This window comes from Streptomyces sp. NPDC051822, assembly GCF_044452745.1.
GTDB lineage: Bacteria > Actinomycetota > Actinomycetes > Streptomycetales > Streptomycetaceae > Streptomyces.
In genome coordinates this window covers 1-56,085 of the sequence record NZ_JBITBZ010000007.1, presented here as the reverse complement: position 1 = coordinate 56,085, position 56,085 = coordinate 1, and the positions used below count along the sequence as shown (strand labels likewise).

53 protein-coding genes, 1 tRNA gene and 8 pseudogenes (1 of these 62 only partly in view) are annotated in these 56,085 nt (G+C 70.1%); 36 read left to right on the top strand and 26 right to left on the bottom strand.

All coding sequences use genetic code 11. The annotated features are described in order from the left end of the window. Positions 1–650, top strand: the 3' portion of a protein-coding gene (locus tag ACIA8N_RS22070; protein WP_365785928.1) for a class I SAM-dependent methyltransferase. Its footprint begins 334 nt before the window's first position; the window shows 650 of its 984 coding nt (coding positions 335–984); its start codon lies beyond the left edge, outside the window; the stop codon is at positions 648–650. A gap of 174 nt (positions 651–824) precedes the next feature. Here ACIA8N_RS22070 and ACIA8N_RS22065 read toward each other — a convergent pair whose 3' ends face one another. Further along, on the bottom strand, positions 825–2,429 hold the full coding sequence (locus ACIA8N_RS22065; RefSeq protein WP_365785930.1) for a serine/threonine-protein kinase: 1,605 nt from the start codon (positions 2,427–2,429) through the stop codon (positions 825–827). Between the two features lie 531 nt (positions 2,430–2,960). On the opposite strand from ACIA8N_RS22065, the gene ACIA8N_RS22060 reads away from it, so the two are divergent. From ACIA8N_RS22060 to ACIA8N_RS22045, 4 genes and pseudogenes are all read left to right on the top strand, one after another. After that, complete coding sequence (locus tag ACIA8N_RS22060; RefSeq protein WP_365785933.1) at positions 2,961–3,374, top strand: hypothetical protein; 414 nt, start codon at positions 2,961–2,963, stop codon at positions 3,372–3,374. A gap of 273 nt (positions 3,375–3,647) precedes the next feature. Beyond that, the gene (locus ACIA8N_RS22055) at positions 3,648–4,409 is read left to right on the top strand and encodes an alpha/beta hydrolase (protein ID WP_365786015.1); all 762 of its coding nucleotides are present in this window, start codon (positions 3,648–3,650) and stop codon (positions 4,407–4,409) included. 134 nt (positions 4,410–4,543) lie between these two features. Next, the gene (locus tag ACIA8N_RS22050; protein WP_365785935.1) at positions 4,544–5,047 is read left to right on the top strand and encodes a hypothetical protein; all 504 of its coding nucleotides are present in this window, start codon (positions 4,544–4,546) and stop codon (positions 5,045–5,047) included. Positions 5,048–5,568: 521 nt separating this feature from the next. Next, positions 5,569–6,225: pseudogene (locus tag ACIA8N_RS22045) on the top strand (ATP nucleotide 3'-pyrophosphokinase). 246 nt (positions 6,226–6,471) lie between these two features. Here the strand turns inward: ACIA8N_RS22045 and ACIA8N_RS22040 are convergent. Both ACIA8N_RS22040 and ACIA8N_RS22035 read right to left on the bottom strand, forming a co-directional pair. After that, positions 6,472–7,590 carry an acyl-CoA desaturase gene (locus ACIA8N_RS22040; RefSeq protein WP_365785937.1) on the bottom strand — a complete coding sequence of 373 codons (1,119 nt, stop codon included), beginning with the start codon at positions 7,588–7,590 and terminating at the stop codon, positions 6,472–6,474. A 7-nt stretch (positions 7,591–7,597) separates the two neighbouring features. Further along, positions 7,598–8,653 (bottom strand): ferredoxin reductase, encoded by a 1,056-nt coding sequence (locus ACIA8N_RS22035; RefSeq protein WP_365785939.1) that lies wholly within the window; start codon positions 8,651–8,653, stop codon positions 7,598–7,600. 86 nt (positions 8,654–8,739) lie between these two features. Between ACIA8N_RS22035 and ACIA8N_RS22030 the strand changes: the two genes are divergently transcribed. Beyond that, on the top strand, positions 8,740–9,879 hold the full coding sequence (locus tag ACIA8N_RS22030; protein ID WP_365785941.1) for a helix-turn-helix domain-containing protein: 1,140 nt from the start codon (positions 8,740–8,742) through the stop codon (positions 9,877–9,879). Here the strand turns inward: ACIA8N_RS22030 and ACIA8N_RS22025 are convergent. After that, positions 9,872–10,167: pseudogene (locus tag ACIA8N_RS22025) on the bottom strand (ATP-binding protein); the annotation flags it as partial. The gene ACIA8N_RS22030 and the pseudogene ACIA8N_RS22025 sit on opposite strands and share 8 nt — an antisense overlap. Positions 10,168–11,055: 888 nt before the next feature. Between ACIA8N_RS22025 and ACIA8N_RS22020 the strand changes: the two are divergent. Continuing rightward, the gene (locus tag ACIA8N_RS22020) at positions 11,056–11,394 is read left to right on the top strand and encodes a MerR family transcriptional regulator (RefSeq protein WP_365785944.1); all 339 of its coding nucleotides are present in this window, start codon (positions 11,056–11,058) and stop codon (positions 11,392–11,394) included. Positions 11,395–11,562: 168 nt separating this feature from the next. On the opposite strand, the gene ACIA8N_RS22015 is transcribed toward ACIA8N_RS22020, so the two are convergent. Together ACIA8N_RS22015 and ACIA8N_RS22010 are read right to left on the bottom strand one after the other, a co-directional pair. Beyond that, entirely contained in the window at positions 11,563–11,709 is a 147-nt protein-coding gene (locus tag ACIA8N_RS22015) for a hypothetical protein (protein ID WP_365785946.1), read from the bottom strand. A 188-nt stretch (positions 11,710–11,897) separates the two neighbouring features. Then, complete coding sequence (locus ACIA8N_RS22010) at positions 11,898–12,251, bottom strand: hypothetical protein (protein WP_365785948.1); 354 nt, start codon at positions 12,249–12,251, stop codon at positions 11,898–11,900. A 266-nt stretch (positions 12,252–12,517) separates the two neighbouring features. Here ACIA8N_RS22010 and ACIA8N_RS22005 point away from each other — a divergent pair, with 266 nt between their 5' ends. From ACIA8N_RS22005 to ACIA8N_RS21990, 4 genes are all read left to right on the top strand, one after another. After that, positions 12,518–12,931 carry a hypothetical protein gene (locus ACIA8N_RS22005; protein WP_365785950.1) on the top strand — a complete coding sequence of 138 codons (414 nt, stop codon included), beginning with the start codon at positions 12,518–12,520 and terminating at the stop codon, positions 12,929–12,931. A gap of 233 nt (positions 12,932–13,164) precedes the next feature. After that, positions 13,165–13,368 (top strand): hypothetical protein, encoded by a 204-nt coding sequence (locus tag ACIA8N_RS22000; protein WP_365785952.1) that lies wholly within the window; start codon positions 13,165–13,167, stop codon positions 13,366–13,368. A gap of 445 nt (positions 13,369–13,813) precedes the next feature. Then, positions 13,814–14,245 (top strand): hypothetical protein, encoded by a 432-nt coding sequence (locus ACIA8N_RS21995; protein ID WP_365785953.1) that lies wholly within the window; start codon positions 13,814–13,816, stop codon positions 14,243–14,245. A 447-nt stretch (positions 14,246–14,692) separates the two neighbouring features. After that, on the top strand, positions 14,693–15,076 hold the full coding sequence (locus ACIA8N_RS21990; protein ID WP_365785955.1) for a hypothetical protein: 384 nt from the start codon (positions 14,693–14,695) through the stop codon (positions 15,074–15,076). A 631-nt stretch (positions 15,077–15,707) separates the two neighbouring features. Here the strand turns inward: ACIA8N_RS21990 and ACIA8N_RS21985 are convergent. Beyond that, positions 15,708–16,118: a RidA family protein gene (locus ACIA8N_RS21985; RefSeq protein WP_365785957.1), complete on the bottom strand. Its 411-nt coding sequence runs from the start codon at positions 16,116–16,118 to the stop codon at positions 15,708–15,710. Between the two features lie 78 nt (positions 16,119–16,196). On the opposite strand from ACIA8N_RS21985, the gene ACIA8N_RS21980 reads away from it, so the two are divergent. Further along, positions 16,197–16,574, top strand: a complete 378-nt coding sequence (locus ACIA8N_RS21980) for a helix-turn-helix domain-containing protein (protein WP_365785959.1) — start codon at positions 16,197–16,199, stop codon at positions 16,572–16,574. Positions 16,575–16,767: 193 nt separating this feature from the next. Here ACIA8N_RS21980 and ACIA8N_RS21975 read toward each other — a convergent pair whose 3' ends face one another. After that, positions 16,768–18,483 carry an ABC transporter ATP-binding protein gene (locus ACIA8N_RS21975; RefSeq protein WP_365786017.1) on the bottom strand — a complete coding sequence of 572 codons (1,716 nt, stop codon included), beginning with the start codon at positions 18,481–18,483 and terminating at the stop codon, positions 16,768–16,770. A gap of 391 nt (positions 18,484–18,874) precedes the next feature. Between ACIA8N_RS21975 and ACIA8N_RS21970 the strand changes: the two genes are divergently transcribed. Next, the gene (locus tag ACIA8N_RS21970; RefSeq protein ID WP_365785961.1) at positions 18,875–19,609 is read left to right on the top strand and encodes an SOS response-associated peptidase; all 735 of its coding nucleotides are present in this window, start codon (positions 18,875–18,877) and stop codon (positions 19,607–19,609) included. A gap of 94 nt (positions 19,610–19,703) precedes the next feature. Here ACIA8N_RS21970 and ACIA8N_RS21965 read toward each other — a convergent pair. The 3 genes and pseudogenes from ACIA8N_RS21965 to ACIA8N_RS21955 form a co-directional block, all read right to left on the bottom strand. Further along, positions 19,704–19,985: pseudogene (locus ACIA8N_RS21965) on the bottom strand (phosphotransferase); the annotation flags it as partial. Beyond that, on the bottom strand, positions 19,951–20,193 hold the full coding sequence (locus tag ACIA8N_RS21960) for a hypothetical protein (RefSeq protein WP_365785963.1): 243 nt from the start codon (positions 20,191–20,193) through the stop codon (positions 19,951–19,953). The pseudogene ACIA8N_RS21965 and the gene ACIA8N_RS21960, both read right to left, overlap by 35 nt. A 523-nt stretch (positions 20,194–20,716) precedes the next feature. Further along, positions 20,717–21,109 (bottom strand): ester cyclase, encoded by a 393-nt coding sequence (locus ACIA8N_RS21955; RefSeq protein WP_399416755.1) that lies wholly within the window; start codon positions 21,107–21,109, stop codon positions 20,717–20,719. 125 nt (positions 21,110–21,234) lie between these two features. Here ACIA8N_RS21955 and ACIA8N_RS21950 point away from each other — a divergent pair, with 125 nt between their 5' ends. Next, positions 21,235–21,813 (top strand): PadR family transcriptional regulator, encoded by a 579-nt coding sequence (locus tag ACIA8N_RS21950; protein ID WP_365785967.1) that lies wholly within the window; start codon positions 21,235–21,237, stop codon positions 21,811–21,813. 20 nt (positions 21,814–21,833) lie between these two features. Beyond that, positions 21,834–22,004, top strand: a pseudogene (locus tag ACIA8N_RS21945) (NADPH:quinone reductase); the annotation flags it as partial. Between the two features lie 53 nt (positions 22,005–22,057). Here ACIA8N_RS21945 and ACIA8N_RS21940 read toward each other — a convergent pair. Next, a pseudogene (locus ACIA8N_RS21940) lies at positions 22,058–22,471 on the bottom strand (transposase family protein); the annotation flags it as partial. Between the two features lie 271 nt (positions 22,472–22,742). Between ACIA8N_RS21940 and ACIA8N_RS21935 the strand changes: the two are divergent. From ACIA8N_RS21935 to ACIA8N_RS21880, 12 genes are all read left to right on the top strand, one after another. Beyond that, on the top strand, positions 22,743–23,075 hold the full coding sequence (locus tag ACIA8N_RS21935) for a metalloregulator ArsR/SmtB family transcription factor (RefSeq protein ID WP_365785969.1): 333 nt from the start codon (positions 22,743–22,745) through the stop codon (positions 23,073–23,075). Continuing rightward, entirely contained in the window at positions 23,072–23,806 is a 735-nt protein-coding gene (locus tag ACIA8N_RS21930) for a DUF2071 domain-containing protein (protein WP_365785971.1), read from the top strand. Before ACIA8N_RS21935 ends, ACIA8N_RS21930 begins: the two co-directional genes overlap by 4 nt. A 1,150-nt stretch (positions 23,807–24,956) precedes the next feature. Continuing rightward, entirely contained in the window at positions 24,957–26,048 is a 1,092-nt protein-coding gene (locus tag ACIA8N_RS21925) for a substrate-binding domain-containing protein (RefSeq protein ID WP_365785972.1), read from the top strand. 132 nt (positions 26,049–26,180) lie between these two features. Then, positions 26,181–27,494, top strand: a complete 1,314-nt coding sequence (locus ACIA8N_RS21920) for a sugar ABC transporter substrate-binding protein (protein ID WP_365785973.1) — start codon at positions 26,181–26,183, stop codon at positions 27,492–27,494. 96 nt (positions 27,495–27,590) lie between these two features. Then, positions 27,591–28,487, top strand: coding sequence for a sugar ABC transporter permease (locus ACIA8N_RS21915; protein WP_365785975.1), 897 nt, complete (start codon positions 27,591–27,593; stop codon positions 28,485–28,487). Between the two features lie 32 nt (positions 28,488–28,519). Then, entirely contained in the window at positions 28,520–29,458 is a 939-nt protein-coding gene (locus ACIA8N_RS21910) for a carbohydrate ABC transporter permease (RefSeq protein ID WP_399416772.1), read from the top strand. A 24-nt stretch (positions 29,459–29,482) separates the two neighbouring features. Next, positions 29,483–30,496, top strand: a complete 1,014-nt coding sequence (locus ACIA8N_RS21905) for a hydroxyacid dehydrogenase (RefSeq protein ID WP_365785977.1) — start codon at positions 29,483–29,485, stop codon at positions 30,494–30,496. A 142-nt stretch (positions 30,497–30,638) separates the two neighbouring features. Continuing rightward, on the top strand, positions 30,639–32,663 hold the full coding sequence (locus ACIA8N_RS21900) for a PQQ-binding-like beta-propeller repeat protein (protein WP_365785979.1): 2,025 nt from the start codon (positions 30,639–30,641) through the stop codon (positions 32,661–32,663). Positions 32,664–32,665: 2 nt separating this feature from the next. Beyond that, on the top strand, positions 32,666–33,517 hold the full coding sequence (locus ACIA8N_RS21895) for a heparin lyase I family protein (protein ID WP_365785981.1): 852 nt from the start codon (positions 32,666–32,668) through the stop codon (positions 33,515–33,517). Between the two features lie 123 nt (positions 33,518–33,640). Then, a complete protein-coding gene (locus ACIA8N_RS21890; RefSeq protein ID WP_365785983.1) occupies positions 33,641–34,573 on the top strand; it encodes an ROK family protein in 933 nt (310 codons plus the stop codon). A gap of 536 nt (positions 34,574–35,109) precedes the next feature. Beyond that, complete coding sequence (locus ACIA8N_RS21885; RefSeq protein ID WP_365785985.1) at positions 35,110–35,355, top strand: hypothetical protein; 246 nt, start codon at positions 35,110–35,112, stop codon at positions 35,353–35,355. 75 nt (positions 35,356–35,430) lie between these two features. Beyond that, a complete protein-coding gene (locus ACIA8N_RS21880; RefSeq protein WP_365785987.1) occupies positions 35,431–35,781 on the top strand; it encodes a hypothetical protein in 351 nt (116 codons plus the stop codon). Between the two features lie 9 nt (positions 35,782–35,790). Here ACIA8N_RS21880 and ACIA8N_RS21875 read toward each other — a convergent pair. Together ACIA8N_RS21875 and ACIA8N_RS21870 are read right to left on the bottom strand one after the other, a co-directional pair. After that, positions 35,791–36,897 (bottom strand): annotated as a pseudogene (locus ACIA8N_RS21875) (ISL3 family transposase); the annotation flags it as partial. 12 nt (positions 36,898–36,909) lie between these two features. Next, entirely contained in the window at positions 36,910–37,074 is a 165-nt protein-coding gene (locus ACIA8N_RS21870) for a transposase family protein (RefSeq protein WP_399416771.1), read from the bottom strand. 174 nt (positions 37,075–37,248) lie between these two features. Between ACIA8N_RS21870 and ACIA8N_RS21865 the strand changes: the two genes are divergently transcribed. After that, complete coding sequence (locus ACIA8N_RS21865; protein WP_365785991.1) at positions 37,249–37,626, top strand: hypothetical protein; 378 nt, start codon at positions 37,249–37,251, stop codon at positions 37,624–37,626. A 64-nt stretch (positions 37,627–37,690) separates the two neighbouring features. On the opposite strand, the gene ACIA8N_RS21860 is transcribed toward ACIA8N_RS21865, so the two are convergent. Further along, complete coding sequence (locus ACIA8N_RS21860) at positions 37,691–38,521, bottom strand: DUF1206 domain-containing protein (RefSeq protein ID WP_365785993.1); 831 nt, start codon at positions 38,519–38,521, stop codon at positions 37,691–37,693. A 396-nt stretch (positions 38,522–38,917) separates the two neighbouring features. Beyond that, positions 38,918–39,664 (bottom strand): phosphotransferase, encoded by a 747-nt coding sequence (locus ACIA8N_RS21855; RefSeq protein WP_365785995.1) that lies wholly within the window; start codon positions 39,662–39,664, stop codon positions 38,918–38,920. A 401-nt stretch (positions 39,665–40,065) separates the two neighbouring features. On the opposite strand from ACIA8N_RS21855, the pseudogene ACIA8N_RS21850 reads away from it, so the two are divergent. After that, a pseudogene (locus ACIA8N_RS21850) lies at positions 40,066–40,856 on the top strand (IS5 family transposase). Between the two features lie 15 nt (positions 40,857–40,871). On the opposite strand, the gene ACIA8N_RS21845 reads toward ACIA8N_RS21850, so the two are convergent. Next, positions 40,872–41,831, bottom strand: coding sequence for an HNH endonuclease signature motif containing protein (locus ACIA8N_RS21845; RefSeq protein ID WP_365785997.1), 960 nt, complete (start codon positions 41,829–41,831; stop codon positions 40,872–40,874). 397 nt (positions 41,832–42,228) lie between these two features. On the opposite strand from ACIA8N_RS21845, the gene ACIA8N_RS21840 reads away from it, so the two are divergent. Continuing rightward, positions 42,229–43,197 carry a hypothetical protein gene (locus ACIA8N_RS21840; protein ID WP_365785999.1) on the top strand — a complete coding sequence of 323 codons (969 nt, stop codon included), beginning with the start codon at positions 42,229–42,231 and terminating at the stop codon, positions 43,195–43,197. Positions 43,198–43,308: 111 nt separating this feature from the next. On the opposite strand, the gene ACIA8N_RS21835 is transcribed toward ACIA8N_RS21840, so the two are convergent. Further along, on the bottom strand, positions 43,309–43,587 hold the full coding sequence (locus ACIA8N_RS21835) for a hypothetical protein (RefSeq protein ID WP_399416754.1): 279 nt from the start codon (positions 43,585–43,587) through the stop codon (positions 43,309–43,311). A 10-nt stretch (positions 43,588–43,597) separates the two neighbouring features. Here ACIA8N_RS21835 and ACIA8N_RS21830 point away from each other — a divergent pair, with 10 nt between their 5' ends. The 3 genes from ACIA8N_RS21830 to ACIA8N_RS21820 all read left to right on the top strand — a co-directional run bounded on the left by ACIA8N_RS21830 (position 43,598) and on the right by ACIA8N_RS21820 (position 46,628). Beyond that, complete coding sequence (locus ACIA8N_RS21830; RefSeq protein ID WP_365786001.1) at positions 43,598–43,951, top strand: GYD domain-containing protein; 354 nt, start codon at positions 43,598–43,600, stop codon at positions 43,949–43,951. A gap of 893 nt (positions 43,952–44,844) precedes the next feature. Continuing rightward, positions 44,845–46,326 carry an FG-GAP repeat protein gene (locus ACIA8N_RS21825; protein ID WP_365786003.1) on the top strand — a complete coding sequence of 494 codons (1,482 nt, stop codon included), beginning with the start codon at positions 44,845–44,847 and terminating at the stop codon, positions 46,324–46,326. A 119-nt stretch (positions 46,327–46,445) separates the two neighbouring features. Continuing rightward, positions 46,446–46,628 carry a hypothetical protein gene (locus ACIA8N_RS21820; RefSeq protein WP_365786005.1) on the top strand — a complete coding sequence of 61 codons (183 nt, stop codon included), beginning with the start codon at positions 46,446–46,448 and terminating at the stop codon, positions 46,626–46,628. Between the two features lie 376 nt (positions 46,629–47,004). Here ACIA8N_RS21820 and ACIA8N_RS21815 read toward each other — a convergent pair whose 3' ends face one another. The 6 genes and pseudogenes from ACIA8N_RS21815 to ACIA8N_RS21790 all read right to left on the bottom strand — a co-directional run bounded on the left by ACIA8N_RS21815 (position 47,005) and on the right by ACIA8N_RS21790 (position 51,789). Continuing rightward, positions 47,005–47,742, bottom strand: a complete 738-nt coding sequence (locus ACIA8N_RS21815; RefSeq protein ID WP_365786007.1) for an NAD(P)-binding domain-containing protein — start codon at positions 47,740–47,742, stop codon at positions 47,005–47,007. 98 nt (positions 47,743–47,840) lie between these two features. Beyond that, the gene (locus ACIA8N_RS21810) at positions 47,841–48,434 is read right to left on the bottom strand and encodes a helix-turn-helix domain-containing protein (protein ID WP_365786009.1); all 594 of its coding nucleotides are present in this window, start codon (positions 48,432–48,434) and stop codon (positions 47,841–47,843) included. Positions 48,435–48,525: 91 nt separating this feature from the next. After that, positions 48,526–49,143 (bottom strand): HAD family hydrolase, encoded by a 618-nt coding sequence (locus ACIA8N_RS21805; protein ID WP_399416770.1) that lies wholly within the window; start codon positions 49,141–49,143, stop codon positions 48,526–48,528. 1,195 nt (positions 49,144–50,338) lie between these two features. Then, positions 50,339–50,749 (bottom strand): hypothetical protein, encoded by a 411-nt coding sequence (locus ACIA8N_RS21800; RefSeq protein WP_365786011.1) that lies wholly within the window; start codon positions 50,747–50,749, stop codon positions 50,339–50,341. 59 nt (positions 50,750–50,808) lie between these two features. Then, a pseudogene (locus ACIA8N_RS21795) lies at positions 50,809–51,171 on the bottom strand (IS110 family transposase); the annotation flags it as partial. A gap of 174 nt (positions 51,172–51,345) precedes the next feature. Next, the gene (locus tag ACIA8N_RS21790) at positions 51,346–51,789 is read right to left on the bottom strand and encodes an RICIN domain-containing protein (protein WP_365787912.1); all 444 of its coding nucleotides are present in this window, start codon (positions 51,787–51,789) and stop codon (positions 51,346–51,348) included. Between the two features lie 227 nt (positions 51,790–52,016). Here ACIA8N_RS21790 and ACIA8N_RS21785 point away from each other — a divergent pair. Together ACIA8N_RS21785 and ACIA8N_RS21780 are read left to right on the top strand one after the other, a co-directional pair. Beyond that, a tRNA-OTHER gene (locus ACIA8N_RS21785) sits at positions 52,017–52,101 on the top strand. 500 nt (positions 52,102–52,601) lie between these two features. Continuing rightward, entirely contained in the window at positions 52,602–52,949 is a 348-nt protein-coding gene (locus ACIA8N_RS21780) for a hypothetical protein (RefSeq protein WP_365787910.1), read from the top strand. A gap of 9 nt (positions 52,950–52,958) precedes the next feature. Here the strand turns inward: ACIA8N_RS21780 and ACIA8N_RS21775 are convergent, their stop codons facing one another. Further along, entirely contained in the window at positions 52,959–53,633 is a 675-nt protein-coding gene (locus ACIA8N_RS21775; RefSeq protein WP_399416769.1) for a restriction endonuclease, read from the bottom strand. Between the two features lie 617 nt (positions 53,634–54,250). Between ACIA8N_RS21775 and ACIA8N_RS21770 the strand changes: the two genes are divergently transcribed. After that, positions 54,251–55,018: an MOSC domain-containing protein gene (locus ACIA8N_RS21770; protein WP_365787906.1), complete on the top strand. Its 768-nt coding sequence runs from the start codon at positions 54,251–54,253 to the stop codon at positions 55,016–55,018. 744 nt (positions 55,019–55,762) lie between these two features. On the opposite strand, the gene ACIA8N_RS21765 is transcribed toward ACIA8N_RS21770, so the two are convergent. Beyond that, positions 55,763–56,085, bottom strand: a 323-nt coding sequence (locus tag ACIA8N_RS21765) for a transposase (RefSeq protein WP_365787904.1), incomplete at its 5' end; no start/stop codon positions are given.

Genomic DNA, 56,085 nt, shown 5'->3' with positions numbered 1-56,085 from the left:
CCGGCGACCTCTCGGGGGACATGGTCGAACGAGCCCTCGCCCAGGGCCTGGCCGCCATCCGGCAAGCCGCGGACCATCTCTTCCTCGCCGACGGCACCATGGACGCGGCACTGCTCGCCTACGGAACCCACCACATCGCGCCGCAGGACAGGCTCGACGCCGTCACCGAGGCCCTGCGCGTCGTCAAGGACGGCGGCCACGTGGTCCTGCACGACTTCGACGACACCAGCCCCATGGCGCGGTTCTTCACCGACATCGTCCACCCCCACACCACAGCCGGCCACGACTACCGCCACTTCTCCCGCGGCCCCCTGGCCGAACTCTTCGCCGAAGCCGGCACACCGGCCCGGGTCATCGACCTGTACGACCCCCTCGTGGTCCGCGGCACCACCGAGGAAGAGGCGCGCAGCCGCATGTGCGCGTACGTGGCCGACATGTACGGAGTAGGCGCTTTCTTCGCCACCCTGGGCGGAACCGACGCCCGCTGGCGACTCCTGGAGCAGTACTTCCAGCACGAGACGTACCTGGCGACCCTGCCCGAGAAGACCGGCTTCACACCGGGACCCGTCGTCTACCGCTCCGGGGACGCCTTCCTCGCCGAGATACCGCGCGCGGCAATCGTCGCCGTAGCCCACAAACTGCCCACCTGACACACCGCCGCACCCGAAGCCCGGCTCTCCGCCGACCCACCGACGCCGGCGGAGATCCCCACACGGCCGGAGATCTCCCTCACCAGCCGCCCACCGTGCAGGCGTTCACCGGCTCAGGGTTCGGCAGAGTGCGACGCTCGAACTCACTGGGCACCGGTGCGTCCGGTCCATGCCTCAGGCCGCCTTCCTCCAGACGTTCATGCCCAGCTGCAGGAAGGCGGCTTCTCGCAGGGTCGTCTGCTTGATTTGGATGGTGAGCACCGCGATGTCGCCAGAGGCGTTCTTGGCGCAGAGCTGGGAGCCGTCGTTCGCCGCCGCGAGTGACCAGGTGCGGTACGCGGAGCCGGTGGCGCCGCTGAGGAGGTGCCGGCAGGCGTCGAGGGAGGCGGCCTTTCCGCCGAACATCTGCGCGAACACGGTGGTGTCGCTCTGCAGCGCGCAGTCCACACCGTCCTCGCAGTCGAGGCGGATGTCGCCCGTGCGGTCCTCGGGCAGCATCGGCTCGCGGAAGCTCAGGGAGTTCTTCTCGGTCAGCCATACGGGAGACCGCACGTCGTCGGCTCCCGCCGCCGGGGAGGCGTTCGGGGCGGGCTGTGACGCCCGGGGGGAGCCGCCGGCGGTCGGCGGGGTGGGTGTCGGCGACACTGTGGACCGTGCGGGCTTCGTCGGGCCGGGTGTGGAAGCGTGTGTGTCCTCGGCCCGCTCGCCGAGGCCGAACCGGTCCCCGGCGAGCCACGTCAGGCCCGTCAGCGCCAGAACGCCCGCCGTCACAGCCACGGCCGTGATCAGCGCGGTACGCCGTCCGGGTGCCCGCCGGCGAGCGCGCCCCAGCAACAGTGTCGCGCCCGCGGTCGACGGAGCCACGGGGTCGCGCACCGGGTCCGGAACGGTCGCCTCAGATCCGATGACCTCGCGCCAGACGGCCGGCCCTGCGCCCGCCTCGGCGTCCGTGTCCTCCAGCCGCCGTCGGCACCATTCGACGACCTCCGCCAGAGTGGCCCGCTCCCTCGGGTCGGGCGCCGTGCACCAGGTGATCAGCGGGCGCAACGGCTCTGGCAGCCGCGACAGTTCGGGTTCCTCGTGCACGATCCGGTACAGCACGACGGGCGCGATGCCGTCCCCGTACAGCGGTTCGCCCAGCGCAGCGAAGGCCGCCGTCTGGGCGAGCGCGAAGACGTCGGTCGCCGGGGTGATCTCACCGGCGGTGGCCTGTTCGGGGGCCATGAAGTGGGGTGTACCGATGGTGGAGCCGGTGGCGGTGTGCGAGGAGATGTCGGCGGCGGTCGAGATACCGAAGTCGATCACCCGCGGCCCGTCGGCGGCCAGCAGCACGTTGGACGGCTTGAGGTCCCGGTGCACGATCCCCGCCGCGTGGATCGCCTGGAGTGCCTCGGCCACGCCGGCCACCAGCCACAGCACGGCGGACACCGGCAGCGGACCACGCCGGGCGACGGCCTCCGTGAGGGACGGCCCGGGCACGTACAGCGTGGCGAGCCAGGGAGGTACGCCGTCGGCGTCGGCGTCGATGACTTCGGCGGTGTAGGCGCCCCTGACCCGGCGGGCAGCCTCCACCTCCCGACGGAACCGCCGCCGGAAGACCGGGTCGTCGGCCAGCTCCGGCCGCACCATCTTGATGGCCACCGGGCGGCCGCCCGGGGTATGCGACAGGTACACCCGGCCCATGCCTCCCGCGCCGAGCCGGGCCGCGAACCGGTAACCGGCGACGACGGGCGGGTCGTCCGCCTGGAGCGGCTGGAACACCTCGGTGGTGCTGCTCATCGGGCTGTCCCCCTGATTCCCGACCGGCCGACTGCACGGTCCGGGACGGAAGCCTAAACGGAAGGAATGGACCCCGCTGACCTGGGATGCTCCTCCACGGCCGGATGAAGCGTCCGACCCGGCCTCTCCACCTCCGTCGGCATCGAAACAGCCCGATTCCCGTCCCGAACCCGATACTCGGCCGCGGCGCCGCGTTGGCCGGTACGCAGAACCGACGGGTCCACGGCCACCGGCCCCGACTGCCCCACACGCGCCCCACCGCGCCGCAGACGGGGCAGATCAGCCGCCCGCGGCTCTGACCCGGCCCGGCGAAGAGGAGCTGGGCGGCCGAATGGCGTTCGAAGTCCCCCGGACCCGCTGCGGCAGGACTACCGGGTCAGCACCGCACCGGCCGCGTCCTGCTCTGGCTGGACTTCCCTGCCCCTCTAGGCACCGTGATCCGGCCCTGCATGTGAGCGTGTGCTTGCTACTCGGGTGCGGCTGAGTATCCGCGCTCTGACGAGGGCCGAGGGATGGCGGGAAGCTGGGGCCATGACGAACGAACCGCGCAATCCCGTGTCCCCATCGGTGACGACCATGATGCTCGTGGGTGTGGCGGCGGCGATGTGGGCGGCCTGGCTGGGGTGGGACCAGCACCGTGACGTACACCCCGACGGCTCCTCGACCGGACCCTACGAGGCGTGGCAGGTGATCGGGTTGGGGCTGGGCCTGCTGATACCGGTGTGCTGGTCGGCGTTCCGGGGGCACGTCGTGGCCGCGGTGCTGGGCACCTCCGGCGGTCTGACCCTGGCCGCCGCCTATGACTGGTCGGACGACGCGAGTGGCCTCTTCGTGATCGGCGTGGGGATGGTCATGATCGGAAGCGCGGCCGCAACGAGTCTCGCGGCGTTCCTGACCTCGGTCCTGCACAAAGGAATGGCCGGACCCGGCAGCCCCGGGCGCTGACCCCAGCCCGCACGCCTCCCCAACCGCCAAGCCGTCCACGCTTCACCGGTCCGCCCCGGACGAATGAGCCGCCAGAGTTCGCCCGAGGCGGCCCCGAGGACCGCCTGGAACGCTCGCCGCGTCACGCGCCGGGGCCGGGCGGGCCCGTACGCTCCATGGGGCCTCGAGCTGCCCGAACCGGGAACCGTTTCCTCGCTCCCCACTGGACGCCGATGACAGGGGTGGGCCGCATCGTCGCGGACGCCATGGGGTCCGGCCGCCCCCGGAGCCGATCTGCATCGAGCTGGTCCAGCGGGGGGAGAGACCTTCGAGCGGATCCGCGCGGACGCGGTCGAGGTCACCGACCACATCCGCACCCGCCTCGGCGTCGACAAGGTCGTCCTGCTCGGCCACTCCTACGGCAGCGCCTTCGGCCTGCGGCTCGCCCGCGCGTTCCCCGAGCGGTACTCCGCGTACGTCGGCACCGACCAGAACATCCACGACGCCGGCCGCGACGACTCCGTGCACCAGGCGCTCGTCGCCCGGCTGCGGGCGACGGGGAAGCACAAGGAACTCGCGTCGGTCGAGGCCCTGGACGCCGACAAGCACCGCTGGACCGCCAGGGAGGGCGCGATGCACGCCAAGCTTCTGGCCACCAGCGATCCGCTGACCCTGGAGACGATGAAGAGGGTCGTCATGGGGTCCTTGTGGCTCTCGCCGCTGCACTCGCTGCGCGAGCTGGGGCACTTCCTCAAGGGCATGAGCTTCTCGGAGCAGATCACCGAAAGCACGCGCGGGTTCGACGACTGGTCCGACGGTACCGAGTTCGAGCTCCCGTTCTTCCTCTTCCAGGGCGAGAAGGACGTCCTCACGCCGCCCGAACGCGCCCGCCGCTTCTTCGACGACGTCCAGGCCCCGGTCAAGGCCTTCGCGCTGATCGAGGACTGCAGCCACTTCGCGGCGTTCCGCCGGCCGGAGCGGTTCCTCGAACTGCTGCTGGCTCACGTACGGCCGGTGGTCGGCGCCGGCGCGCCGACTGCTGCAGCAAAGATCTGAGCCGGGTCGCGGACAGAGGTCCCGGGCCGGGAACGAGCCATCACACCACCTGGGGAGATCGAAGGCTCTGGCAGCGCTTGCGTGAGAGCTGTTGATCTCGACGTGTGGTGCGGCTGTTGGGGCATCCTGGTGAGATGGAGGATGCTGAGGCGAAGTGGCAGTCGTGGTTGTCCGGGCTCGCTCCGTCGAAGCGGGCCGCGGCGGACTCGCTCCGAACGCAGTTCGAGGCTCTCGGCGCGACTGATGCGCCGGGTTGCGCCAGGTCGGAGATCGACGAGAACCAGCCGCAGTTGGCTCGCTTCGTGCTGCTCCGATCCCTCTGGCGTGGTGCGATCGACGGATGGGCCGACCCCGGAGCCTTGGAGCAAGTAGCAGCGGCTCGGCGCTTGCTGGATGCGGGTGCGGACAGGGATGACCTCGAACTCCTGGCCCGGGCGGTTGCCTACGAAGCGGTCTTCGCCACGGTCGACGAGCTTGATGCCGGTGCAGATGTGAACGTGTCCGGCGTCGGGGCCGGCTGGGTGGTTGTGGAGTCCGGCGAGGACGGGTCCCCCACCGGCCGCCGCCTCTCGGGTCTTCACGAGGACCTGCTGACGATGGATCCGAGTGGCCGTGACGGGGCCGACCTCTGGCGATAAGCCAGGGTCAGTCCGGCGGTGACCGCGTCGAGGCCCTGGCGGAGGAACGAGGCGAACTCCGTGACGGAAATGGGCCGGACTGTTCAGCCTGGCGGATCCAGTCGGGCAGCAGTTGGCCTCGCCGGTGACGGACCAGGTCACGTAACCCCCCACTCCAGAGGCGGCAACGAGGGCGCAGCCCATGGCACTGCGACCTGGCTGCAAGCGCCATTTGCGGTACGAGCGGCTCGACCGCCTGAGCAATGCGCCCCTGACCTGCGCAAAGCCGGGGGTCCAGTGCCCTCCTCAGGCACCAGTGGCGCAGCCGGACAAGAGAAACGGCCCCATCGCCCCATGACCGCCCGGGCGGCGGTCCGGACACCTGCCGCGCGCAAATCCGGCCAAAGACCACCCGGTCGGACTTCCCCGCGGCACTTCGGTCCCGCACGCCAACTGTGCCGCGCGTAACAACTCCTACGAGGTGGTCAGCGCGGCCGTGATAGCGGCCGGGGTGACGGTGCCCCGGCATCGCCTCCACCGCCATGGCCGTCCCCGCCGGACCGGACAAGGCCGGCACCTCCCGGTCGGGTGCCGCCGGGCAGCCGGAGGACGGGTGGACCGGGGAGGGCGGGCTCTCGCTCAGCCCGGCCGACAACGAGCGGGTCGACAGATATGTCGAGGACGCCAGGCGGGCCGAGCGGACCATCAGCCCGCAGGTACGGGCTGCGGCCTCAAGGAATACCCGGGGCAGAGCGCCGAGGCCGCCCTCGCACCCCTCGGCGACGCCGTCCTCTACACGCTCCAATGGGGCGACGACCAGCACACCGACGGCGTCACGACCGCCGCGCAGGTGCTCTCCGCGTGGGGCAACGACAGCACGAAGTGGTCCAACACCTGGAGCCGTAACCAGGGTTACAAGGGAATCAACACCGGCTGGCGCGCCCCCCGCTCAGGGCAGCTCCTCGAAGTCCGGTTCCACACCCCCGCGAGTAAGTGGGCGCAGGAAGCCACCCACAAGCGGTACGAGGAGCAGCGCCTCCCCGGCACCAGCCCTGAGCGGAAGAAGGAGCTCCAGGAACAGCAGAACGCGGACACCTTCGCTCGGCGAAACGAGTGGAAGCGGTCCCTCGCGATGCCGACCGGCTGGGAATGGGAGATCGACCCTCAGCAGCCCGGCGACTGCGCCAACGGACACCTGATGCCCCTGACCGTACCTGTCACCCCGTCGCGGGTCTCGTGGTGACGGTCGGGATACGGGCCGCCACGGCGCCCGGCGTGGCGACGTTGGGCTGCTCATGGACCACCGGGACGTTCCAGCGCGGAGAAGTTTCGCCGACTTGCGGGCGGGCGGCGGGTTTGGCGCGGTTCCTTGGCGTGTTCCACCGCAGCTGACCGTACCGGCGGTGCTGCCGGTACGGCCGAAAGATCCGAACCAATGCCGGGAATCAGGCCGCGACGAGCTCCTTATCGCGGTCCGGCGTTGTGACCTTGGGCTTCTTGTTCGGCAGTGAGAGCCGGAAGACCTTGTGCCACGCGGAGAACACCTGCTTGGGCAGCGGGCCGGTGACGTACTCCAGCTCGTACTTCTCGAACAGCGCGCGCACTTTCACCGCGACCTCGGCGTAGCGGTTGCTCGGCAGGTCCGGGAACAGGTGGTGTTCGATCTGGTGCGACAGGTTGCCGGTCATGAAGTGCATGGCCCTGCTGCCGCTGATGTTCGCCGAGCCCATCATCTGGCGCAGGTACCACTGGCCGCGCGTCTCGCCCTTGATGGACCGGCGCTCGAAGACCTGTACGCCCTCGGGGAAGTGCCCGCACATGATCACCGAGTGGGTCCAGAGGTTGCGGACCAGGTTCGCGGTGAACGTGGCGGCGAGCGTGGGGAGGAACGACGGGCCCGAAAGCAGTGGGTGGATCACGTAGTCCTTGAGGACCTGCTTGCGGATCTTGCGGCCCACGGCCCTGGCCCGCGCCCGGAACTCAGGGTTCTTGCGGCGGCGCTTGTGCAGGTTCTTGCCCAGCTCCAGGTCGTACGCTGCGATGCCGTACTCGAAGAAGCAGGCGTTGAGGAAGTTCCACAGCGGCTGGCCGAGGTGGAACGGGTGCCACTTCTGGTCCTCGTCGACGCGCATGATGCCGTAGCCGAGGTCGTTGTCCTTGCCGATCACGTTGGTGTACGTGTGGTGCAGCTCGTTGTGCGAGTGCTTCCACTGCTCGGAGGGTGAGACGTGATCCCACTCCCAGGTGGTGGAGTGGATCTTCGGGTCTCGCATCCAGTCCCACTGGCCGTGCAGGATGTTGTGGCCGATCTCCATGTTGTCCATGATCTTCGCCACGGACAGACCGGCGGTGCCGAGCAGCCACGCGGGCGGGAAGATCGAGAACAGCAGTACGCCCCTGCTGACCAGCTCGAGCTTGCGCTGCGCCGAGATCACCTTACGGATGTAGGCGGCGTCTTTCTCGCCGCGACCGGCGATCACCTCGTCGCGGATCGCGTCCAGTTCGCGGCCAAGCTCCTCGATCTGCTCAGCGGTCAGGTGGGCGGTGGGGTCGATGGCGGTCAAGCTGCTCCTACCGTTCGATGTCGCAGGGGCCCGCCGCGGCGGACACGCAGGTCTGGATGAGGACGCCGGGCTCGGCCTCGGTGATCTCGCCGGTGCGCAGGTCACGGACGGCACCGGCCTTGAGCGGCGTGATGCAGCCGAAGCAGATGCCCATGCGGCACCCGGAGGGCATGAGCACGCCGGCCTCCTCGCCGATGTCCAGCAACGGCGTGGCGCCGTCCGCGTCGACGGTCTTGCCGGTGGCGCTGAACGTGACCTCGCCGCCGTCGCCGGCGACGACGACGCTGGGGCGGAAGCGTTCGGTGTGCAGGCGCTCCGGTACGCCGTGCTCGCTCCAGTGCTCTTCGGCGGCGTCGAGCAGGCCCGCGGGCCCGCAAGCCCAGGTCTCGCGCGCGGCCCAGTCGGGCACGAGTTCGTCGAGACGGGCGATGTCGAGCATGCCGTCCGTGTCGGTGTGCACCTCGGTGAGCCGCAGTTTCCTGTCCGCGACCAGGTCGTGCAGTTCGTCGCGGAAGATCACGTCTTGCGGCCGTGGCGCGCAGTGGACCATGACGACGTCGTCGAACTCGATGTCGCGCAGCATGCCCATCACGGGCGTGATGCCGCTGCCGGCCGTCAGGAACAGCACCTTGGCGGGTTTGGTCTGCGGCAGCACGAAGTCACCGGTCGGCTGGTCGAGCTGGATCAGCGTGCCCGGTTCTGCCCTGCGGACCAGATGGTTGCTGACCTTGCCGTCCGGGATCGCCTTCACGGTGATCGTGACGCGGTCGTCCTGGCGGTTCGTCGGCGAGGTGATGGAGTAGGCACGCCACAGGCGCACCCCGTCGACGTCGACCCCGATCCGCACGTACTGACCGGCTGTGTGGCCGCGCCAGCCCCGTCCCGGCCTGATCACGATGGTCGCGGCGTCACCCGCCTCGGGGTGCACGGCCTCGATGCGCCCACGCAGGTCAGCGCCCGCACGCAGCGGGCTGACCAGGTCGAGGTAGTCCGACGGCAGCAGCGGCGTCGTGACCATCTCCAGAAGTTTCCACGCCATGCTGCGGAGGGCTGCACTCGTCATGACTACAGCCTGCTGCGCCTCAAGGCGTAAAGTCCTGACCGTAAGACGTAAATCTGGTCGGCTGAATTGTTCGCAGGGAACAAAACGTGAGTCATGCAATCCGGAGGGCCAGCGAACTGGCCCTGGACGAGACGACGGTCACCGCACTTCGGGCCGCGCTGAGGACCACCGCCGACGAGGTCGTCCAGGCGATCATCGACGAGGTCCCTCCCTACGCCAACGCCCTTTCGGGCCGCATGGGCGGCACCATCCGCCGAGCCGTCCGCACCGCCCTGGGGCACTACCTGGACCTCGCGAGCGGGAACGCCACAGGCGGCGACGCGGGTGACGCGGCCTACGAGTTGGGCCGCGGCGAGGTGCGCTCCGGCCGTTCGATGGACGCCCTGCTCAGCGCATACCGCGTCGGCGCCCGCGTGGCCTGGCGATGCCTGGCAGCGGGTGCCGTACCCGCGGGTCTGCCCGCCGCCGAGGTCGCCAAGTTCGCCGAGCTGACCTTCGCCTACATCGACGAGCTCTCCGCCGCGAGCGCCGCGGGCCACGCCGACGAACTGGCCGCCCGGGGCAGGGCCCACGAGCGCCACCTCGAACACCTGGCCCGCGACCTCCTCGCCGGCGCGAACCCGGACGTGCTGCTGGCCTCTGTTCAACGGGCCGGGTGGCAGCCCCCGGTTTCGCTGACCGCGGTCCTGCTGCCCGCCGCACAGGCCCGTCCGGCCTACCGCGCGCTCGACCCGAGCACCCTCGTCCTCGACGATCTGCCGGACGCCACCGGTGTGCTGCTCGTCCCCGATGCCGACCGGTCACATCTCTTGCGGCAGCTCACCGACCGCACCGCCGTGGTCGGCCCGGCCCGGCCATGGACTCGTGCGTCCGCCTCGTACGCACGAGCCGTACGCGCACGCTCCCTCTCCTCTGATATTCGCGACACCGAGGACCACCTGCCCGAGCTGGTGCTGAGCGCCGACATGGACACGCTCGCAGACCTGCGTGCCCGAGCCCTCGCACCGCTGCGGAGCTTGCCCGTCGCGACCGCACGGCGGCTGGAGGAGACGTTGCGGGCGTGGCTGCTGCACCAGGGCAGGCGGGACGAGGTGGCGGCGGCGCTGTTCGTCCATCCCCAGACGGTCCGGTACCGGATGTCGCAGCTGCGGGAGCTGTTTCCGGATCTGGCATCGCCCCACCGGGTCCTTGAGCTGACGCTGGCGGTCGGTCTTCGGGTCAGTTGACGAGTACTGCCTCGTTCTCGGTGCCGTCAGCTGGCCAGTGCGGCCCGCCATGCCGGCGGCCACGGCCACTTCGCGCGCGCCCGCTGGTGTGAGCAGGGGGACAGCCGAATCCTCCGGTGCCGCCGTTCAGGTCGGTTTGCGCATGCGCGGCACCTGCGGACTGGGATCGTGCACGGCCACCTCGATGCTGTCCGGGCGCGCGGTCAGGTCCATGGTGCAGATGCCGCCGCCGTGGCGCAGGGCGTTGGTGACGAGCTCCGAGACGACCAAGGCCACCGTCTCGGCGGCTGATGGCGGGTCCTGTCTGCCTGGAGCTTGTGCCCCGGCCGGGGCTCGTCAACCCGGCTCGCTCCCGAAGCCATCACTGTTCGAGGGTGAATACCTCGCCATCGAACACGCGAAAATCTATGTCGGCCGGAGTAGACATTGGGTGGTGGGGTGGTTATGGTTTCTCTCGTAGCCCAGAGAGACAGAAGGGCCTGGCAGACACGAACTGCCGGGCAAGCGGTACCAGTAGTACATGTAGTTGCAGTTCGCAGGACGGTGCGGCAGTGGAGTTTCGAAGCCAGGGTGGTTGCACGACGGCGACGGGACTGACGGCCGGACCGGGTGGCCCGCAGTGATCAGGGGCCGCCGGACGGGGCCGCTGTCATGGCAGAAGCGGTGCCCGCGAGTGCAGTGCGCAGTACCCAGCAGTGAAGTCGGTAAGTGGTACCTCGGTGAAGGCGTCGGCTGCGGGCGCGCGCACCGGGATGTTCGGCAGTGGGGTTCTAAGCCAGAGCAGACGCAGGACGGGCGACGGGGCTGGCTGCCGAAGAGTGGCGCTGTCGCAGGCCACAGAGCAGTTCGCATCACCAGCAGTACCCGCAGTACGCAGTATCAGCAGTACGAAGTACCCCAGGTAGAAATTGATCACCGAGGGAAAACGGAGGAACGAGACACCATCAGGATCGCCCGGACGGAAGTCTCGAGTCCGGGTACCGCAGGACATCGATAGCGAGGTGGTCTCCGGTCAAGCAACCGCGATCCCCGCACTCCCGACAGCGACTGAGTCGGGTAGGCGGACACAGAAGGCCGGCGCGGTATCAGGGTCGGCACGTGGTGTAGAAGTTCCTTCGGGGCCCTGGTGCCGTACGGCACCAGGGCCCCTCCACGCGTTCCAAGAGAGAGGTGCAGATGACAGCAGACGACATGTTTGGCCGTCTCGATGACGACGACTACCCCGCCTACACCATGGGGCGGGCCGCCGACATGCTCGGCACCACCCAGAACTTCCTCCGCGCCATCGGCGAGGCCCGCCTCATCACCCCCTTGCGCTCCGAGGGCGGCCACCGCCGCTACTCCCGCTACCAGCTGCGCATCGCCGCCCGCGCCCGGGAACTCGTCGACCAGGGCACCCCCATCGAAGCCGCCTGCCGGATCATCGTCCTGGAAGACCAGCTGGAAGAAGCCCAGCGCATCAACGCCGAATACCGCCGCGCCGCCGAAGCGGCCGCTCCGCCCGCCGCGGCCTGAGACGGTGCGCGCCCGCCGGCCACCGGCGGGCCCCCGCGCCATGAGGGGCGTCAGGCGTTTCCTGTGGTCACAGCGGGTGTGGGCGTATACGGATGCGCGCCGTGCTGCACAAGGTGGGGCGAGTCAGGCCCTGGCCCCTGTCCAGCGCGGCTCGGTGGCCCTGATGACTCAGGAGTTCCGCGCGGCCGTGGCCACGGGCAGCGCCTGACGCTCACGGCGCCTGCGCGGGGCGAAGTGCGGCACGATGGCCTTGGTCCCGGCGGCGACTTCGTCGGCCGGGGCGTCGCTGCGGGAGTGAGCCGGGTGCTGCTTCACTCAGAGCCTGGACAACTCGATGATCGTGTCGACGTCGCTGGGACGCAGCAGGATCGCGTCGCCGGTGTGAAGCGGCTCGGGCCGGCGGTGCTCCCACGGCTGGTAGAAGCGGCCCTCGGCGTCGTTGAACCCGAGCTGCCGGTCACCGTGCGGACTGATCAGGTGAGTGGTGAAGGGCAGAGTGGGCCTCAGCCGAACGACACGCTGCGCGGAAGGGGATCGAAGTAGCCGCGCTCTTCACCGGCCTTCACGATGTCCGCGGCTTCCTCACAGCCGCGGTCGTAGTACACCGTGGCCTCGGTGTCGGTGCTGTTGTAGATGCTGTCGGCGCCTTGGAGCAGGAGGTAGCACTCGCCGTTGTCCGGATCCTCGATCTCCAGGTTTCCGGACTGGGGCGAGCGGTAGAAGAAGGTGCCTTTGGCGGCGTGGGCGCTGCTGGTGGGCAGGGCGGTGAAGACGGCGAAGGCGGCTACAGCGGCCAGGGCCGCCCGGCCTTGCTGGATTGCGCGGTCCGCGGCTTTGCCCGGTTCCTCGGTCGGCACGACGAGGAACCGGACAAGGACCAGGACAACGGGGCCGACGGCGGCGAGGACACCCAGCAGCGACCGCCGACCGCCCGCGCGAAGATGCCCCGGCAGCGCGGCCCGCCATGCACAGCAGGACCCATACGGTGCTGTACGACCCCGACGGCCTGCTCGAAGCCGGCTCCCGCTCGACCGCGAACCGTAGGAGAGCCTCGGCAAGGCCGTCATCGAGGTTACTCAAGAACCTCAGACACAAAGCGTAGTCATTCGACTACTCTTGGCTCATGGCCACTGATCTGATCGAAGACCGCAGTGACGACTCCTATGTCCTCGAGATCGAGGACATCACCCTGACGCCGTCCTTTCCCGAACCAGGGAGGGAGCTGCGGTGGCAGATGACCGGCCGGCTCAAGGAGCAGGTCGATCTGACCCAGGTGGAGTGCCAGGTCCAGGTGAAGCTGGGACTCATCACGCTGCTGCGGAAGACGGCCACGCTGCCCGAGGTGCTGAAGATGCTGGGGGCGGAGCTTGAAGGGGACACCCGGCCGCCCGCCGGGGAGTGGAAGCAGACCTGGACCTTCACGCTTGCCCGGGAGATCCCGAAGGCGGACTTCAGGATCTACATCCAGTCGTACACGGGGGACGGGGAGGAGAAGGACTTCATGGACCTCTACGCGCGCATCGACTTCCGCCGTTAGCCGTACGCCCGCCGGCCTGCTCCCGAACACCGCCCGCCATACGCCGTGTGTGGCGGGCGACCCTGCGTCAAGTCACTCCAGGAGCTCGGCCCGCGCCGTCCACCTGCCGCCCGCCGACCCGTGCGGTCAATGGTTCAGGGCACACGGCACCTGTCCTTGTCATCGAACCTTGAGCGTGTGCCATCGAGCATTGAGCCCCCGAGCAGGCTGACCGCAACCTGGACGAGTGCATCGTGGTCTTCGAGCCGGACGCCCCCGTCGCCGAGATCGACAAGCAAGCACAACTCGTGACGGCCAGTGGAGGCACGGTGCTGACCCGTTACGACAGCGTGCTGAAGGGTTTCTCGGCGCGAATGACCCGCAGCCACGTCGACGCACCGCAAGCTGAGGACGCGGTCCACTACGTCGAGCTCAACGCGCCCACCCCCGGCATGTGACATGTGACCCACTTGCCCGGGCTGCCGCTCAAGGTTCGATGGCACGCGCTCCACGTTCGGCCCTGCTGCTGGAACGCCACGTGAGTGGGGTACGGGCGAGCGCGTTGCAGGTCTGTGCCGGTGTCCAGGACCGAACCGCTAGTCGGGCAGGGGCTGTTCGGGGTGGTCCGGGGTGGGTGAGGCCGGTGCTCGGCGCGCTCTGGGAGCAGTGCCGCCGGACAGTCCCGTCCCTTTCGCCGTGCGCGAGCACGTGGCCGGCGCCGCCGCCGTTGGTTCACAGACCGGTGAGCCGGCAGCACCTCTGACATGCCGACGGCTCAGGCGGCAGGGCCGGCTCAAGGGCGGTCGGTGGAGAGGCTGCGGCTGGGGCTTCGGATCGCGCGGGGCCCCATGGCTTGGTCATGTTGGTCGGGTGCGGGTTTGGGGCGTCTGGAACAGTGTGTCCGTGCATGCTGATGATCAGGTTGGCGAGGGTGTCCTTGCGGAGCTCGCAGTGTTCCTCCGGGGTGCGGTCGACGGCCGCCCGGTGAAGATCGCTCCTTCCGTCTGCCAGGGATGCGGCGGCCGGGTCTTCTTCGTCCTGGTGAACGCGTCCGGGGCGGAACGGGAGTGCTCCGGCTGCGGGAGCCGTGCGTTCATCGCGGACAGCGAGGAGTACTGGAACGAGGAGTCCTGGGAGGGCGACGAGCCCGGTGCGGCCGGCTGTCCGTGCGGCAGCGAGGAGTTCGAGGCCGCGGTCGCGTTCTCGCTCGGCGGCGACGGATCCGTCCGTCGGGTGACGGTTGGCCTGCGGTGCACCAAGGACGGATTCTCCGGTGTCTATGCCGACTGGAAGATCGACTACGCGCCGACGGATCACCTCCTGACCATGGTCTAGCTCTGCGGAACGGCACCCCGAACGGGCTGCGGCTCGTGGGAAGTTCCGCCACGCGACGACGTACGGACGGGCCTCCTTCGGTCTCCTCCGGACCCGCATCCTCATCACGCCGTAGTCTTCCAGCGTGCGCTAGAGCCCCGAGCGGCTGGGGATCCACAGGGTCGAGCTACAGCCAGTACGAGGGACCTACGAGGTCTATCTGCACGCCGCGCTCGACCGCGAGCCCCTGACCGCCGACCTGGATTCGCTGCCCCCGGTTTCTGACAGCGGCGAAGAGGACTTCGGGCTCCTCTTGGCCACCACGAACGATCCCCTCGCTGCGTTGGATGCTGCCGAGACCCAAACGGGAGCAGTGCGCGAACGCTGGGTAAACCGGTCCATGGCGGGCGACGAGTACCGCGACTACGTAGTCGCCGGCCGCCCTGCCATTGCACCTGACGGCCGGCCGTGGCCGAGGTCGCAGACTTCCTGACCTGGGACTTCACGGAACTCCGGGCAGAGCCAGAATTCGAGATCGGCATCAGCCGCCGAAGTCCGCCGCCGCGCCCTTCCACAGGCGTGCTCAATCACCCACGTGAGCGCCGTCGGTGGGCACGTCGGCTGCCCCTGCTGCGCGGGCTTCAGGGGTATCGGAAGAGTCCGACTGCTCGACTTTTCGTCCTCAACGGCTTCATCGCGACCGCGCGGTTGATCCAGGTCGACGGTGATGTCCAGCTTGGGCATGGAGTCCGCCACCTGCCGGGCGAGGCGCTGCGTAGGGCCTTCCATCAGCGCTGCCTGCTGTTCGGCGCGGGCGGCATCCATGTGGCCGGGTACTGGTCTGCCTTCTGACGGCCTGGGCGCGCGGTCACGGCGACGAGGCTGGTGGCCGCATCCTGGTCGTCCACTACACCCCGGCCCCGTAACCCGTGCAGCTCACGAACCACGCCCAGCCCATCCGCCGACGACTGCGGCATCGTCGGCCGCAACGTCGGGTACCTGCACCTGGCACCTCCTCGGCTCGCGCTCTCGGGGGCGACCGGCTCCTGATCGGGGACCGGACCCTGGGCAGCGATGCGGCGGGGGTCGTACGGGATCACGATGCCACCGGAGTCGGCCGGGGACGTGGGGGCGGCGTGGGCGGGTCCACCGTGATGAGCGGGAATGGCCCGTGCGGGTGACGGCCGTGCCGGCGCACGGTACTTGTCACCCGAGGTGCCGCTCGTGCTGGACCAACCCGCAGGATGAAGCACGATGGTCGTCACCATCTGCTCGGGCTACTTGTCACCTGCGGTGATTGAGCAGCAGTCCTTTCGTCACCTGCTGTGCGTTGCAGATCAGCTTCCGGCGGTCGGCCAGGTGGATGGGGGCGCCGGGCGGATCGGACCGCCGGGACGGTAGTCCTTCCGGCCCTTTGGCGGGCGGCCGCCGAAGCCCTCTTCACGCGGCCGGTGCCGGGGCTGCGTGAGCCCCCATCGAGGGGTCAGTCCAGGAGCGCGGTCGCCTCGACCTCGACGAGGATGTCCGGCTCGAAGAGGTACTCGACGCCGATGAGGGAGGCCGGGGGCATGGGAAGCCGGAGGCCGATCTCCTCGGCGACAGCCTCCACGCCGGCCATGAACTCGCCGATCTTCTCCGGGCTCCACCGGGTCACGTAGAAGGTCAGGCGCAACACGTCCGCGAACGACGCGCCCGCACCCTCCAGCCCGACCGCGGTGTTGCGCAGCGCCTGAGCGACCTGCCCGGCCAGATCACCGGGCGCGACCGGGGTCCCGTCGGCCTGGCGCGCGACCTGGCCGCTGACATGCACGTGCGTCGTCCCGGTGCCCACGGCGACGTGGTGGTAGGGGACCGGCTGCAACATGCCTTCCGGCGTGAAGTGCTGAACGGTCATGGGTTCTTCTCCTCCCGAAGTAGGTATCTGTACGCTACCTAGTAGAAGAAGGACACTTCAACGAGACCAGGTTTCGCCATGGATACCGACGACGAAGTCCGCATCGACGCCCCGCACCGCGAACTGCTCGACCAGATCCTCGACAAGTGGTCGCTCAGCGTCCTCAACGAGCTCTGCGATCGCCCGTGCCGCTTCAACGAACTGCGCCGGGCCATCCCCCGGGTCACGCAGAAGTCGCTGACGGCGACACTGCGGCGCCTCGAACGCAACGGCGTGATCGAGCGCGAGATCGTCTCCACCCGCCCCGTGGCGGTCCGATACCAGATCACTCCTCTAGGCAAAACCCTGCGGCATCCCATCGACGTACTGCTGGCGTGGGCCTCACAGAACATGCCCGCCGTCGAACGCGCACGCCAAAGATTCGAGACGCGCGAAGAAGAGGATGCCGGCTTCTGACCCTTCCCGGGACCCCACGTCGCAGGGCGCAGGCCGCATACCGCGCCCCGGGCAACGGGTTCTGCGACCTCGCAGTCCCGCACAATCCCATCCCGGGTCGGCCGCGCCACCGACGCAGCGGTGTCGTCTCGAGCCCTACCAGCCCTCGGAGCCCCGCTCGGATCGGGGGCCGCGGCGGGGCGGCCCGTAGCGGTCACTGGTCGGCCGTGGCCAGGAATTGGGTGGCGGCGAGCTCGGCGTACAGCGGATCGGCGGCGATGAGTTCGCGGTGCGTGCCCACGGCCCGGACGCGGCCCGCGTCCATGACGACGATGCGGTCCGCCATGGTGACCGTGGACAGCCGGTGGGCGACGACCATCACGGTCGTGGTGCGGGCCACATCGGCCACGGTGTCGCGGAGCGCGGCCTCGTTGACGGCGTCGAGCTGGCTGGTGGCCTCGTCGAGCAGGAGCAGCCGGGGGCGGCGCAGCAGGGCGCGGGCGATTGCGACGCGCTGACGCTCGCCGCCGGACAGCTTCGTGCCGCGGTGGCCCACGAGGGTGTCCAGGCCCTTGGGGAGCCGCTCGACGAGGCCGTCGAGCCGAGTGGTCCCCAGCACCCTCAGTACGTCGTCCTCGCCGGCGCCGGGGTTGCCGAGCAGCAGGTTGTCGCGGAGGGTGCCGGAGAGGACGGGCGCGTCCTGTTCGACGTACCCGATCGCGGAACGGAGCTGGGGTATCTCCCAGGCGTTCAGGTCGCGGCCGTCAAGGGTGATCCGTCCGGCCTCCGGGTCGTAGAACCGCTCGATGAGCGAGAAGACGGTTGTCTTGCCCGCGCCGGACGGACCGACGAAGGCCGTCATGCCTCGCTGCGGTACGGAGAAGGTCACGCCGTGGTGGACATGCGGCAGGTCGTCCGAGTACCGGAACCTGACGTCCTCGAAGGCCAGCGCGGCGGGTTCGGCACCGGGTGCGGGCAGCGGCGCGGGCGCGGCGGGCGGCTCGGCCGGCAACTGCAGAGCCTCGCGGATACGGGCCAGGGCGCCGGCTCCGGCCTGGTACTGGGTGACGGCGCCGACGACCTGCTGGATCGGCGACATCAGATAGAAGACGTACAGCAGGAAGGCGACCAGCGTTCCCACGTCGATCGCGCCGGTGGCGACCCGGGCGCCGCCGACCGCGAGCACGGTGATGAACGCGATCTGCATGGAAAGGCCGGCCGTGTTACCGGCCAGCGCGGACCACTTGGCGGCTCGAAGGCTCTGCCGCCAGGACTCCTCGGCCGCCGCGTGCACGGCCTGCTCCTCACGGTGCTCGGCGCCGGACGCCTTGATGGTGCGCAGTGCGCCGAGGACGCGTTCCAGCGATGCCCCCATCGCCCCGACGGCGTCCTGTGCCTGCCTGCTGGCCTTGTTGATACGGGGCACGAAGACACCGATCACCGTTCCCGCGACCACCACGACGCCGAGCGTGACCGCCAACAGGACCGGGTCGACCACGCCCATCATCACCAGCGTCGCGACGAGGGTCAGCCCCCCGGTGCCGAGACCCACCAGGGAGTCGGTGGTGACCTCGCGCAGCAGGGTCGTGTCCGAGGTGACCCGGGCCATGAGATCGCCGGGTTCACTGCGGTCCACGGCCGTGATGCGAAGTCGCAGCAGATATGACGACAGGGTGCGCCGCGCGCCGAGGACGACCGACTCGGCGGTGCGCTGCAGGACGTACCCGCCGAGCGCGCCGATCCCCGCGTTGGCGACGACCAGAGCCGACATCAGCAGCAGGGCCCCGGCGATCGGACGGTCGTCGGAGAGCGCGTCGATGAGGAACTTGGCCACCAGTGGCAGCGCGAGCCCGGTGGCTCCGGTGACCAGCGACAGCACCGCTCCGAGGAGCAGCGTCCAGCGGTGCGGACGTACGTAGCCCAGGAGCATGCGCCAGGCGGGCGTCGCGGTTTCGGTCGGCTCGTCGTTCGCGGGCCGGTCCAGCGGTGCGGGCTCGGCGTGTGTGGCGGACTCTGTGGTGGTGGCCACGCGTGCTCCTCGTTGTCGTGCTGTGCCGGGTGGGAGGCCGGGGTCCGCCCGGGCGGGAGGAGGCATCAATGTACGTCCGAGCCGGGAGAGTACGGGCCATGGTGTGAACCCCCAGGAAGCCAGACGCGGTGAGCGGCCCTGCGGTTGACGTGCCCGGCCGTGACAGCTCTCCGCGTGCCGTCCGCCCCGGCCGGCACCTTGCCGGAGCCGGCCGGGGGCGGCGGGCGCCGACGTCCTCAGTGGTTCGCCTTTCTGCCCGTGACTACGACAGGTTCCGTGGCACAGTGGCTTCATGTGCGGCCGTTACGCCTCGACCCGTGGTCCCGAGGACCTGACCCGGCTCTTCCAGGTCACCGACTGGAACCCTGGAGAGACGCTGGCGCCCAGCTGGAACGTGGCGCCGACCGACGAGGTCTACGCGGTCCTGGAACGCACCGCGCGGGACGACGGCGAGGAGGTACGCCGTGAACTGCGGGCGCTGCGGTGGGGCCTGGTGCCGTCGTGGGCGAAGGACCCGAAGGCCGCCTCCCGGATGATCAACGCCCGGGTCGAGACCGCGCACGAGAAGCCCGCCTACCGACGGGCCTTCGCCAGACGCCGCTGCCTGCTGCCGGCCGACGGCTTCTACGAATGGGAGCCGAGGAAGGACGAGGCCACGGGCAGGACCCGCAAGCAGCCGTACTTCATCCATCCCGCCGACGGTCAGGTGATGGCCATGGCGGGACTCTATGAGTACTGGCGCAACCCCGACATCACCGGCGACGACGACCCCGACGCCTGGCTGACGACCTGCACGATCATCACCACCGAGGCCACCGACGCGGCCGGCCGCGTACACCCCCGCATGCCACTCGCCCTCACCCCCGACCACTACGACGCCTGGCTCGACCCGAGCCACCACGACACCGAAGACCTCCGCGCCCTGCTCAGCCGGCCCGCCGACGGCCGGCTCGACACCCGGCCCGTCTCCTCGGCCGTGAACAACGTCCGCAACAACGGCGCCCACCTCCTCGACGCCGCCACCTGACCCGCAGCCCGCCCCACCCGCGCCGCCCGGTGCCGAGAACGGCTCGCCGAGACCCACCCAGCGCGATCCTCGACCGGTCAGGCGCCACCGCGGGCTACCGCTGAGTCCACCATGTCCCCGCCGCCCCGCCCACTGTGGTGGTCAGATATCGATTGAGCCTTGTACGGTCAACGATCGCGGCGATGCCGAAGTCGAGGAGGCGCGGACCGCCGCTGGTCAGCATGATGTTGCCGGGCTTGAGGTTTCGGTGGACCAGGCCCAGTCGGTGGATGCCGCCCAGCGCTGGCGCCAGGGCGAGTGCGAGGGCTTGCAGGGCCTGCAGGGCACGGATCGGGCCCTGTTCACGCAGGTGGGTGTCGCGAGGGGTGGCTGTCGAGGAGTTCCATGGCCAGGAAGGGCCGTCCGGCGTCCACTCCGGAGTCGAGGACGCGGGCTGTGTACGTGCCCGAGACCATCGCCAGTACCTCCGCCTCGCGCTCGAAGCGGCTCAGGACATCGGGACTGCCGAGGAGCTCGGTGTTGATGGTCTTCAGGGCGACCTGTGTGGCGGAACCCGCTCGGCGGGCTGCGTAGACCGTTCCCATGCCGCCGGAGCCGATCCTGCCGAACAGGTGGTAGGCGCCGATGGCCTGGGGGAGTCCGGGTGCTCATTCCCGTCTACATCGCCGAAGATCCGTCACCGGCCGGCGCCGGTGGCGACCAGCACGACGCCGAGCCTGCCGAGCGCCTTGCCGGGCTCACCGTCGCCGAGCGGGCGTCACGAAGCCGGTATGCACCGCCGATCGTCGGGCTCGACGCGCCCCCTATGGAGGTCGCGGCTCTGATGGCCCGCACATACCGTCCCCTGGCCGCCGTCATCGAACGCGACAGCAACGGGGTGAGGCTGCTCGGCACGGTCGCCGCCGCACGCCTCATGCAGTACTTCCTTCAGGCGGGCGGCACAGTGAACAGCGCCACCGGCGCGAGGGCGAGCTCCGGAGCAGATCGCCGGCATAGCGCTGGGCGAGAGCCCTGGACGCTGCTGCGGACGCCAGCCGTCACCCAACGTATTGGCCCTTCGCAACGGCGGTATTTCCGCGCGAAAGAAGGTACGCCGCCCGCCTGGGTTCACGGCGCCGGTACGGCACCGATCTGCTGCATCACTCCGAGGAGGTCGGGCTGCCCTCGTTCGCCGACGATCCGGCCGTCGGCCAGATAGTAGAAGTTCATGGCCTGCACCGAGATCTTGTTGCCGCTCGCGGGAATCCCGAAGAAGTCACCGTCGTGGGTTCCCCGCATGGTGAACCGCGCGGCCACCGTGTCGCCTTCGGTGACCGTCTCCTCCAGCGTCCACTGGACGTCCGGGAAGGCGCTGCGCATCATCCCGAGGACTTCCATGTACCCATCGGGCCCCCGTAGTGGTTCCGCGTGACTGGGTGCGTGGAACACCGCGTCCGGAGAAATGACCTCGCGAGCGAGGCCCTCGTCGCCCGTGTTGATGAATTCGACGAAGCGGTTCATCACTGATTCGCTGGGTTGTGCCGGCATCTTGCTGTGCCTTCCCAAAGAGGATGGGTGGATACCTGGGAGCGTAACATCGATTCGATGTCTACATCGATTCGATGTATGTGTGCGAGGATGGATCCATGCTCGAACTCGCGATACTCGGTTTCCTGGCCGAGGGACCCATGCCTGGGCACGAGCTGCGCCGCCGCGTCTCACAGCTGACCGGCTATACGCGGCCGGTCAGTGACGGCAGCCTGTATCCGGCGATCAACCGTCTGACCAAAGCGGGCCTGACCGAGCGGCGCGCCGACCCGGCCGCCGGGGCGGCCCGGTACGTGCTCAGCCTGACCCCGGCCGGACGGGCCGACATGCTTCAGCGCCTGCGCAAGCCCGCCGACCACGAGATCACCGACTTCACCCGGTTCTACATCGTCCTGGCATTCCTCTCCCATCTGCCCGACGTGGCCGAACAGCACGCGGTGCTGCGCAGACGGCTGGAGTTCCTGGAAGAACCGGCGAGCTTCTTCTACGACAACGACCGGCCCCTGCGCGCCGAGGAGATCGCCGACCCCTACCGGCGCGGCATGCTGCTCACCGCCCGCGCCACCAGCCGCGCCGAACGGGCCTGGCTGCGCGAGACCCTCGGCGAGAAGCCGCCCGCATTCGACACCACGGTCACCGACAACGATCCGCATGCGCCCGCCGCTCCCGCGAGCTGACCGCCCACGGAGGTAACTCCATGCTTGCTTCCTGGTACGACGACCAGGGACCCGCCGCCGACGTCCTGCACGTCGGCGAACTCCCTGATCCCATCCCCGGCCCCGGCGAGGTCCGCGTCCGCGTCACCGTCTCGGGCGTCAACCCCGGCGACACCAAGAAGCGGCGCGGCTGGCTCGGCTCGTCCATGCCCTTGAGGTGAGCGATGCCGTGCTCGACCCGGATCCGTCGTGAGGTATGCGCCTTGCGCTGTCGCTCGTGCATTTCCTCGTGCCGGTCCGGGGCGTTCTTCTTGGACCTGCGGTGCGGTGGCGTCACCACGCGCCCACCGGTCTGGGCACCGAGGCCCTGGTAGTCGGCGTCCGCGAGGATCTCCACTGCTGGGCCCTCCACCAGGAGCTTGACCAGGCCCAACTGGCGGGCCAGGGTGATGTCCGCGCAGCTGCCCGGCCTGGCCGGGCTGCAGGACAGCACCCGCCCGTTCTGGTCGGTGAGGACCATGGTCTTGACGGCGTTCTGCTTGTTCTTCCCGGAGATGAACGTGTCCCGGTCCTTGCGTCCGCTGGCCGCCCGGCGAACCCGGATCGCGGTGCCGTCGATGATCCCGGTCTGCCCACTGCCGCCGAGATGGTCGATGACTTCGGCCAGTGTTCGCAGCACCCTCGCCCTCCCGCCCCATCACGCCGCCCGTCTCCTCGACGTCCAGGAGCAGGGGGCCACCGAACGCGAACTCCAGCAAGCCACCGCCGACGCCCTGGGCGCCGTGTACTTCCGCGACAACGGCCGCTGAGCGCTTCAGCTGGCGAGTGAGCACGGGAGTTGGCGAGCGGTGCTACTCGAGGAGCGGTGAAGGGAGTGCCGGCCGGGGCAATGTTGGCGAAGGCCGCCGGAGTCCATGTTAGAAACTTAGCTAATGTGCTAAATATCTAACATGACAGAAGCTCAGGATGAGGCAGGGGCCTTCCGGGCGCTCGCTGATCCGACGAGGCGCCAGATCCTTGAGGACCTCAGAGGTGGCGAGCTCGCGGCAGGCGAGATCGCGAGCAGGTTCGCGATCAGCGGGCCGTCCATTTCACGGCATCTCGGCGTGCTCAGGGGGGCGGGACTGGTCACCGAGCGCCGGGACGGCAACCGGATCCTCTACACGCTGGCCGAGGATCGCCTGGCGACCTGCATCGGTCGGTTTCTCAGCGCCGTCTGCCCCGAGCAGATCGTCCTGCGCCACACCAAATGGCGCCCAGGGGCGCAGAGTGAGGGGTCATGAGGCAACCACGTTTGTCCAGCGTCGTTGAACGACGGCTTCTGGTGAACTACCGGGTCGCCCCGGACGCCGCGGCCCGCCTGCTTCCCGGGCCGCTGCGCCCGCAACTGGTCCACGGCCACGCGGTCGCGGGTATCTGCCTGCTGCGGCTAGGAAATGTCCGGCCGGTCTGGGCCCCCAGGGCGTTGGGGCTGCGGAGCGAGAACGCGGCGCATCGGATCGCCGTCGAATGGGACGGACCGGACGGCGTCGAGACCGGCGTCTACATCCCGCGCCGCGATACCGCCTCTCGGATCAACGTATGGGCCGGAGGCCGCGTCTTCCCCGGCGAACACGGCCGCGCCGGTTTCGAGGTGCACGAGGCACCCGGCCAGGTGCGTGTAGCCTTCGCGACGTGGGACGGCGACACCCGGGTGGACGTCACCGTCGAGCCGTCCGACGAGCTGCGGGGCAGCGAGCTCTTCGCCGATCTCGCCGAGGCCTCCCGCTTTTTTCAAGGCGGGGCGAAGGGGTACTCGGCCACCAGGTCCGGCCTCCACCTGGACGGCATGGAACTGCACACCGACGCCTGGCACGTGGAAGCCGGCCGGGTTCGCTCCGCCGCGTCGTCCTTCTTCGACGACCTGGACCGCTTCCCGCCAGGGAGCGCGACCCTGGACTGCGCCCTGATCATGCGCAACGTTCCCGTCAGCTGGTGGCCGCTGCCGACGATGGCCGCCGACCGAGGCGCTTGACTCGCCAAGGGAAGCGCTCAGTCACACACGCCACACGCATAGGGACGTCGGGTCGCCCATCGCGGTGGTCCTTTGAGATGGGCCCGCTGTGCGCCGGCTGTGAGCCTCTACGGTGGGCGGCGCGTGAAGGACCCGTCTGACCGACTGGAGATCGACGATGACCGCCCCTGTGGCGGCAGCCCATTTCGTACCCGCTCTCACGAACCTGGGGTTCGAGCTGCACCACCGCCACCGCCACCGGCTTGTCGGTCGCGAGCGCGGGCCCGCAGGAGTGGCACATCCGCGTCCTGGACGGTGAGCGTGAGGTCGGCAGCCTGCGCGCGGCCCGCTGCCCGTACTACGGCGCCGGGAATCTGGCCGAGCGGATGGCCGCCCACGGCGGGTTCTGCGCCCTCGCCGCCGGCTCGCCCCTCGCCCGGGAAGGCGACTGCACGCCCGAGCTGGGGGAGGCCGTCGAACAGCCCGGCAACTTCCTGGTCCTCGACGAGCTGGACACCACCGCCCCCTTCGACGATCAGGCCATGGTCACCGCCGTTGTCGCCGAGGTCATCGGTCGGCTGACCGCACAACCACTACGCCGTCGTCCTGCTCCGCGTGACGTCGGACGCCGACACGGGTACCCGTTCCCTCGCCCGGGCCGTCACCGACCTCGCCGCCGAACCTTTCGACGGCGAGCTCCACCTCGTCGACACCTGCCTCGCCGCGCCCGAAGACACCGCAGCCCGCGACCACGCCCGCGCTCGTCCCCTGTGCCCAGCACCCGCACGGGCGCCTCGACGAAGAGGACGAGGATGGGGGCCGGGCGAGGGCGACGAGGGCGTGCTGACGGCCAGCATCGCCGCCGTGCTGCGCCTGGCGGGCGAGGGACTGTCCGGCCTTGCGTGGCAGGAGGTGACCGCACCCGGTCACGAACCCCTGCCACGGGGCGCCGGCGGGGTGTTCGGCCGGCTTCCGGCGGTCACCTGGCCGCCCTCGGCGTGCCCCCGTCGCAAGACCTGGAAGCCACAGTGTGGAGGACCGTACCTCTTCGTCCGTCGGCTGATCGGGCTGCGGTCGATGCCACGACCGGCCCGTGTCGTGGCTTCGCTGCTACCTTTCATTTGTCGAGTGAAAGTAAATGGCTTCGCTCGCGCTGAGAGGGGGCACGTGAGTGCTGGCTGAAGAGCGGCGTGAGGCGCTTCTGCGCCTGGTCGAGCGCCGGGGAGTGATCAAGGTGAAGGATGTGGCGGAGGAGATGGAGGTCTCCGCCGTCACCGTGCGCCAGGATGTCCGGGAGCTGGCGGGCCGGGGGCTGCTCGTCCGCGTGCACGGAGGCGCCATGTCGCCGACAGCGGCGCAGGCGGCCGACGTGTCGGCCCCTGCTGTCCGCCGGCCGACGGCGCGGCAGGGGGATGCGTTCGGGCTGATCGTGCCGCCGGGGGGCTACTACTACCCCGAGATCATCCGAGGGGTGCAGGACGCTGCGCAAGCACACGGGATCCGCATCGTGCTTGTGGTCTCCGGAGAGACGCTGACGGAGAATCAGGAGCAGGTGCGGCGGCTGATCGCGGCGGGCGTCGATGGTCTGCTGCTGATGCCGCGGGCCGGACTCGAACCTGCGGACCTGGCCGAGGAGTGGCTGGCGGGCCTCGAAGTGCCGGTTGTTCTCGTGGACCGCCGGGCCGGCTCGCAGGCCGGGCGGCTGGAGCAGGTCGCCTCGGACCACGCTCGCGGCGCAGGCCTGGCGGTCCGGCACCTCGCCGGTCTCGGGCACGGGCGGATCGCTCTGGTCGCCCGGACGGAGAGCCCCAACACTCCGTTGATCCGCGAAGGTCATGCGGCTGCCTGCCAGGCTCTCGGAGTGACGGCGGGCCCGGAATACGGCATCGACCCGGCGGACGGGCTGGCGTCGGCGGAGTGGTTCGAGGAGCTGGCGCGGGCGGTCGAGGCAGGTGACGTGCGGGCTGCCCTGGTCCACAACGACCTCGACGCCGTCGCCTTGGTCGGCCTCCTTCAGGCGCGCGGCCTGCGCGTTCCGGAGGATCTGTCGATCGTGACGTACGACGACGAGGTCGCCGAGCTGAGCGATGTGCCCCTCACGGCGGTGGCGCCGCCCAAGCGGGCCGTGGGGGAGTGGGCGGTCGACCTGATGCGTCGCAGGCTCGCCGATCCGGCCGCCCCGCTGGCCGAGCTGCTGCTCCGCCCGGAGCTGCGCGTACGGGATTCCAGCGGCGCCCCTTCCGGGGCGGGCCCGCGAGCCTAGAGAGCCGAAGGAGAGACATCACATCGCATCGTTTCGTTTCGTTCTCGATCGAATGAAGCCTAAGGCATTGACGAAGCAAACTTACTGACGAATGATTCCGGTCAACGCCCCAGCGAACGATCGGTGCACATCATGCTTCGCAGAACCTCGGCCGTCCTGGCCGGCTCCGTCACGGCTCTCGCCCTGCTCGCCACCGCCTGCGGTGGAGGAGCGGACCAGGGCGCTTCCTCGACCGAGGCGAAGAAGACCGGGGAGGTGACCTTCTGGTCCTTCCTCAAGGGCTCCGACAAGGTGGCTGCGGCCTTCAACCGCAGCCACCCGGACATCAAGGTGACCTTCGAGACGGTCCCGTCGGGTCAGGAGTACTACTCCAAGCTCACCAACGCCGTGAAGGCCGGCACCGTGCCGGACGTCGCGGTGGTCGAGTACCCGCACCTGCCGGAGTTCGCGGCCCAGGGCAAGGTCGAGGACCTGAGCGGCACGCTCGGCCCGGTCGTGAAGGGGAAGTTCCCCGAGGCGGCCCAGCAGCTGGTCAACCTCGGTGACAAGACCTGGGCCGTCCCGAGGGACGCGGCGCCCCTGATGATGATGTACCGCAAGGACTTCTTCGCCCAGCACAAGATCGACGTTCCCACCACCTGGGACGCCTACCGGAACATGACCGAGCAGGTGAAGAAGGCCGCCCCGGCCGCCCGCGGCGGCGTCCTGTACACCGACAACCCCGGTGTCCTGGAGGCGCTCTCCTGGCAGGCCGGCGGCCAGTGGTTCGCGACCGAGAAGGACTCCTGGAAGGTCACCGTCGACGACGCCCCGTCCAAGAAGGTCGCCGCCTACTGGGGCGACCTCGCCCGCAAGGGCCTCGTCCGTTCGCTCAGCCAGCTGGACCCGTTCTGGACGAGCGTCCAGAAGAACCAGACCGTCGCCTACATCTGTGCCAGCTGGTGCGCCGGGGCGCACCAGGCGACCGTGCCGGACCAGAAGGGCAAGTGGGCCGTGGCGCCCGTGCCCACGTGGGACGGCGAGCCGGCCTCGGGCATGTACGGAGGTTCGTCCTTCGTGATTCCGAAGGGGTCCGACAACAGCGGGGCCGCCGCCGAGTTCATCAAGTGGATCACCACCGACCCTGAGGGCATGAAGGCCTGGGTGTCGTCCGGCACCAGCAGCATGTTCCCCGCGGACCCGAAGCTGGTCCCGGTCACGAAGGCGGCCTTCAAGACGGACTACTACGGCGGGCAGGACATCTACACCCTCATGGCGCAGTCCTACGACGCCATCCGGCCCGGCTGGACGTGGGGCCCCGTCATGGGCACCACCAACACCGCCATCGTGGACCAGCTCCCGAAGGTCGCCGACGGCTCGGTGACCCTGCCCGGCGTCCTCACCACCGCCGAGCAGGCCACGATCAAGCAGATGGAGCAGCGCGGCCTGAAGGTCACCGCCCCATAGGAGACCGGCCCGGAGGATCGGCCCGCCCGCTCGGCGGGCCGGCCCCCGGCTCCCTCCCGCACCCGCTCTCCCCGCCCCACCCCAAGGAAGGCCGGTATGGCAAGCCCATCCGCCCGAGGTCAGCGCCGGACCGCCGCACTGCTCCTCACCCCGTTCTTCGGCCTGTTCGCGGCCGTCACCCTCGCCCCGCTGTTCTACGCGGCATGGCTGAGCCTGTTCACCACCCGCACCTCCGGCCTTGGGTTCGGCGGCACCGAGAACGTCTTCACCGGGCTGGGGAACTATGTCCGCGCCCTGTCCGACGAGGCGTTCCGCGACGGCTTCCTCGTCATCGCCGTGTACTGCGCGCTCTACATCCCCCTGATGATCGGCGGATCGCTGGTCCTGGCCCTGCTGCTCGACTCGGGTCTGGCCAAGGCGCGGTCCTTCTTCCAGCTGGCGCTGTTCCTGCCGCACGCGGTGCCGGGACTGATCGCCGCGCTGATCTGGGTGTACCTCTACACCCCCGGCCTGAGCCCGGTGATCGACTTCCTGGCATCCGGCGGCATCGACGTCAACTTCCTGTCGGTCGACAACGCCGTGTTCTCCGCGGCCAACATCGCCGTCTGGGAGTGGATGGGCTACAACATGGTCATCTTCTACGCCGCTCTGCAGGCCGTGCCCCGCGAGACGCTCGACGCGGCGAAGGTCGACGGCGCCGGCGCCGTACGGACGGCACTGTCCATCAAGGTCCCGATGATCTACCCCGCGGTGGCCCTCGCCGTCCTGTTCACCGTCATCGGTTCGATCCAGCTCTTCACCGAGCCGAAGGTCATCTACAACGCCTCCAGCGCGATCGGCAGCAGCTTCACGCCGAACATGTACGTCCAGACGGCCGCCTTCCAGAACAACGACTTCGGCCTGGCGGCCGCGGCCTCCCTGCTGATCGCCCTGTTCGCCGCCGTGCTGTCCTTCGTCGTCACCCGTATCTCACGCCGCGGGAGCAAGCCGTGACCAACTTCTCCACTCTTCCCCCGGCCGCCCCCGTGCCCGAGACGACGCCGAAGACGACGCCGGAGACGACTCCCGTGACCGGCACCGCCCCGCGCCCCCGCCGCCCACGCCGCGCCCCGAAGACGCCGTCGGTCCTGCTGTCCAAGGCGGGCGTCACCGCCCTCCTCGGTCTCGCCACCCTCTACACCCTGCTGCCGCTGACCTGGCTGCTGCTGTCCTCCACCAAAAGCCGCGAGGACCTTTTCGGCACGAACGGGTTCGCGCTCGGCGACGAGATCCACCTCGCCGACAACCTGAGCCACCTGTTCGCGGCCGACGGCGGCGTGTACGTGCGCTGGCTGATCAACACGGTGCTGTACGCCGGTGTGGGGGCGCTCCTGGCCGCGGTGTTCAGCGTCGCCGCCGGCTACGCGTTCGACAAGCTCTCGTTCCCCGGCAAGGAACGCCTGTTCTCGCTCGTACTGCTCGGTGTGATGGTGCCGGGCACGGCGATGGCGATCCCGCTGTACCTTCTCGCCGCCACGGTCGGCCTGGTCAACACCTTCTGGGGCGTGTTCATCCCCGGCCTCGTCTTCCCCTTCGGCGTCTACCTGGCCCGGGTCTTCAGCGCCTCCTACGTGCCGGACGAGGTCCTGGAAGCGGCGCGGATGGACGGGGCCAGTGAGTTCCGGACCTTCTGCCGCATCGCGTTCCCGATGATCGCCCCCGGTTTCGTCACCATCTTCCTCTTCCAGTTCACCCAGATCTGGAACAGCTTCTTCCTGCCCCTGGTGATGCTGTCCGACCAGGACCTCTACCCGGTCAACCTCGGCCTCTACGTGTGGTACTCGTCCGCGCTGACCCAGGGCCATCCCGAGGACTACCTGCTGGCCGTCGTCGGCTCGCTGGTGGCCGTGGCCCCGCTGATCGCCGTCTTCCTGATGCTCCAGCGGTTCTGGAAGTCCGGTATGACCGCCGGCGCCGTCAAGTAGGCCGCAACCATGAGGAACCCTTCCATGCGACCCATCCCGACCCACCGCCCCCGCGCCCTCTTCGCCATGGGCCGTCGTCACCGGGACGCGATGTTCCCGCCCACCGAGATCCAGCGGCTCACGACGTACGTCGACATCGACCCCGACCACGTCGCCGAGGACCTCACCGACGAACCGGCCCTGGCGGACGTGGAGGTCCTGATCACCTCCTGGGGATGCCCCGTCCTCGACGAGGACGTGCTGGCACGCGCGCCCGCCCTGAAAGCGGTCGTGCACGCGGCGGGCAGCGTCAAGCACCATGTGACACAAGCCTGCTGGGACCGCGGTCTCGTGGTCTCCTCGGCCGCCGCGGCCAACGCCGTACCGGTCGCCGAGTACACCGTCGCCGCGATCCTCTTCGCCAACAAGCGGGTCCTGGAGATCGGCGGTCTCTACCGCGACCACCGCTCTCCCCTCGACTGGTCCCGGCACTTCCCAGGGTTCGGCAACTACCGCCGGACCGTCGGGGTGGTCGGAGCGTCGCTCGTCGGGCGCAAGGTCCTCGAACTGCTCCGGCCGTACGACGTCGACGTCCTCCTCGCCGACCCGCACGTCAGCACGTTGCGCGCAGCGGCCATGGGCGTCCGGCTGGTGGAGCTCGACGAACTGGTCAGCGCCTCGGACGTCGTCTCCCTGCACGCCCCCGAGCTGCCCGAGACCCATCACCTGATGGACGCGCGCAGGCTCGCGCTCATGCGCGACGGCGCCACGCTGATCAACACGGCACGGGGCTCCCTCGTCGACACCGAGGCCCTCACCGCTGAAGCGACGAGCGGCCGCATCCACGCGGTCATCGACGTCACCGAACCCGAGGTGCTCCCCACCACCTCACCGCTCTACTCCCTGCCCAACGTGCTCCTCACCCCCCACATCGCCGGCTCGCTCGGCGGCGAACTCCACCGGATCACGAGCAGCGCCCTCGACGAGGTCGAGCGCTACTGCGCCGGCGAACCGTTCGCGCACGCCGTGCACCACGCCGCCCTCGCGACGTCGGCCTGACAACTCCGGCCGGTCCCGGGCACCCCTGGCCCGGGAACCGGCCGGTCCCAGCCGTTGACCTCCCCGCGACGGCGTCCTTCTCCGCTCTTCTCCGCTCCTCTCCGCTCTGTGTCCCCGCACAACGAACAAAGGAGTTCCCCCCATGCAACACTCTTCGTCCGTGCGCAGGCGTCAGCTGCTCACGGCAGCTGGTGCGCTCGGCCTTGCGGCAGTCGCGGGCCCGTTGCTCACCGCACCAGCGCAGGCCAAGGCCACGACCGCCGGTCCCTGCACCACCATCACCGACCTCGGCCCGGGCATCGAACAGTTCGCGCTCATGAGCGCGCTCCAGGTCGGTGACACCGTCTACATCGGCTCCCGGAACCTCGAACCGACCCGGATCCTCGCCTTCCACCTGCCCACCCGCAAAGTGGTGGCCCAGACCGTCCTCGGCGTGGGCCACTCGATCCAGGCGCTCGCCGTCGACTCCACCGGCAGGTACCTGTACGCGGGCATCCTGCAAAAGGGCGACGTGGGCCGGCCGAACCTCTTCCGCTGGGACCTGTCCACCCCCGACAAGCCCGCCGTGGGCATCGGCCGGACCGAGGACCGCGACATCCGCGACCTCGCCGTCGCCCCTGACGGCACCGTGTACGCGGTGGGCGGGATCCCCGGGAAGGCGCCCGCACTGTGGATGTACGACCCGGCCACCACCAAGGTGACCAAGCTCGGCATCCCCGACCCGGGGGCCACTCTGGCCAGGGCCGTCGCCGCCACGGACACGACCGTCTTCTTCGGAGCGGGCAGCGTCCTGGCCGGCGGTGACGGAGCGAGCAAGTCCTCGCTGTACGCGTACGACCGGTCGGCGCGCACGTATCGCAACGTCACGCCGCCGGAGATGGAGAAGGACCCCAGCCTGCGCGACCTCTTCGTCGTCGGCGACCGCCTCGTGGTCAGCACCTCGGGATCGACCGAGCCGGCCAAGCTCGCCCTCATGGACCTCGCCGACCTCACCTCGTACAGCCTGACGCCGACCACCGGCAAGGTCGTCAAGAACCTGACGGCGAACGCCGACACGGTCTACTTCGCCACCGACGAGGGTCTGCACTCCTACTCGAGGGCGACCAAGGCCATCAGCCCCGTCGCCTTCGACGGCGATCTCGGTGAGGTCTGGGGCCTCGACGTCGTCGGCGGCAAACTGACCGTCGTCTCGGGCTACGGCTTCGTGGGCGAGATCGACCTTGCCACGGGCGGGGCCGTCGTCACCGACCTCGGCGAGGCAGGCGCGCCCGTCATCGCGCAGACCACGATGGGCATCGCCGCCGACCACCGGTACGCGTACGTCGGCGGCAACAACGGCATCGCCCGCCACGACCTGCGCACCGGCAAGGTGGTCAACCTCCGCGCGCCCGGTGAGGCGAAGGACGCCGAGGTGCTGAACGGGGTGCTCTACACCGGTCAGTACAGCTCGCAGGGCATGTGGACCTACGACCCCACGGCCGATGAGCAGCCCCGCCGGCTCGCGGCGTTCCCGAGCGAACAGAACCGTCCGCTCGACGTCTGCTACGACACGGTCAACGAACTGCTCCTTGTCGGCGTGCAGTCCGACACCGAGGGCGGCGGCTCCCTGTGGACGTACGCCCCGCACACGGGCAAGAAGGTCGCGCACATCAATCCCGTCGACGGGAACCAGCTGGTGCGTGCCGTTGCCACCCGGGACGGCGTCGCCTACCTCGGCGGCGACAACCCCACCACCCAGGGGCCGCGCGGCACCCTCGTCGCCTTCGACCCGGTCGCCGGTCGCGAGCTGTGGCGCCTCGACCTCCCCGCGACCCTGACTACCGGAACGGCCGCGCTCGCGGTGCACGGCCACCATCTGTACGGACTCACGAGGAAGGGCGGCTTCTTCGTCGTCGACCTCACGATCCGCCGGGTGATACACACCGCCGACCACCGCGCTGTATGCCCCGGCTTCGCGGCCATGGTCACCAGCCGAGGCGTGGTCTACGGCGTCTCCGACACCACCCTCTTCCGCTTCGACCCCAGGACCTTCGCCGTCAGCACCGTGGTCGCCGAGATCAACGGCGCCTGGTACAGCGGTCCCCACGTCAACGCCGACAACCGTGGCCGGCTGTACACCATGCGCGGCCGCAACCTCGTCCGCATCGAAGACAGGCCGGTGATCTGATCATGAAGAAGTCGACGAAGCGGTCCGCCATCGCGGTGGCGGCGGCGGGGGCGCTCACCCTGGCGGGCCTGACTGCGGCGCAGGCCGGGCAGGACAGCGCGAGCGGGATCACGGAGGCGACGTGTGTCAGTAACACCGGCCCCTCGGCCCTCCTGACCATCGACTACGCGAACGGGCAGCTCGACTCCGGCATCCCGGACCTGACCACGACGCACGCGACGGCCGCCGACGCGTCGTCCGTCGTCAAGTCCGGGACCGACCACGCCGTCGTCCACAAGGTGACCCTGGGCGATCCCGCGTACGTCTCCGACGGCGCCCCGCGCAGCGAGAGCGCCACGAACGACGTCCACGAGGGCAAGTTCGTCGTGGGCGACGAGCAGCGGTACGAGTTCAGCGTGCTGCTGAAGGACTGGAAGCCCTTCCAGGCCGGGGACTCGGAGACCGGCGACATCATCTTCCAGGGGAAGCACGCGGGCGGAAACCAACCGTCCTTCTACCTCATGACCAAGCGGAACAGCATCGCCTTCCGGTCGCCGATCCTCGGCCTCCAGGCGAACGTGGTCGACGACTTCCGCTCGCACATCGGTGAGTGGATGCACTTCCGCGTGGACGTCCGCTGGACGGACGACAGCACCGGCTACTACAAGGTCTCCGCCAAGCTGCCCGGCGAGACGCAGTACACGCTGCGTAAGACGTACGAGAACGTCCGCACCTTCCACCCAGTGAACCCGGCCGATTTCGGCTATCTCAAGTGGGGTCTCTACCGTCCCGGCCAGACGCTGGATAAGGGAGACGTCCCGACGCGCATCGTCTACCACGACGACATCCGCGTCCTGGATCTCTCCCAGGGATGAGCCCGCGGGGCGAGGCTCCTCCACCGTGAGGAAGTCCTCGCCCCGTACAGCCGTGGTACGACGCGGCAAGAGACACGAACCAGTGGTCCGAACGGCCTGGAAGTCACCAGTGAGAGTGTTCCCGTGAGACATGTCATCGCCCTCGATGTGGGTGCCACTGTGATGAAAGCGGCTCTGGTCGGGCTGGACGGGACGCTGTTGTACGAGGCGCGGCGGGCCACCGGGCGCGAGCGCGGACCCGACGCGGTCGTGGAGTCGGTCCTCGGCTTCGCGCGGGAGCTGCGCTCCCACGGACAGACGCACTTCGGCACGGCGGCGGAGGCCGCGGGGGCCGCCGTGCCCGGCCTCGTAGACGCGGAGCGCGGCCTCGCCGTCCACTGCGCCGACCTCGGCTGGCGGAACGTCCCGCTGCGGGGGCTGCTCAGGCACCGGCTCGGGCGGATCCCCCTGGCGCTCGGGCACGACGTACGCTCCGGCGGCCTCGCCGAGGGCCGCATCGGGGCGGGCCGGGGTACCGGCCGGTTCCTGTACGTGTCGCTCGACACCGGCATCGCCGGAGCGATCGGCATCGACGGCGGCATCGAGACCGGGGCCCACGGCGGCGCCGGCGAGATCGGTCACATCGTCGTACGCCCCGGCGGCCCCGTGTGCGGCTGCGGACGGCGCGGCTGCCTGGACGCGCTGGCCTCCGCCACCGCGATCGGCCGCGCCTGGGCCGTGGCGAGCGGCGACCTCGCCGCGGACGCCGCCGCCTGCGCCAGGGCCGTCGAGGCGGGCGACGAGGTGGCGAACGGGGTATGGCGCGCGGCGGTCGAGGCCCTCGCCGACGGGCTGCTCACCGCGCTCACGGTCCTCGATCCCCGCGCACTCATCATCGGTGGCAGCCTCGCCGAGGCCGGAGAAACCCTGCTCGCACCCCTCCGCGCGGCGGTGGCGGAACGTATCACGTTCCAGAAGCTCCCCACGATCGTCCCGGCGGCCCTCGGGGACACCGCCGGATGTCTGGGTGCGGCGCTGCTCGCCCGGGACCTGCTCGCCACGGCGGCGGCCGTCTGAACGCCGCCGCCACAGGTCAGAGGACGTGAACGACGACGTTCGCCGCCTGCGCCGGCGTCGTCGCGAGATGTGTCCGGGCATGGACGAGAGGCAGATCTGCAGCATCTGTGCCTGATCGGAGGGCCGGTCCGCTTGCCGGGCGGGTGGTCACGGGCAATGCGGACGGCTTTGGCCCCCGAACGTCTCCTCGGCGCAGGACTTCCGTAGCTGGTACGAGCGTTGGCTCAACCACATGCGGGACGGCAAGGACAACGCCGCGCTGGGTCTGTCCTCCCAGGCAACCGTCGCGACCGCCCCGCGGGGCCCCCGCGCCACAGCCGATCCTCATCGACGTCACCCCGTACCTCACCCAAGCCGCACTCCGTGAACCGCATCGCGGAGGAGCCGTCGATGACTCCCAAACTCAGGCTTTGGTCGGCTTTCTGTGGAGGCTCACGGATAGTGATGTCAGTGGTGTGTGGTGGGATGGCCGGACTCTGCCCTTGATCCGCTGGGAGACCGCCGTGACGTCTTCGCATCCGTCCCTGACTCGCGCCTTGGCCGAGACTTTGGTCGATGTCCTGTGGTTCATCGACGGCAGCGAAGACGAGCAGATGGATCAGGACGACGCGGTCAAGGTGATGGAGGGCGTCGCGCACGTGGTCAGCACGCTGTCGAGTGATCAGCAGCAGGAGCTGATCGCCCTGCTCGGGGAGATGGCAGCTGCCGAGACCCACCCTGGCCGCCGTGAATTCCTGGAGGAGTTCCCGGAGGGCTTCGGGCTCATCGACGATCTGTCCTGAAGGACTTCAGCTTGCCGCGCAGGGCAGGCACCGAACCGAGCCACGACGGTTGATCCTCCACCCAGACTCATCACCGTGAACTCGACGATGTTGGACAGCGGCATGGTGAGACGCAAGAAGGAGAAGAAGAAGCGGCCCGCCTGGGGCGTTCCGAAGGGGATCTTCCTGTTTGCGACGCCGGAGGGCTGGCGCACCAGCGTCTTCACCGAAAGCGGAAATCTCTGCGGACGGCTGGACGTGCCGATCAACACCGACCCGCAAGACGCGAGGGCCGCGGCAGCGGTGATGGTGACGGAACTCGCGCGCGACTTCCACGACACCGACGTGGAGGTGAGCTGGGATCCGCCCCAGGAGCCCTGGTCATGGACCGCCCAAGTCACCCTCGCCGCCGAAGACGAACCGCCTTCGCCAGATGCCGAAGGGTAGACGGCAGGCTCAGGAGTAGAGCAGCACGCGCTTACGGAGGAGTTCGAAGCCTGCTTGGCCGAAGATCTGGCGCTCGAGCATCTTGATCCGGTTGACATGGCCTTCGACGACTCCGGAGTTCCACGGCTGCGAGAGTCCGGCAGTGACGGCGTCGAGGTTGCGTTCCAGGTGCCGGGCGAAGCGCTGGAGGCTGGGGGCCGACCGGCTGGGGCCTGCCGCGTAGTTCCGGCTGACGTAGGCGGGGACGTTGCCATAGCCGTCCGGGTAGCCCTGTGCCTTGACCTCTTCCCTCAGTTTCCAGGCGTCGGTGCAGCCTTCCTGCCATCGCTGGTCGAGGTAGGGCTTGTAGGCGTCGAGCTTGGTGGGGCGGCTTTGCCACTGTCCGGTGAACAGTTGCTCCGGCTCGGTGGCTCGGGAGAAGCGGAGGACGGTGCTGAGGCCCATGCCGAGCTGCCGGGCGATGGACCGCTTGCTGTGACCGGCAGCCGGCAGGGCGTGGACGGTGGCGTGCTTGGCGCGAGTGCGTTCGGCGAACCGGTGGCCCGTTGGCCACGGCGAGGACGCGGGCGACTCCGACACCTGGTCTGGCTCCTCCGGTGACGCAGGTGCAGGTCGCAGGCAGGCACGGTGCCGGTAGACGCACTTCTCGGCGGCTTCGCCGAGGTTGTGCCAGAGGTGCGCTCGGTCGGCGACCTGGAGGGCCTGCGGGGCGCCGCGGGTAGCACCCTCGGCGTAGAAGAGGGCCCGGTCCCGGCAGATGACCTCGACCCCGGGTCGCTCGGACAGCCAGGCCGCGAGGGCGTCCGCTTCCCGGTCCGGCAGGAGGTCCACGGGCCGGCGTCTCTCGACGTCGACGAGTACGGTTCCGCAGATCCGGCCCCTGCGCTGAGCGTATTCGTCGACGCCGAGCACACGTGGCACGGCGGTGGGCGGATCCGGCAGCGAGGTGATCAGCCTCAGCAAAGTGTTCCGGCTGACCCGCACGCCGAAGGCGGCCGGCATCCGGGCGCCAGCCCGTGCCGCGAGCGCGAGACCGACCGAGACGAGCCTCGATCGCAGCCGCTCTGTCCGGCGAGCGAACCGACGGGTGAGACCGGGCACCTGCTCGGCAAACGTCTTGCGCGGGCATCAGCCCTCCGCACAGAGGAACCGACGCACCCGCAACGACATGACGACGAGCTTGCCCAACGTGGGTAGATCGCGGGGAAAGCGCAGGTAAGAGCCGTGTATTCGACTCGACCAGCACCCGCAGCCCGGACAGGCCGCCCGCCTGGCCGTGGACCGGGCCTCCACTCTTACGACAGCGTCAGCCACGTCGACCGACTCCACCGACAGGTTCTCCACCGGCCCCGCTACTCGTGGATCACGGTGTGCTCCCCTGGTGTTGCGGCCCGCCTCGGCGGCCCTGACGTACTACGCGCCTCAGGAGCGTTCGCGACGATCACAGCGCTGGCCGACGGCGGCTTGGTGCTGCAGGCCACCGATGACGTGCGCGACTACACACCCGACCGGATCGCCGTGGTCTTCCAGCAGCTACGACAGGCTCTGCCATCGAGCGAACCCGTAGGCGGACTCTCCGATATGACTCCCCGGCTGGTCTTCGAAGCTTCTGACGCGGGGTTGATGGCGTACGCCGCCCAACGCCACTTCCTCACGGCCCAGGCCTGTCCGGAGCGCGATCAGGGCGCCCAAGGCACCCCCGTCAGCCAAGTTCCCGCAGCCGAGCATGTCCGGCGCGGCAAGGACGGCGTGCCGCTGGTCCTTCCCCCGATCCGCGAGTACCTGGACGGCCAGGTGCCGCAGGGCATGGTGCGGGCCGCCCGGTACACCGGGGACGAGCCGTGATGGGTACGCCCCGAGCGCGGCCGCGGGCGGTGGCGCGGACCGTCCCCGGCCTCCGTCCCCGGTCTCAGAACTTCCGCCACCTGGCGAGGCCGAAGGAGAACACCCCGAACAGCGCCAGTCCGACCGCCACGGCGACCAGCAGCCACTGTCCGGCCGGGGCCGTCGCGAACGAGCGGATCGCGTCATCCACGCCCTTGGCCTCGGCGGGGTCGAACTGGAGCGCGGCCTTGAGGGCGAAGAAGCCGACGGCTGCGAAGACCAGGCCGCGGGAGACACCGCCGGCGATGCCGGTGCCGTCCATGAGACCGCGCTGCTTCTTCGACAGCCGCGCCCACGTCAGGTGTGTGCGGTACTTCCGCAGGGCGGCGCGCCCCGCGATGACGAGACCCGCGACGAGGATGCCGGCCGCCGCCGCACCGACCCACCACTGTCCGCCGGGCTGGCCGAGCAGGCGGCCGGTGACGTCCTGACTCTGCCGGTCGCTCGACCCCGCCCCGCTGCTCTTGGCGCCCGAGGCGAAGGACAGGACGAGGAAGGAAACGAAGGCGTAGAAGACGAAGCGGAAGGCGGACTGGGCCCGCTTGGCCGCCTTGCCTCCGTCCGGTCCGGCGGCCCCGTACAGGGCCTCCGTCAGGCGCCACAGCGCCATGCCGGCGAGCCCCGCGCCGAGCGCCCAGAGGAGTACGGCGCCGAACGGTGTGGCGGCGACCTCGGTCAGGGCTCCGCCCCGGTCGGCCTGCTCGTTCGCCCCCGTGAGGCCGATGCGTACCGCCAGCAGTCCCACGAGCAGGTACAGCACTCCACGGGCCACGAAACCCGCGCGGGCACCCGCCCGCACCGCGTCACCGCGGGCCGCTCGGCTCGCCGCCGCTCGGGGCGATCCTGTTCCTGTCATCACGTCTGCACCTCCGTCGGGCCGGATCCTTCGGTTGCCCCCGGCCGGCGATCGCAACCCCTTTCGAGTCCGGTCTCCCACGCGGCGCGTCCGGCGCGCGACCCGGGGAAGGCGACAGAGGAAACAGATGCCCAGAAATCGGGAGAAAGGGAAACCATGATGCAGCCCCCGGGTGGCCTGGCGGTCCCGTGCACCAGACACCCGGCCCGGTACGGGCAAGCCCCGCCACCCGCGCCGGGATCCCGGTTTGCGCGGGGTGGGTGGGTCGTCGGTGGGCCGTGACCAACCCTGTTACCGCGCACGACACTTTGTTGAGAGTGAGGGCGGGCGATCACCTGAGGGCACGGCCTGCTCGATGCGTCAGAACGCGCACCCAGCAGTCGTATCCGCGTAGCCTCACACCCGGGATCTCAGCACGTCGACCTCACAGCCTGGTGCGAACGGGTCGAAGCCGTGCTCGATCAGCCAGCGGACTGCCAGCAGGCTTCGCAACGACCACCACGCATGGATCACGTCAAGGTCGATGTCGGTGCCATAGCCGGCGAGGACGTCGTCGAGGTGCTCCTCGTGTCCGAGCGTGAAGGTGGCGAGGTCGTACAGAGCATCACCCTGGCCCGCCTCGGACCAGTCGATAATGCCCGTCACCTCGTCGCCGTCGACGAAGACGTGCGCGATCTGCAGGTCGCCGTGCGTGAACGCCGGAGTCCACGGCCGGAGCGCGGCCTCGGCGACCCGGCGGTTAAGGGTGACCAGGTCAGCGGGCAAGACGCCGTTCGTCACGAGCAACTCGCACTCGGCGTCGAGTTCCGCCGCTAGCGCGACGATGCTCCGCCCGGCGCGGCCGGGCCGGCGCGGCGGCGGCGCGTCGTGCAGCTTCCGGATGGCGGCGCCCGCCGCGGCCCATGCCGCCGGCGACCCGGTCGACGGCCCGCCGAGGCGCCCAAGCGTCGTCCCGGGGAGCGCGGCGATCGCGAGCACGGGCGGCTTGCGCCACAGGACCTCCGGGGTCGGGACCGGCGCGAGGGACATCGCCTCGACCTCGACGTCGATACGCGCCTGATCGGCGTCCACCTTCAGGAACACGTCGCCGACGCGCAGGGTCGCGCGCTCGGAATGGGCGACGACGACTTTGACCTCATCCATGGGTGAGCAGTATCCCGGAGGTGATCACCGACGTCGCCAAATTTATCGCGTGCGAGTACACAGCTGACCGCGTCCCGCTACCCGACGGCCTCGTGCGCGACACTGACCCCTGACACTAGGTCAAGTCGCCTACGTTTGTCAGGAGTCCTAACAGCACGGTGGGTGCCTGCCTCGGCGTCGTCGAGCCAGGCGAGCCAGGCGACATGGCGGGTGACGAGGTCGTTCTGCCCGGCCCGGGCTGGCGGGCAAGACCCGCTGATGTGTCGTCCGGCCCCACGAAGAGCTTCACGATGCTCACCCCGGCATCATGCCCGGATGCCCACAGCAGCGATCGGCCGGACAAATCCTAGGGGGGTCCTTCCGATCATCGGATCGTTGGTCCGGTGGTGAGGGATGGGTAGATTTCTGACGCCGCGTGGGCGGTGATCGCGCCGTTGCTGCCGCCCGTGGGTCGTGCTCGTGGGCGGTGGCGGCATCACCGGCAGGTGCTCGAGGGCATCGTGTTCAAGTTCCGTACCGGTCTTCCCTGGAGGGACCTGTCCGAGCGGTTCGGCCTGTGGCAGACCGTCCACGGACGGTTCGCCCGGTGGGCCGCCGACGCCACCTTCGGCCGCCTCCAGACCACAGCCCAGAGCCGGCGGAGGTCGACTGGCTGGTCGCGATCGACTCCACGATCGTCCGAGCTCACCAGCACACGGCCGCCAAAGGGGGCTCGAAGAACGCGGACTCGGACGCTCGCGCGGTGGGCTGAACAGCAAGGTTCACCTCGCCTACGACCGCCGGGGCCGGCCGTTGGCCTTCTTGTCACACCACAGGCAACCGCAACGACTGCACCCAGGCCGCAGCCGTCATAGGCAAGATCCGCGTCCCGAGGTCAGGCCCTGGACGGCCCCGGACCCGGCCGGACCACGTGGTCGCGGACAAGGGCTACTCGGCCCGGACCTTCACCGGGCCTGCCTCCGTCGGCGAGGCATTTATCCCCGGGCGCGTCGACCAGCTCGCCGGCCGCAGACGACGCCGTGCACGGCCCTGCGGCTTCGAGAGGGCCGCCTACCGGCGCCGCAACGTCGTCGAACGCTGCTTCCACCGCCTCAAACAATGGCGCGGCATCGCCACCCGCTACGACAGACGCCCCGACCGCTACCCCGCCGCCTTCACCCTCGCCAGCAGCCTCATCTGGCTCGACACATGATCGACAAGACACTCCCTAGCTGTCCATGGCTCGCTGGTGGGCCGTACAGGCGACCTTGAACAGGGTCTGCTGGAGCTCGTGTCGTGTGGATCCCCGCGTCTTGACTGCGTGGCAGTTCGGGCACAACGCCACCATCTGCTCCGGGTGGTCGCGGCCCCCCTCGGCGATCGGCCGGACGTGGTCGACTTCGAGAATCGGCTTCCCGGCATCGGTGACATCGCGCGGCGTCCCTGAGCATCCAGGGTTCTCGCACAGGCCGCCGCAGCGATCCAGGACGGCCTCCTTGGCCGATTCCCGGCGTAGCGGGACGCTGCTAGTGCGCTGCGCGCGCTGGCCGGGAATCTCCTTCCGCTCGATACGCGCGACAAGTTCCCGGTAGCGGCTCCGGGGAACCGGGAGCACGGGCTCCGGCACCCTCGGCGCACCGGCAGCCGCCCTTTCACACCGTTGGTGGCGGGCATAGCCAGCGGGGAGGGCCTGGTCGCAGACCGGGCAGAGCTTCCCCGGCCGGGGGTGCTCCGATGCCTCCCCTGTGGGCTCCACGATCGGTGCGCCGGCAGACTGTGTGAGGGCGCCCAGGGCCGTGTCAATGAGGGGGCGGAGCCGTCCATAGGTGTGCTCCACCCAGTCAATTGCTCTGACACGTACTGTGCGGGGGAAGGACCGGCTGACGAAGGCGATCTGGGCGGTGCTGTCGTCCAGCGGTTTGGCGTGGATGGTCACCCCGTACTGCGGCAGAGCTCGCAAGATCAGCTTCATCTTCTCCGCTCCGCAGTCCCTCACGGTGAAGACGATCTGCGGAGTCAGCTGGCTACCGGAGAACTCGTACGCGGAGGCGTAAACCGTGTAGCGCAGTCGGCTGTTATTGCCCAGACGAACTGCCCTGCCCTTGACGGCCCAGTGCGGTTGCCGGTCGCTCACCAGACTCAGAAAACGGTCAAGTTCGCGCTCTGCCTTCGTCGGCTCGTTCTTCACAGTCCCCCCGTGCTGATGCGGGGTATTGAAACAGGCGAGGCTGAGCAGGGGAAGGTGCGATCACCTGACGGGACGGCCCGCCTGGGTGACCGAATTCAGCAGCCCGCCGGCGCGGCGGGCCGCCGACGACTGCGGCATCGTCAGCCGCACGTTGGGTAACTGCACCTGGCACCTCCTCGGCCCGCACCCTTCGAACTTTGCGGGGTGATCACACCCGTCTCGTCCGGCTCATCGGCGACTGCCTGACGCCGCGCGACGCCTGCACCGCCGCGGCCGCTGCCGAGGCCCTCTGCTCCCTGGCCGCCCTCGCCGAACCGGCCCGCGAAGCCCTCGCCGCCTACTCACCGCCCACCACACCGAGCACCGCCCCGATGCGTGGGCAAGCCCCCACCCCGAGGTGCGCCGCGCCCACCAGCTGGCCGTCGTGGCGCCGGCCGGACTCGGGGACGAACGTGCCCTGCACAGCCTGCTGACCGCGCTGGACACCGGCACCGACGCCTGGCGCGCGGCGGACGCGGCCGGCCACCTGCCCCAGGCCACCGCCGAACTCGCACCCCGCCTCATCCGGCACCTCGCCGACATCGACCCCTCCCGGGAGCAGCCCGGCTTCGGCTTCACCGCCCTCACTACCGCTCTGTCCAGGCTCGGTGATCCGGCGGCCGTGCTCGCCCTCACCGACGCCCTGCAGGCGGCCGTCCGGCACGAGCAGTGGCACACCGCGCAGGCCGCCCTCAAGGCGCTCGCCTCGTTCGGCACTCGCGCCTCCTCCGCCCTGGACGTGATCCGTCCCCTCACCGAGGCGGACAACCTGACCCTCCGGACGGCAGCGGCGAGCGCCCACTGGGAACTCGAACACCGCCCCGAAACCGTCGTGCCACTGCTCAACGGCCTCCTGGAGCACCACCGGAACTCCGACGCGCTGGACGTCGCCGGCCGGATCGGCCCTCCCGCCGCTCGCGTACTGCCGTGGCTGCGACAGACACTGGCCGGGCAGGTCGAGGAGAACACGCGCAACGAGCAGAACGGCTCAGCCGTGCTGAACGACTCGTGGACCCTCGTCCACGCCGCGGCGGCCCTGTGGGACATAGGCGGCGACAGCGAGGCCGACGCCGTGGTGCAGGCGCTGCGGGACGCCTGGAAGGACAACGAGGCCACCGCACCCACGGTCGTCGCGTGCCTCGACCGCATGGGCCCGGCCGCACGCCCTGCCCTGCCGCAGATCCAGGCGGCACTCGCACAGTCCCACCGCTACGACCAACGCTGGAGCGGCGCCGTCGCTTCCGACCTCGGCATCGTGGACACCTGCCGCACCATCCTGACCCGCCTGCACAGCCTCTCAGAATCTGCGCCCGGCGGGGAGAAGTAGACCCCGCCGGGCCGGTGCAGCGCCGCCGAGGCGGGACGTGGCCCAACGAGCATCCTGCGCAGGTCATGGGAGGAAGTCTTTGTCCAGGTGGGAGCGTGCAGGTCGGCAGGGTTACGGCGCGGGCGTGTAGTGGACGACGGTGGTCTCGCAGGCCTCGGTATACATCGTCAGAGCGTCGGCCTCCGCCTGGTCCGCGGCGAGGTCCCAGCGCAGCTTCATGGCCGTCCACTCGCCGACGTAGCGGCAGTGCGCCTCCGGCAGCGGCGGCATCCATTCGGCCGGATCCCGATCGGCCTTGGCCCGGTTCGAGCGTGCCAGGCCGTTCGGGGGATACACGGGCCGCAGCCGGCGCGTTTCCCGCCCCGCCGGGCATCCCTTGGTGGAACGCAAGGGAGAAATGATGCCGCTCTATCTGTCGAGGTTCAGCTACACACCGGAAACGTGGGCGAGGCTGATCGTCCACCCCGAGGACCGAGCCAAGGCCGCTCAGTCGTACATCGAGTCCGTCGGCGGGAAGCTCCACGGCTTCTGGTACGCCTTCGGCACCCACGACGGCTACAACCTGTGGGAAGCCCCCGACAACGTGTCCATGGCCGCCGTTGCGCTGGCGATCAGTGGAGGCGGCGCGCTCAGCTCGTTCGAGACGACAGTTCTCCTGACCGTCGACGAGACCATGGATGCCCTGCGTAAGGCCGAAGGAGTCCAGTACCGGGCGCCGGGCGCGTACCGGTCAAGGACCGACGGTTCTCGGTGACGAGACCGGTGATTCGCCCAGGCGTGGTCTTTCGCGGGGCGATCCGCCGGACTGGGACGACGAACTTCCGCGGAAGGCGAACGGTATGAGAGCCGTGCACGGCCAGCCTCAGGCCGACCATCCGCGCCAGGCCGCCGCCCCATCCGCGACACTTCGATCCTGGCGGCCCGCCCGTCGTTCTCCCACTGGTGCGCGCTCAGTTTTGGCTCGTGGCCGGATCGGTCTTCTCCGCTGACCTGTACGCCGACGACCGGTGCGAGCCGCATCGCGTCCGGTGACGGCATCCGCGACATCGATCGCCTGTTCCGGCTGTCCCGTCAGGTTTCCGTTACCGAACGCGCTCCTGTCGGTCAGGCGGCCGGCTGCAGTCGGACGCAGCATCGTCCGGGACCGGGTCCAGGCATGCTTCGATCGCTGTCTCGTCCAGGCGAAGGAAGCCAGCCCTGTGCGGCAAGGGCCGCGGAGGGCGGCGTCGTAGCAGCCAGTCCTGCCGGGAGACCGGGTGACCGGTCGGCGGGCAACAGAAGTCCGCGAGGACAGTTGATGTCGTTCTGGACGGTGCTCCGTAGGCGATCGGGCTGCCGTGTCCGAGGCGGGAGTGACAGCGTCGGTGTTGCAGCGGTGCAGCGGTGCCGCGGTGCAGCGGTGCAGCGGTGCAGCGGTGCAGCGGTGCCGCCAGCGGAACGCGTCGAGGAGGGCCTCGTACTCGCTGGACCAAGCCGACGTTCCCCGCCACTGCCCCCTCGCTGCGATGGGTGTGAACCACTGGTGAACAGGCGGGGATCGAGGTGGAGATCCCATGTTCCTTCTCTCGCGAGGGGCAACCTCCAACCCGTCTTGATGATCATGTATGCGGCCCCCCGCGTCCTTTCCGTCCTGAGTCTGGAGCAATCTTGCGCACACGCATCCTGGCCGCCGCCCTGGCCGTCGCCACCACGGCCGCGGGCCTGTCCCTGGGCATCGCCCCCACAGCGAGCGCGGCCACCTCCGTGCCCGATGACTTCAACGGCGACGGCGTCGCCGATCTCGTGGTGGCCACTCCCCAGGCTCCCGCCGACGGTCACATCAACGCCGGCTCGGTCACCGTCCTTTACGGTTCTTCGGGCGGCGTCTCGCCCGACCGATCGACCACCCTCACCCAGAACTCCGGCGGCGTCCCCGGCGACGCAGGCTCCCACCACCTGTTCGGCGCCACACACGCCAGCGGCGACCTGGATGCCGACGGATATACCGACCTCGTCGTCGGCGCGCCAGGTGAAGCGGTGCCGTACAGCGGTGAGTACGGCACGGTCACGGTGTTGTGGGGTGGCCCGGGCGGCCTGACCGGCGACGGCATATCGATGGTCAGCCCGTACGCCACCAGCGAGTGGTCATCCGAGAAGGACTACGGCAAGAAGATCGCGGTCGCCGACCTGGACGGCGACGGCGTCCCGCAGATCGCCACGCTCAGCCGCACCAACCTGTGGGCGTACGACGACCTGGTGGGCCGCACGGCACCCACCGACGCGGCGCGCTTCCACAACTACAACGCCTCCATACAGCCGCGCACCCTCACCGCCGCCGACTTCACCGGCTCCGGACGCGCCCAGCTCGTCGTCACCGGGCCGGAGAACTGCAACGGGACGACGGGCGGCTGCCAGTACACCGCTGCCTTCACGTGGAGCGACAGCGGCCTGCAGGAGCTCTGGTTGCCGGACCCGGGTGCCGACGCCGCGGGTGCGAACGAGGCGCCCACCGTCTCGACGGCCGCCGGGGACGTAGACGGCGACGGCTATGCCGACCTCGTGACCGGCCACGTCCCCGCGTCGGCTGTCACGACTGGCGAGTACTCGGACGCGGCGGGCTTCGTCCACGTCCGCTACGGCAGCGCGGACGGCCTTGGCGCCCACCGCACCGCCACGCTCGACGCCCCGGGCGGGAGCCGGTCCGGTGACAACTTCGGCGCGTCCGTAGCGGTCGGCGACGTCACGGGCGACGGGTACGACGAGGTGGCCGTCGGGGCGCCGGGCAAGACGGTCCGAGGTGTGTCGCAGACCGGCGCGACGGTTCTGTTCCCGGGCACGGCAACCGGCCCGACCAGTGCCGGCGCCCAGGTCTTCCACCAGAACACCGACAGCGTCCCGGGCACCGCGGAGGCGGACGACTGGTTCGGCTCCGCCGTGGACATCGCCGACCTCGACGGCGACGGCGCCGCGGACGTCACGATCGCGGCGAAGGGCGAGGACGTCGTCGCCGGATCGGCGCGCGACGGTGCCGACTGGGTGCTCCGCGGCTCGGCGGCCGGACTGACGACGGCCGGTGCGACCTCGTTCAGCGCGCAGGACGTCGGCCTCACCGCCCCGAACGCCGAGTTCGGGTCGGTCCTGGGCGGCTGACCGCCCACAGCGCGGCATGAGGGTCGGCTATCGCGGGTCGGGGCCCGCGGTAGCCGCAGGACAGAGCCATCCGACGCACGCCACTGCCGCCGCAAGCGACGGTGCGGCGAGCGGCGCGGGTGAACTTCCCAGCCGCGGCCAGGGGCCAGGCCGCGCGCGACCTCACCGCCGCAGCCGCCGTCGGCGTCCTCACCGTCGATGTCGGATACCGCTTCCTGCTCGCCGACATCGCCAAGGCGCACGACCGCATCGACTCCGGCGGCCGCGGCCGCGGCCGTGTACTGGTCGACATCCCCCAGTGAAGAAGCTCCGGCGTGGCCTCCTCATCCCCCAGCAGCCGAGCGTGAGGGCGCTGCGGGCGGGGTGGAAGCCTCCGCCGCCGGTTCGGGAGCCTGTGTGTCGGGCACGGTGCGGCGGCCTGGCAGCACGGCCGCTGCACCGGCGAGATCGAGGTGGGAGCTCATGCCCAGCTCGAACCGGCCGTTTCGGTGACCGGGGTGCCGTGGCTTGGTCCCCGCGGCGCGACCGGGGCTGAGGCCGACCGGGACGCGGTGGTGCAGGTAAGTGATGACGACCTTGCAGAAGTGAGCGCCGCTCTTCGCGTTTCTCGTGTGTGTTCGTGGCGTACCAGTGCTGCCGCCTCGTGCCGATGCGTGCGCGAGAGCCGCGTCGGGTGACTCAGCGGTGGGCGGCGCGGTTCATCTCGACGATGTCGTCGACGGTGGGGTTGGCCGGGAGGACGGCGAAGCGTTCCGGGAGGCTGTCGCGGATGGCCGCGTCTTTGACGCGGTCGGCCGCGGCCAGGGCCGCCGGCAGCTCGTCGTGGGTCAGCTCGGTGCAGTAGGCGGGGCCATTGGGCTGCTGGCGCCAGGAGTCGGCCAGTCTGCCGGCGTCGTAGGGGTCGAAGCCGGTGTCGTCCACCAGGCGCATGGCCACCTTCCGCGCCTCCTCGGAGTCGCCGGCGACGGGGATGGCGAGGCGGCCGGGTGTTCCAGCCGGAACACCCTTGGTCCGCTGGGTTTCGGCCAGCGCGGCGTTCCACGCCTTGACCACGGGGCGGCCGAGCAGCTCGGAGGTGTACACGCTCTCCACCTGGCCGTTGTCCACCGCCTCGATCGGCTCGCTGAGCATGCCGGGGTAGTAGTTAGAGGTGTCGATGACCACCGTCTCGTCGGGCACCGACGCGAACAGGCCGGCCAGCTTCCCCGCCGCCCCGAACGGGATCGACAGGACGATGACGTCCCGCCCCCGGACGGCGACGGCGAGGTCCGCCGCGCGGGCCCCGGACTCCAGCACCTCCGCCCGGACGGCCGCGGGGCCGCGGGCGTCGGCCACCTGGACGTCATGACCGGCTGCGGCGAGCTTGGCGGCGAGATTCCCACCGATGGCACCAGCGCCTATAACAGTGATTTTCACGATTTGTCCTTTAGAGGGTTGCGCTGCGTCTGGGGCAGCGTCGTGTAAGGGCTGTGAGGTGGCCGCCCGGCGGAATGCAGGGCAGGGGGCTTGGTGGTTCAGGCCTGGGTGTCCCACAGGCGGTAGCCGCTCGCGATGAGGGTCCGGAGCCGGTCGAGCGACTCTTCCTCGATGCCGGTGCCCTTGATCCAGGCGACGGAACAGGCCGCGAGGAACAGGTCGTACCCCTGCACCGAGGCGCGCACGCGCCCCGCGCGCTGCGCGGCGCGCACGTACTGATCAGTGGCGGTAATGAGGATGTCGCAGGGAATCGTGAGCGGATTGTCCGGATCCTGGGCCCGAGCCGCGGCCATGAGCGGGTCCGGCAGTCCACTGAAGGCGCTGAGGTACTCCTCCATCGCCCGCAGCCACCGCTCCAGCGCCTCGGCGGCGTCGCCGAGCTGCTCGATGCCGGCCCGGCGGGCCACGAACTCCTCGGAGCGCGTCTGCAGCACGGCCGCGAGCAAGGCCTCTCGCGTGGGGAAGTGCCGGTACAGCGTGGCTGGTCCGACACCCGCCTCCTTGGCCACAGCCTCCAGGGAGGTGCCGACCCCGTGCTGCAGGAAGTGACGCTGGGCCGTCTCCAGGAGGGCCGCACGGTTGCGCTGGACATCGGCACGGGGCCTGCGTCCCGGCTGCCCGCTGGCGTTCATGGGTGCTCCGGTCTCCTGCGATTCTGCGGCCGCACCTAAAACGGATGCCGCCTCCGTATGTGGACGAGCGTAAACCGGAGGCAGCATCCGGTCAAACGGCAGCGCTCCCGGATCCGCTACAGGCAGGGCTGTGGCACTGGATGGCGTGAACCTCCGGCACCGAGGGCCGCTCGGCCAGGCCGGTTGCCCCGTACGGTGCCCGTGAACCCCTGGCGCGCGCGGCGCCCCGCCCATGACCGCTGCCCGCCCGGGTTGTCGGCGCGTGAGTGCCCTGGTGGGAGTATCCGCGCGCCGATGGCCGTGCTGCTTCGGGCGAGGGATGGTGGCGGTGCGGGGTGCCGACGGCGGCTGCACCGGACGCCTGGTCGACCTCGGGGCCGGTGGACTGTCCAGGGGGTGGTGCGGACGTCGATGACGTCCATCTGTGCGAAGTGGGCGGCGCTGATGCCTTCTCTGGTGTTTCGTAGGCCAGGCAGCTGGCGGGGTTCAGGCCGAGGCGGGATGCCGCGGCGAGGTAGGCGTCGGGGGCAGGTTCGAGGCAGGCGACGTCTTCACGGGCGACGATGATGGGGAAGAGCAGGTCCAACCCGGTCACGGTGAGTCCGGCTCGTACGACGCGGCCGTCGTTGGCGGACGCCACCGCGACGAGGCCGGTGCGCGCGGCTGCGCACACGGCCGGGCCGGGGCGGAGCGTGTGGACGCCGGCCAGCCAGTGGGTACGGGCGGACGTCGTCCTGGTCGGCCTGGACCATCGGATACTTGACCTGCGCGGTGAGCTGCACCGAGCACGTCGAACCGTCCCCTCCCAGCCGCGCGCATCGACGCGACCGCACGGGCCGACTCGCAGCCCCGGGTACGCCGACGCCGGAAGCGCCAGGCGGCGGCCACCGGAGGCATCAGCGTCGAGACCCGCGCCCGGTCGGCTGCACCGCGCCGGCGGGTACCACCGACGACGGGCGGTTTCGCTGCCTCACCGTGCATCTGCCCCGGCGCACGCGCAGCGGCTCGTCTCGGCGACGCCGGCGCCAGCGCCCGCGAACTGCGCGGGTTCACGGGCCGGGCCGGCGGGCGCTGACGAACTCACCCCCAGCCCGGGTTGCTTGCGTGAGCACCCGGCCATCGCCGCCGCCTTCGTCCGCGGACAGGGCTCAGAGGAGCTCAAAGGAACTCGCGGGGTGTCGCACCGTACGCGCCTGTGGCCTCCCGTGGGGAGCCGGGAGCCGGGAGGCGGGAGCCGGGAGGCGGGCGCGGCCCGGCCCCTGGCGGGCGACGCGGGGCCGGATCGGCGGCCCACGCCGCAGGGTGGGCTGCGGGGGCCGCTTGCGGTCCAGCCTGCCACCGGGCCGGTCCGGTACGCCAGAGGGGTGCACGTACCGGCCTCCGGCATATGCAGGCCCGGCTGCCGCCGGACCGCGCGCCGCTGGTCTGCGGTCAGAAAACGGCGGTGTCGGTCCCGCTGTTCTCGGGGAGGCGATGGGACCGGCACCAGCCCCAGTGGCACCCGCCCTGTAAAGGGGTGTCCAGGACGCCCCTACGAACCTCACCGGCCCCACAAGATCCTGATGGGCCGACAGCACGGAACCTGACCTCCACGGGCGCCCGCGAAGCCCGACGACCGGACGGCTGCCTCCCACGTCCGGGGTACACAAGGCCGACCGGGAGCCGACTGCCGACTCGGCGCCCCGCCTAACCCCGGGAAGTCCGCGCACCGACTCGCCTGGTGGCGCGACCGCCGCCGACAGCTCTCGCTGCTCCGCAGCCGGGGTCAGTGACCGTGTTGTGGGGAAGTCTGCTGCTGGGGGACGGCGCCCGGCACCGCCCACCACCAGGCCAGCTGCTCATCGGTCACCAGGCAGACACCTCACGTTGCTACGCCGTCAAGTCAGGCCGCCAGAGCGGTGAGGTCAAGCGCCTTCGTCGTCGAACATGGCCTCTTCGATTTCGACGAGCTCGTCGTGGGTCAGCCGGTGCGGGCTCCAGTTCCGGCTTCGGGCGTGCCGGATGAACCGCTCGTCCAGGGTGGCGTGGTAGCGCTCGACGTAGTGGGCGAGGTCCGAGTACCAGAACCACTGACCGTCGGTGAGCAAGGACAGTCCGCCGATCAGCTCGCGTTCTGGGCTGAGGGCGTCGTGAACCCCAGACCCGGTGACGGCAAGGGCCGCTCCTTCGCGCAGATAGCGTGCGAGGGACTTCTCGTCCTGGCCTCCCTCGTCACGTACGGCAGCATGAAGCGAGGGCCCGTCAGGCCGACCATGCCCGATTTCCCGGAAATCGCCGACGAAGCGGTCTGAGACGGATGGCTGGCTGCCGCTCATGCCTCGGGAGCCTAGCCACCCGAGGCATAGGTCCTCCTGGTCTTTTCCGGGGGCCGGGGCTATGCAGCCTGCGCTGCGTCCTCGATCCCCACCGGGTAGGCGGCTGACTCGTCGAAGTGCTGTCCGTGCTGGAGGCAGTGGTAGAGCTGTCCGATCATGCGGTTGATGAGGTTGCGCTGGGCGGCCGCGTGCCAGTCGCCCTGTTCGCGCCGGCGCCAGTAGTGGGTGTTTGCCCCGGCCGATGCCCGAAGTGAGGCGAAGGCCCAGAGGTAGCCGGCGTGGTTGAGCCGGTCGTTCTTCACCCAGCGTCTGGTGATGGCGGACTTCTTGCCCGAAGCCCGGGTGATGGGTGAGGAGTCGGCGTAGGCCTTGAGGGCGCGGGCGCGGGCGCCGGCGAAGCGGGTGCGGTCGTCGCCGATCTCGGGTTCCGGAACGCGGACGAGTGACGCCCGCGCGGGCATGGGTGACGAGGAGGCTTTCACCCGACGCACTAGCCATGTCGGCCGCCAGACCCGGGCACAGCCACTCACGGCACCGGCACGGCCCACACCTGGGTGTGGGCCGTGCCGGTGCCGTGACGCTGTACGGCCACGCCTCTACTCCATGAACTGCAACCTCCACGCCTGCTGCTGGTCCTGAACCTCGAGCGGCCGCAGGGCCACACGGGGCGGGAAGATACGCAACAGGCTGAGGTCCAGGGCCAGCTCCTCGCCGTCTACGGGGCCTCCGGGGACGACGACGTGGAAGGTGAACGGCTGCGCGCTCTGGTAGAGCGCCCATTCACGCGGCTCGGGGTACCCGACGACCGGCTTGTTCACCTCCGGCTCCCCGTCGAAGGACAGGTATGTTTCGCTCCTGAGGTTGCGGATCGTGCAGTTGCCGTTGCTGAGCACCTCTAGCTGCCATTCCTGCTCGCCGGGGGTGCCGGTGGGCGGGAGCAGCACGACGGGGGTCTTGGGCTCCGACGCCCCGCCCTCCATCGTGAGGAGCTGCTCGCCGCGGCGGGTGATCTGGTAGGTGCCGCTCGGTACAGATGCCAAGACTGACTCCATTTCTGACGTGCGGCACCCACGCGGAGTGCCGCCGATCCTTCAGGTCGAAAGATCACTTCCCCACCCGCACACGACGAAGATCGCGGACCCCCGGAGTCACCCTCCAGGAGTACGTCCACGGCCCGGTGATGTTCGTAACCCTGGCCCTCGGGCGTGTGTGCTCGCAGCCTCAAAAAGAGGGCGCTCTCCAGCCGGTGAGCACGTACGCTGCCTTCGGCCATGCATCGTCCAGCGGCCCAGGACACCGCACTCGGGTTCGCCCCGATGCGGAAACCCCGGTTCGAATCCGGGTGCCCGCCACCTTCGCCCACGATCCCTGTACGGGCCGGTCCGTGAGCGGGGGGCCGACCGACTGGCGTGTGGCGCCCAGATCCGGTCGTCGGCATGTACGAGTGCCTTGTCCGAGGCTGAGACGCCGTCACCCCGGCCGTCCGGGAACAGCGAGCGCTGAGAGACCGGCGCCATGCCGTCCAGCTCGATGCCTTGCACTGCGCCCCGCCGGCGACCGTCCCCGGCCTCCAGGTCGTCCGCCTTGCTCGCGGGCACGCCCAGCGCTTCCAGGAACACGAACAGCCTCAACCAGGATGGACTCCTGAGGTGTCCTGGCAACGTCGCGAGGTGCCACTGGACCAGGTGCTGCGAGCGGGTCAGGAGGTGCCTGGTCCATGGGCTCCATCTCGCCCTGCTACAGCTGCGCCTGACCGTCCTTCGCGGTATCTGCCCGACGAGGGCCGGGCTGCGGGCGGAGCCGAGGGCGGGCAGGATCGGTGTCTTGGGGGGCCGAAGGGAGTGGTGAGGCGATGCCGACGGGGTCGCAACCGGAGCGTACGCCCGACGGGCGCTACATCGTCGTCGACGGCCGCCGCTGGCGTGCCACCGATCCCGACATCCCTCCGGAGCCCGCCGGGCGGCTGCGCGGCCATCTGATGGCGGCCCGCCGAGGCGTGGCGGCGGCGCGGCGGAAGGACGACACGGAGGCGGAGCGGGCGGCACGCGCGCGCGTGCACCAGGCGAAGGTCGCTCTCGGTGAACGCGGGGACCCCTGGTGGGAACAGAGCACCACCGAGCGGACCGCCCGCTGGCGGGACGGGCTCAAGGCCCTCGACGCCGCCGCCGATGCCGCCGGTGGGGCCACCGATGACAGGTGATCCGGGGTCTCAGGCGACCGGTGCCGTCGGGTCCGGGCTGAGCGCGTCCCACGGGGCCGGGGTGAGCTGGTCCGTCCACGCGGCCAGCGCCTCGCCGTCCACGCAGATGATCCCGCAGGTGGCCGCGTACTCGGCGGCGGGCGCCGTGAACGAGCTGGTGGTCACGACCACGGCGACATCCGCCTCGTGGATGGTGAAGCAGGTGCCGCCGAACCTCTGCAGGTCCTGGGAGCCGACGCGGTTGTCCTCCGCGTAGTGCTTGCACTGGAGCACGACCCGCCGCCCGTCCAGGGTCACCGCGACCACGTCGGCGCCCAGGTCGCCCGCTCCGCCGACCACCTCCACCGCGGTGCAGCCGTCCCGCGCGCAGAGCGCGGCGACCGCGTGCTCGAAGCCGTCGGCGTCGACCGCCGCGTGATCGAGGGCCTCGGCTCCGACGTCGGGCACGTCCGGGGCGGGGGCCGGGTCGTCCGGCAGGCCGGCGGGACGCGCGCTCGCGCGGTTCCGTACGGGTGCCCTCCCGCGCCGGGTCACCGCGAGTCCGACCGCGAGGACGCCCAGGGCGGCGACCGCCACGAGAACAGCGGCCGGGACACCCGATCTGCGGTCTCCCGCCACTTCCGCCGTCTTGAGGAAGAGGGCCAGCCCGCCCGCGCATATCCCTAGGAGACCGACCGCCAGCACCAAGTCGCGCCACACTCGCGCCCGGGGGCGCCTCGCCCCACGCCTGTCCTCCCCGGTCGCCCTCATCCGGGCCCTCCCCTCGTCGCTCGACGGCTCACGCGCGCCGAAGCCCCGACCCGGAGGGGTCTCGGGGGCCGTGTCGCTCCCGGGCCGCGGGTCGGTGCTGCGGCGTCCCCTCCGAGAAGTCGATGTTCCCGACGGACGCCGCCTATCCGTGAACGCGCCCTCGAAACCCGACTGGGAGGAGTCGGCCGGCGTCCGCCACTCCGCGCGCATCCGCGGGCAGCGTCCACCCACCAGAAGCCTGGAACCCCCCCCGTCGGCGGACGGACGGGCGCCCTCCCGGGACTCTGCGCTCACGGACGAGGTCTGCGGGAGGAAGCTGCCCCGGTCCGACAGCTACCCCGTCTCCGGCCGCTCCTCAGGTGGGTCAGCCGCGAGATGGCAGGAAGACGCCCACGGGTGACCTGGGACTTACTGGATCACGCCACCGGCCGACATCAGAATGACCGCGTGCGCGACGCGTACGACACGCACGCCTCGAAAGCGGAGGGTCCGGTGCGCCGTCCCCGTTCGCTCCATCCGACAGCGCAGTCCGGGACCCGAAAGAGAAACACGTGCACCTTCGAGAAATCTGGCGATTCCCCGTCAAGTCCATGCGTGGGGAACAGCTGAAGAGCGTCGAACTCACCGACAACGGCCTGACCGGTGACCGGCACGTCCACGTCCGGGACTCACGCGGCCTGCTGACCGCACGGGTGCGCCCCCGGCTGCTCGGTCTGTCGGCGACCACGGCCGAGGACGGCGGGGTGCTGGTGAACGGGCACCCCTGGGACGGACCGGAGACCGCGGAATTGATCCGCGGCGCGGCCGGCCCCGACGCGGAGGCGGTGCGCTACGCCGGCCGGGAGAGGTTCGACGTCCTCAACCTGACCGTCATCACCGACGGGGCCGCCCAGGCCCTCGGCCACGACCCGCGCCGGCTCCGGTCCAACCTGGTGATCGGCGGCGTCCCCGGCCTCTCCGAACGCGACTGGCCCGGCCGTACCCTGCGCATCGGTGACGCCGTCATCGGCGTCCTCAAGCTGCGGTCCCGCTGCGTCATGACGACGGTCGACCCGGACACGGGCGAGCGGAACCACGATGTCCTGCGCGACATCCACCGGCTGTACGACGGCACCTTCGCGCTGGACTGCTGGGTGGCCTCCCCAGGCACCGTCACCGAGGGCGACGAGGTCCGGCTCACCGACGAGGAGTGGCCGGAGCCGGTCCGCGGCGGCTGGATCGTCGGGGCGCCGTACGTCGTGCCCCCGGGCGCGGCGGGGCGGACCGGCGAGGGGGTGCGCGCGACGCGATCATCGCTCCCGGGGACGGACGTGTCGTAGTGAGATCGGCCGATGTTGGGGCCGTGGGACGCGGCGTCGGATGAGGGTCAGGTCCCGGCCCAGCGGTCCGCGTTCAGCGCAGCCTGTTCCAGCAGGGCGGCGGCGGGCGTAGGTGCGATCTCTCGGTTCTGTGACAGTGAAGTGAGAGACGGTGAGGCTCTGTGCGTTGGCGCAGGTCAGTGTCGGTTTCCCGAGTGGAGCGCACTGTCATGGGTGTGGGAGATCGCGGCGATTCCACTGACACAGGGCGGTATGCGTGCAGGTGGCGCACTGACACGAAACCGAGAGATCGCACCCTTGAAATCGGCGGCGATTCCGGAATCAAGGCCGATCCGGTCTTCTGATCCCGGCCGTGCCCGATCCGCCCGAAGGCGGCCGGTTCGCCCCTGCGCTGTCGTCCCCGGCAGCTCGGTCGTACAACCTTTCGGCATCCTCATGGGTCTCCCGGGTGTGACGGAACCTCCGTCACACCCGCATCTCCTTTCGCCGGAGCGGACGGGGCCTGCAGAGATCGACCTACCCCGTCCGGCGCGAACGGTCGCCACCCCGTGACTTCCTATCCGCGCCGGACGGTGCTGGGGAGCGGGGGTCCGGGGGCCGACGAGGCCCTCGTGACTACCGGACCCAGCCACACACAACCCACCAGGCCGAAAGTCCCCACAGTCCCTCGCCGGAGTCGATCCGGCGGGGGCCTGTTCTGCGTTCTGGGCGACCGTGCCTCAGAGGTCGTTTTCGTCCGATGTTTCATCCTGAGATGGGATGTTCTGTGGTCTTCTTCGGGTCGCGCCAGGAGATGGTGTTCTCGCTGGTGAGGCGGCGGGCCATGAGGCTGGTCATGGCGAGGTGGATCAGGGCTTCTGAGCGGGTGGGCAGGGTTTCGTAGTCGCGGGCCAGGCGGCGGTTCAGCATGAGCCAGCCGTAGGTCCGCTCGACCGCCCAGCGTTTGGGGATGGGGGTGAAGCCCCTGGTCCCGGGCTTGCGGGCGGTGATCTCCATGTCGATGCCGAGGGTGGCGGCGTGCTCGATGAGGTGCTGGCGGTAGCCGCCGTCGACCCATACCTTGCGGA

Coding starts and splice junctions, on each gene's coding strand:
- ACIA8N_RS22065 (WP_365785930.1), bottom strand. CDS start 2,429: ATGAGCAGCACCACCGAGGTGTTCCAGCCGCTCCAGGCGGACGACCCG.
- ACIA8N_RS22060 (WP_365785933.1), top strand. CDS start 2,961: ATGACGAACGAACCGCGCAATCCCGTGTCCCCATCGGTGACGACCATG.
- ACIA8N_RS22050 (WP_365785935.1), top strand. CDS start 4,544: ATGGAGGATGCTGAGGCGAAGTGGCAGTCGTGGTTGTCCGGGCTCGCT.
- ACIA8N_RS22035 (WP_365785939.1), bottom strand. CDS start 8,653: ATGACGAGTGCAGCCCTCCGCAGCATGGCGTGGAAACTTCTGGAGATG.
- ACIA8N_RS22020 (WP_365785944.1), top strand. CDS start 11,056: ATGACAGCAGACGACATGTTTGGCCGTCTCGATGACGACGACTACCCC.
- ACIA8N_RS22005 (WP_365785950.1), top strand. CDS start 12,518: ATGGCCACTGATCTGATCGAAGACCGCAGTGACGACTCCTATGTCCTC.
- ACIA8N_RS21985 (WP_365785957.1), bottom strand. CDS start 16,118: ATGACCGTTCAGCACTTCACGCCGGAAGGCATGTTGCAGCCGGTCCCC.
- ACIA8N_RS21980 (WP_365785959.1), top strand. CDS start 16,197: ATGGATACCGACGACGAAGTCCGCATCGACGCCCCGCACCGCGAACTG.
- ACIA8N_RS21975 (WP_365786017.1), bottom strand. CDS start 18,483: ATGCTCCTGGGCTACGTACGTCCGCACCGCTGGACGCTGCTCCTCGGA.
- ACIA8N_RS21970 (WP_365785961.1), top strand. CDS start 18,875: ATGTGCGGCCGTTACGCCTCGACCCGTGGTCCCGAGGACCTGACCCGG.
- ACIA8N_RS21960 (WP_365785963.1), bottom strand. CDS start 20,193: ATGGGAACGGTCTACGCAGCCCGCCGAGCGGGTTCCGCCACACAGGTC.
- ACIA8N_RS21955 (WP_399416755.1), bottom strand. CDS start 21,109: ATGAACCGCTTCGTCGAATTCATCAACACGGGCGACGAGGGCCTCGCT.
- ACIA8N_RS21950 (WP_365785967.1), top strand. CDS start 21,235: ATGCTCGAACTCGCGATACTCGGTTTCCTGGCCGAGGGACCCATGCCT.
- ACIA8N_RS21935 (WP_365785969.1), top strand. CDS start 22,743: ATGACAGAAGCTCAGGATGAGGCAGGGGCCTTCCGGGCGCTCGCTGAT.
- ACIA8N_RS21930 (WP_365785971.1), top strand. CDS start 23,072: ATGAGGCAACCACGTTTGTCCAGCGTCGTTGAACGACGGCTTCTGGTG.
- ACIA8N_RS21920 (WP_365785973.1), top strand. CDS start 26,181: ATGCTTCGCAGAACCTCGGCCGTCCTGGCCGGCTCCGTCACGGCTCTC.
- ACIA8N_RS21915 (WP_365785975.1), top strand. CDS start 27,591: ATGGCAAGCCCATCCGCCCGAGGTCAGCGCCGGACCGCCGCACTGCTC.
- ACIA8N_RS21905 (WP_365785977.1), top strand. CDS start 29,483: ATGCGACCCATCCCGACCCACCGCCCCCGCGCCCTCTTCGCCATGGGC.
- ACIA8N_RS21900 (WP_365785979.1), top strand. CDS start 30,639: ATGCAACACTCTTCGTCCGTGCGCAGGCGTCAGCTGCTCACGGCAGCT.
- ACIA8N_RS21895 (WP_365785981.1), top strand. CDS start 32,666: ATGAAGAAGTCGACGAAGCGGTCCGCCATCGCGGTGGCGGCGGCGGGG.
- ACIA8N_RS21860 (WP_365785993.1), bottom strand. CDS start 38,521: ATGACAGGAACAGGATCGCCCCGAGCGGCGGCGAGCCGAGCGGCCCGC.
- ACIA8N_RS21855 (WP_365785995.1), bottom strand. CDS start 39,664: ATGGATGAGGTCAAAGTCGTCGTCGCCCATTCCGAGCGCGCGACCCTG.
- ACIA8N_RS21830 (WP_365786001.1), top strand. CDS start 43,598: ATGCCGCTCTATCTGTCGAGGTTCAGCTACACACCGGAAACGTGGGCG.
- ACIA8N_RS21810 (WP_365786009.1), bottom strand. CDS start 48,434: ATGAACGCCAGCGGGCAGCCGGGACGCAGGCCCCGTGCCGATGTCCAG.
- ACIA8N_RS21800 (WP_365786011.1), bottom strand. CDS start 50,749: ATGAGCGGCAGCCAGCCATCCGTCTCAGACCGCTTCGTCGGCGATTTC.
- ACIA8N_RS21780 (WP_365787910.1), top strand. CDS start 52,602: ATGCCGACGGGGTCGCAACCGGAGCGTACGCCCGACGGGCGCTACATC.